Below are 44250 nucleotides of genomic sequence, written 5' to 3'. Positions count from 1 at the left end.
TTTCTATAAATCGGCGCGCCATAATTGTCATCAATTCCCATCTGCTTAACGCTCAAATGCTTCTTATCGATCACATTATAAACGACTGGGTCAAGTTGATAGCCAATGCGTTGGCTAAAATCTCTGTAAAATCCACTTAAATACCCTTCGCCCTTTCCCGTACCATCATCTGCGACAAGTTTCTTTTCCTTATTAACAAAAAATGGATTGTCTTCAAAAGGTGATGGACCATCATGGGCATGAAATACATAGACTTCATTGTTATGCATACGTTTTTTATGAATATATTTATCCAAGAATCGCTCATAATCAGCAGGTTTTTCAACTAACGTATGAAAAGCAAGCCCATCCTTATGTTTACTTCTCCACTCTCTTAACTCTTCTTCTGTCGGTTGATGTAAGTCGTCGATTGTCAGTTTAATTGTATTGGGGACAGAGACGTCTTTTAGACTTAGCACTGGGATAGCCAGCTTGCCATTTTTATAAGCCCGATGATTATAAACCTTTTCTTCAAGTAAGCTTAAATCATCATTCACTAACCTCCCTTCTTCTTTTGGATCAACCGCTACTACTTGATGATAAGAAGGGGGAAAGGCAAAAAGTGCCGCAACATAATCAAGATAATTGTTTCCTACTTCGTAAGAAGAAGGATACAAAAGTAAATCAAAATCTTCATCATCGAAATCATCGATAAAATCATAAACAAAGGTATCTTCGTTATATGTATAAGTATTTAACCCATCACTCGTTTCATAATAGACTTCATAGTATTTGAATGGCTCCGTTCTTTCAAGCATCCAAGAACGTAATCTTGCGGTAAACAAGCCAATTGAAGCAACGGGAGCCGCTATATCAACTTTCGGGTGGTTTTTTATTTCTTTCCACTCGTCTATCGTTATACCACCGCTTCCAATTCCAAGATAGTTTTCCTCAATGAGACCAAGTTGTTTTTCAAGATTGGTTCGAGCCTGTGCTGGTCTGATCAAGATATCATATGTACCTCGAGAGTAGGCTGTAATATCTTGTGTTACTTGTTGTTTCGCCTCTACTAATGTTGATAATGTGTAAGAAACTGTGCTTATGACAAGCATAAGCACAGTAATCATGATGATCATCGTTTTTTTCGTAAATAAACGTATCCCTTTCATAAACCATCACCTTTATTCTATTGGTGCTTTTCCACCTTTACTTACATTGTACTTAGCAATCATTTTATCGAATTATCTTAGGAAAATGTTTTTTTGCATTTAGTAGAATAACTTGCTTATATATTAATATTCGATAATATATGACGAAAATCCTTCTTATTGATATTTTTTGTGAAGTTTTCTATCTAACTACTACTTATTCATTCCCATAACCTGAAATAAGAAGATGATTATTTGCTATAATGAAAGAAAACTATTCATAAAGGGTGAATCATCATATGTCATTATTAGACAGAGAAACCGTTCAATGGATTAGAAATGAAATGAAGCAACATCTTGATCAAACATCTATCCCAAACACTGTCCTTTCATATATGATAGACAATCAATTATTTAAACTGATTATTCCTAAGTCTCTCGGTGGAAAAGCACTTGAATTACCTGAAGCTGTTCAAATCTTCCAAGAGGCCTCCTATGTCGATGGAAGTTTTGGCTGGCTTGTGACGGTCGGTTCAGGTGGGGGAATGTTTACTCGTAACTTCACCAAAGAAGCTGCATCAACCTATTATCAACCGAAAGATGCAGTCATCGCAGGAAGTGGATTCCCAGCTGGCATCGCTGAACGTACAGACGGGGGATATATCATTAATGGTGAATGGTTTTATTGTAGTGGTTCTGATTATGCTTCCATTTTCACAGCTACTTGTCGAATAAAAAACGATTCAAAGCTCATCTCATTTATTTTTGAAAAAGAGCAAGTTAAGGTTTTACAAGATTGGGATGCCTTTGGTTTAGAAAAGACGAGCAGTCATACGATTCGTATTACGAATCAGTTTGTACCAGAAATACGTGCGTTTTCGATTTTTGAAACAAAGAATGAATACGGGTTACCGATTCATCAATTCCCATTTCTCCCTTTTTCAGAAGCTTCTTTTGCAGCAATCACATTAGGAATCGGCAAGCATTTCATCGAAGAAGTGGTATCATTTACAGAGCAAAATAAATCAAACTGGCAACACGGTAAACCGAGTCGATATGAAGTCATGATAGAAAAAATTGAAACTGAAACAGCACGTTGGAAAAACGCCGAACAGGCTTTTCATGATGCTGTGAAAAATATTTGGCAAGACTACGTTTCTGGTAAGGACCTATCAGAAGATGAACAACGAGCATTTGGAACCGTTTGTAAAAGAGCTGTTACAACAATGCTTACATGTGCAAACAACCTATTCCGTTTTATCGGAATGAAAGCAATTATGAAGCATTCAGAGATTAATCAAATCTGGCGCGACTTACATACTGCAAGTCAACATACTTTTCTTACACCTATTGTAGACGAAGACAATTTGGCATATCGTCCCGATTAAAATCTTTCTAAACATAAACAGAATATAATTGAATCACTTCTTGTTATAAACAGAACGCAGTCTAATTCAAATGAATTAAACTGCGTTTTAATCATTTTCACGTATTCTTTTGAACATCTGGATATTCCATTTTTTGATAAAAATAGTTCGGCGTTACTAACGTATTATCATACGGTTTAAAATACATATGTGTTGTCGATGGAGCCATTGGTGGAACGAGCCATGACCATTTGCCTGTGACATGGCGACCAGCAGATTCTTCTTTTTGTTCGAACACCCGGAATTGTTCGGCAGCAGTATGATGATCAACGATGGTGACGCCATATTTCTTATAAGAATCAAGCACCGCCTGATTTAATGCGACTAACGCTTCATCTTTCCAAAGTGATCGATGATGCTTCGTATTTTCCATGATGTTTCCTCGATGTTTCCTCCAGTCCATGCTTTCTTATTTTAACAAAAGAGACTGAAGAATAATATGTCTAATATATGACATTTTATCGTGTTATTTCGTAATAAAATGCGTTTCACTATGACCTTCTTTATTTTTCTTCACTTCTAAAACAGCTGGGAATATTGATTTAAGCTCTTTTACATGAGAAATAACACCAATCATACGACCTGATTCTTGAAGTTCGATAAGTGTATCAATCGCTTTATGCAATGATTCTTCATCAAGTGACCCAAACCCTTCATCAATAAACATCGTTTTAATCGATACGTTCCCTTGAAAACTTTGAATAACATCTGACATACCAAGTGCGAGACAAAGCGAAGCATTGAATTTTTCTCCACCTGATAATGTTTTCACATCACGAGTCTGTCCCGTGTACGCATCATACACATCTAGTGCCAATCCACTTTGACGACCATGCGATTCTTGACGTTCACTACGCATTAACATAAATTGCCCTTGTGATAAATGACGAAGTCTTTGGTTTGCTGCATCAATAATTTGTTCTAAATACTCTATTTGCAAAAAGCGTTCAAATGACAACTTCATATCATTTTGACCACGTATGACATCATATAAATCAGTGATACGGCTTAATTGTCCTTCCATCTCCTGGATGTTTTTGTACGTCTCTTCAATAAGCTCGAACTGACGTCTTCCATCTCGTAAATATCCTTTTGTTTCATTAAATTGGTTAAACGCTTCATCATACTTCTCTTTAAGTTGCTTCACTTTTTCTTGTAACTTAACAATCGGCACGTTTTCTTTATCTTTTAGCTGTTCTTTTAATTCATCTACCCGTTTCGTAAGCGATGTAACTTCTTCGTTATAACGTTCAATAACAGCTTTTAATTGTTGACGAACAGATGCCTCTCTCTTTGCTTCCCGATACTCAGAGGCAGATAAGAATTTAGCTTCTGTTAATTTTAATACAAATTGTTCTTCTGCTTGTTGATATTTTTCTTTCGTTTCGGCTAATCGTTGGCGAGCATGCTTAACATTCACTTCTGTCGTTGTCACTTTTTCTTTTGCTAATTGTAATTGTTTCTGTACATGTTCCCAAGCTTCTTCTAATACCTGTTTCGTCTCTTCAACTTGTTTGATTTGCTGCCTGAGAGTTGTCAGTGAACGCATCTCCTCTGGTATAACACGAAGTCGCTCCGTATAAGCGGCTTTCTCACCCGTATATTGCTCGCGTTCTTCTTGATACACTTTATCTAATGTTTCTTTTTGTTGTTCAAGTTCTTTAAGCTGTTGCTTTTCCTTTTCAAGATGCTGTCGTTTGATTTTTAGTTCGGCTTGAGCTCGCTCTAATCGCTCTAAGTCTTCACTTAGTTTTTTACCTTGCTTTATAATTTGCTCGCGGGCTGTAGGAATATGTTCAATAGAAATGTTATATTCGGTCACAATTTCGTTTTCAATCTCTTTAAGCTCTGCTTGATTTCTTTTCCATTCAACTTGCGTTGTTCGATAATCATTTTCTACTTTTTTAAATAATAGTTTTGCTTGATCCAACTGTTCGCGAGTGACAAGATGTTTTCCATCGCTTGCTTTATTAGGATGTGAAAGACTTCCACATACAGGACACGGTTGACCATCATGTAAGTGACTAGCTAACATACCGGCTTGATTTTTCAGCCACGTTTCTTCAAGCGTCTCATAAGCTTGTTTCTGTTTTATATACGTTTGCTTTTGCTCTTTTCCAACTCTTTCTAAGTGATGTTTCTTTTCAGTGTATTGAATATGTTTTGTTAAAAGACGATGTTGTTCGCGAAGTTGATTGCGCTGTTGTTCTTTTTTCCCAATTGAACTCACCGCTTCATCTAATTGTTGCACGGACCTTTCGATTGTTTCAATCTGTTCCTGCTTTTGTTTACGTTGCGTCTTAGTTTGCTCAATCTTTTCATACGTCTTTAAAGCTTGTCGTTTTAGGCGGTTTAACTTAGATTTCATTTCTTCCATCGCTTCAACTGTCGGTAGAAACTCTTGTAATCGATGTAATTGCTGCTTTATTTGCTCGCGTTCTGGCGCTTTATTTTCTTCTAATTTATATTGTTTTTCCATTTTTTCATAGTAAGCTTTCGCTTCATTTAATTGTATGGTTGCTTTTTCTAAAGCTGTTCCCTTATGAAGAATATCCGCTTTCCAATCCAATACTTGCTTTTCATAAGGTTCTATATTATAAGCACGCTCAGCGGCTTCTAATTCTTCTCCTTTTTCTTCATACAATGCTTGTTGATCTGTCAATTGGTTAAGACGTTTAGTTTTCTCTTCATATTCAGCAAATTTTTCATGAAGTGCTTTTGCCTTGTAATACATTTCACTCGCTTGTTGATGCTCTTTCTCAATTGCTTTATATCTTTCTAAATCAGTAGCCAGCTTTTGTTCATAATAGGTTAGTTCAGCTTCTAATCCGGTTAATATTTGATAGACATTAAAATGCTCTTCATTAAGAGTTTGAAACAGTTGGCTGTCACTACGTTCTGGTAGTGAAGCCAGCTGATGGATATAATGATCACAAGTTTGCTTCTCAGTTTGATACGATTGTTCCAACTGTTGCTTTCGAATGCGTAATTGTTCGCCAATTTGTTTATATGGTTCTGTTTTAAATAACCGTCGTAAAATCGCTTCTTTATTTTCTGTTTCTGATGTTAATAGTTTACGGAACTCACCTTGTGGGAGCATAACGATTTGCTTAAATTGATCTTCCGTTAATCCCATCAAGGCTTCTACTTTCTCATTAATTTCCGTTACAATTTGACGATCAACACATGGGATTTCTTCTCCATCAACAATTTCAAAAAACTCATACTGATCACCGGTTTTCGTTTTATTCCCTTTTTTAATATGACCGAGTTGCCTGAAAATCCGATATGTCCGTCCTTTTAATTCAAATAGAAGCTCCACTGATGTATGTATATCGTCGTTAGCAAACTGACTTCTTAACATTGCTTGATTTTCGCGATCTTCACCACTCGCACTACCGTATAAAGCAAAACATATCGCATCGAAAATCGTCGTTTTACCAGCACCTGTATTGCCAGAAATGACAAATAATTGATGATCATCTAGTTCATTAAAATCTATCGTTTCTTGATTCTTATAGGGACCGAAAGCTCGCATCGTTAGTTTTAATGGTCTCACTTATTTCACCCTCCCTTATTTTACTGGCACTTGTTCCCGTTCTTCTTGTAAAAACGCATCAAGGACTTCTTTAAAAATCGCTTCCGTTTCCTCTGAAACATCTGTTCCTTTAACCTCTTTATAAAATGCTCGAAAAAGCTCTAAATCAGACATCTTCGCCCGTTCAATGACATCGCTTTTCTCCTGATTTAATCCAAGTTGAAAATACTTTCGTTCAACATGCATCGCATTCGGATAAACAGAACGAACCTTTTCCATTGGTGATAAAACCGGCATTTCGTCTAGTAGTTTAATAAACACATAATCTTCATTTTCAGGATGCTTTAAAAGTTCCGCCATTGTTGCTTCTACTGTACGCATATCACGAAACGGTTTAAGATGTCGCTTTTCTACATGGACATCGCCTGTCTTATTTAATTCAATAACATAAAAACCTTTTTGATGGCGCTCTTCAGAAATGGAATATTTTAATGGAGAACCAGCATAGCGAATCGTTTCTTCTTGAACATAATGCGCCTGATGTAAATGCCCAAGTGCTGTATAGTGGAATGATTCAAAATGTCGTGCTTCTACATATTCTGAACCGCCAATCGACAATGGACGTTCGGAATCACTTGTGTTCGCTTCTTTCTCTCCATATGGTGTGACAAATGCATGTCCAACAAAGACATGTCTTGCAGATGGATTCATTTTCGCTTGAATATGTTCCACAATCTTCCGCATGGCATCATTATGTGAGCGAATCTTATCATCTTCAAATTCATTGCGCACAACACTTGGATCCACATAAGGTACTAAATGAAAATGAACCTCTCCAAACGTATCATGTAAAATGATAGGTTCTAAATCTCTTGAAAATTTCCCCACCATAAATAAGCCATTTGTCTCCATTAACCGACTACCAAAATGTAACCGACTTGGACTATCATGATTTCCTGCAATCGCAAGGACGGGCGTCTTTCGTTTTAACACAATCGTATTTAACACTTCATCAAGTAGTTGAATGGCTTCAGTCGGCGGCACTGAACGATCATATAAATCACCTGCAATAATGACAGCATCCGGTTTTTCCTCTTCAACTGCTTGGACAAATTGTTGCAATATATACCGTTGATCTTCTGTCATATAAACACCTTGTACTAATTTTCCTAAATGCCAATCAGCCGTATGAAATAATTTCATATGGATTCTCCTTCTTATTAAATTTTCCTTCGTCCTTTTGGAATGAATATAGATTTAGTAGATAAGCATGATACATTGAGTGGTTTCATATAAAAATAGAGGAACGAGATGTTAAGTGGCAAATAAAATATATATTTTATTATATCATGTTGTGAAAAAAATTTGGGATTGAATTCTAGTATTTTTATGCACATAAATGGTTTTATTTTTGTGAATATTCGTTGTTTTTGTTATGTTACTATGCTAAAATGACCTTATAAAAGTGAAAGATTATTCTAATAGTAAAGGGGGATATCATGCACAAAGTCATTTTAAAAAGTATTATGTATTACTGGCGTTCCACACTTTCAATTATTGTTATTCTCGTATTAATTGGTCTCGCATTTATTTATACATTTCAAACATCTGAACATATAAAAGTACAAGCGACGGAGCAATTAACGAAAAACTGGCGAACGGGTTATGATTTACTGATTAGGCCGAAGACGGAAGAGATGGCTCATAAAATAAACTTACGTGAAACGGGCGAGAACTCAAATACTGTGTTAGACGGTTTAGTAAGAAGAGGGGATTTGGCACAGCATCACAGTGGGATCACACGTGAACAATATGAACGGATTAAAGCACTTGATGGTGTTGAAGTTGCGGCACCTTTGACATTTATTGGAAATGTAGAAAATGAAGGACTAAGTATTGACTTTGGCATTAAAGATTTCGGATTTTATTACAGAGAAGAGTCTACAAAAGTATTTGACGGTAACCGGTATCGCGATATTACCCCAGACTTTTTAGCTGACCTTTCTTACTCGCAGTTTCTTTCGAATGAAGAGGAACATTTATTTGAGCGTTTTGAAGACATTTGGGAATTGGGACGATGGAATTTATCGAGCGAACCTCCAAATAGCGTTCTTCGTACAGATGGTAGTACATGGTCAATGGTAGCCGTTGATCCCGATGAAGAAGCTAAACTATTAAATTTAGACAAAGCCATCGTTGAAGGGGATTTTTTTGATGGACATCACACAATACAAAAGCGAGAGGACATTCCAATTATTCCACTCATTTTACTGAATCAACCGTATGACACGCTTTATCAATCAACGATATATAAAATAGACGTTCCTGAGAAATACTTAGATGTGGACCGTTTAATTGAAGCAGGTGGCAAAGAATATTTGGCATCACGCCCACGTGAAAAAGTAGTTGATATCAATTTTAATCCTTTTAGTGAAGCATATTTATTTAATATCGGTTCGATAAAACTGGAAAACGGGAAGATTATAAATAACGAAAGTCACCCTGGGTTCAGTAATCAACGTACTATTTTAGACTTTTCTCCACTTCAATATAGACACCTAGATCAGGAGCTAATAAATGGGGTTCCTGTTGTTGAAGCCATACCACAATCGACACGTAAGGAACAAATTAATTACCGACAAGCTGAATCTGTTAATTTAAGTAAACATTTTAGTTTTGACATTATCGGTCGCTTTGATGCCACACGCTTAGAGAATCATTTTACAACAAGCGACAAGCCAGTTTCTCCTGATTATTATCAACCGGAGGACGTTTATGTTACACATGATACAAAGGGAACTAAATTAGCTGCCCCCTACGTCTATCAAAGTTCACCATATAAAGATAGTTATTATACAGGCGGTATTGATGCAATAACAACATTAGCAGCAGCTGAATATTTACTCGGGGATAAACCGATTTCCATTATTCGTGTCATTGTTGAAGGAGCCGGAGAAAGAAGTCCTGAAAGCATGGCTAAAGTCGAACATATTGCCGAAAAAATTCGCCAAGAAACAAATCTACACGTCGATATCATGTTAGGCAGTGCGGACCGTAAAGTCCATGTATTATTAGATGATTTTGATGGTGTTCCTGGTTACGGTTATTTATTAGAAGGTTGGAGTGAAGAAGGCGCCTCCTTTGTTATTGAAGAACGTGTCAGTTCAACGACCTTATTACTTACCATATTTATCGTTGCAATGGGATTAATTGGTCTAAGTCTCATCTATCGAAATTACACGGAAAACAGAAAAAGAGATATGACCATTCAGTACACATTCGGGTGGTCGAAATGGAGAATTATTCAATCATTAATTTTTGAATCGATTGGTATTTTATTTTTAGTCACCATTTGCTTTATCACTCTATATATTACGATTGGCACTGCCTGGAACACAACACAAATGCTAGTCGCTATGATAGTAAGTCTACTCCTTTCTTTATTCGCAATGATTTGTCTTTACATTATTCCAGTTATTCGTCATTTGGATCGTCACATAAATTTACGGGGGTCCAACCAAACGAAAAAGACCATCCTTTCTCAGCGACCGAGTAACACATTATGGTCATATAGTTTTCGCAATATGATTCGTCATCCGATTCGTAGTATGACAAAAGCAGTGATTATCATCGCTACTTTACTCTATGTTTCACTGTTTCTATTATCTAAACAACAAGCATCGGCATTGTTAGTGCTTACTTTCCTCGGTGAAAGAGTAGATGTAAGTTTACAAGCCCATCAGTGGCTATTATTTACCATCGGCATTCTTCTGGCGTTATTTAGTTATATTGCGATCCATATTAATCAAACAGAAGCTAGAATCGGAGAAATTCAACTTTACAAGGCTTGGGGATGGGAAACAAAACGCTGGGCATTTTTATATCTTTTGGAAGAGTTTTTTATTAGTGGTGCGGCTGTCTCTGTCGGAGCAATTTGTGGTTATCTATTTCTAACATCATTTAGTGATTCCGTTGTTTTAAATATAACAGATGTCATTGTTTTTATTGCTATTAGTTTATGTGTCAGTCTGTTAATTAGTGTCGTAACATTATTGCTCCGTTCTAATCGTTATCGCTTACGTGAATTTCACTAGATTTTTGTTTGAACAGAAAGGATGAAACGAGTGATTAACTTAAAAAACATCACCAAATCTTATACATCTAGAAATGAAACCGTGCATGTCTTAGACAATATAACACTATCCATTAATCCTGGAAAATTTGTTAGTATTATTGGTCCGTCTGGCTCGGGTAAAACAACCTTATTACAAGTGATAGGTCTCCTTGATGAACCGACTTCTGGAGAAATCATCATTGATGGTGTTCATGTAAATCAACTAACTAATAAAGAACGGAATCGTCTACGTAACCGCAAAATTAGTTATATCTTCCAGCAGTATCAATTACTGCCAGCATTAACAGCGCTTGAAAATATTATGCTACCTATCCTCCAATTTAAGAAAAATAAAGAGGTGATTGAGCGTGCGGAACATTTAATAGAACAAGTTGGGTTAAAAGATCGTCGCCATCATATCCCTGCTAAATTATCAGGCGGAGAGCAACAACGCATTGCCATAGCCCGTGCCCTTATGAGTCAACCCGACATTATTTTAGCAGATGAAATGACTGGAAATTTAGATGAGGATACAGCCAATAATATAATGGAACTTTTTCAAAAAATCCACCGACAAGACAAGAAAACAATTGTTATGGTCACACACTATCTAGAACTAATCAAATACACCGAAGACGCATATCAACTAAGGAATGGACATTTGTCCAAAATAGATCGGAATTTAAACACGTATGTTGCCGAATAAGTTTTGATTATAAAGCATATGAGCAGTTAATGCGAATTGATTGAGGGGCATGTAAAGCGATATTAGATCACATTTACAATGGATAGCGGCCTAATATGGGGCTTGGGAAACAGATTAAATCGCTTTTGGACTGTATGAAGAGTAAAAAATAAAGAGCGTCCAACTATCTAAAAGATTCATTGGACTGCTCTTTTTTTTGAAGTAGATTTAGGTAAGTCTTCTAATCTAATTCCACACCTAATACAGCACCATTATTTGCATCAATTTTCACTTCATATTTCCTACCATTCGTGGCTAAAATATCAACTTCATAATACAATCTTCCATGTTCTCTTTCCAATTCCGCCTTTACAACTTCTCCAGCAACTTGTTGCCGAGCGATACCGATGGCATCCTCAATCACAATTTGACGAAACCACTGGTATCCAGGCTGAGCTGTAGGTGGATGATATGGAAGATGTTGTTCTGGAAATCCCCAATATTGATTCTGTTGCATCATTTTCCCCCATTTACTAAAATCATTTTTACGATAACATTATATTCGCTTCAGCTTAAAGTGTGCTTCTGCCCATATGTATGTTTTACTTAACTGCTACTAATTATTCGGAAATTTGTAATTTTTCATCTGGTTATGTCAGCCTTACTCATGATACACTGAAGTTGAGTACAAATAGAGGGGAGAATTTTTATGGCACTCGAATTGAAAAATTTAAGGGGCAAAATATCTCAACTCAATGGTCCGGTATTAACCATTTATCTTGCAACAGACCCGAGTCATGAAGATTGGAAAATTCGCTTAAAAAACGGTTTGAAACGTATTGGCGAATACGTAAAAGCTTCACAACCTGATGAACATAAACAATTTCTCTCGATTCAAGAAAAAGTGGAAACAGCTGTTTTAGACCACCAACGTCAATTAAAACATGGACTGATTTGTTATGCGACATCTGACGACTTACTCATCAAACAGACCCAAATCACATTAAACAATGAATTTTACTGGGAAAAAGAACCCGTTACAAAACAATTAGACCAACTATTTGAAGAATATCCAAGAACAGGTATTATTCTGCTCCAACGTGATCGCGTTGCTTTAATCGATACATTGCTTGCTGAAGTGATGGATGAAGCTCATTATGAGTTTGATTTAAACACTGAAGATTGGCGTCGCTATAAAGGAATCGCTTTTGGTGCTATTATATCAAGTAGCGCAAACCATCGTGATAAATATGATCGACGCTTAAAGGAGCATCAATCACGCTGGTTTAAAGAACTCGTTCCAACAATTGAAAAGCATGCAAAAGAATATACATGGAAGGAAGTTTATCTTGCTGGTCCAACAGAATTAACAAATAAAATGAAACATTTGCTTCCAAGATTGAATATCGTTCATGTCGTTAATCAAAACTATACAGGTAAATCGGCACATGATATAGCACGTGATTTTTTAATAAAATAAAACATTAATAATAAACATAAAGTTTAGCAAAGCGGAGAATGACCATTCTCCGCTTGTTATGACAGTAAATGGAAGAACAAAAGTTATAGACCACTTTTAAAAATGATATAATAAAGAGCAGGTACAATCTAGGGCTCTGGCTTGACAATTTTCCCGATAAACAAAATGACATCCAACTCTTCATCAGCAATAACAACGTAAAATGGCCGATTTACTTCCATCACAAATGGTTCATCTACAAGAGCTGATTCAGTAATCATTTCGACTTTAGTAACCGCAGCCGCTTCGGTTCCTTCTTCGTTAACATCGAGAAACGTTTTTTGGGTTACTTTATGAATCCATAACGGGATATCATCTCTTGTGATCATGTCTTTAAAATTGGCATCTCGAGTAAAAGCTTTTGTCATGCCCAGCTTTTTTAGTGCATCTTCTAATTCCACTCCATATTCTACTTGAAAACGTGGAAGTTTTAACGTCCCTTGAGATTTGTTAAAACTATTATTCCATGCTTTCCAGTTGTCAGCCGTCCATTCCTTTTCCATCCGAGCAATCCCGACATCTTCCTTAGGCAAAAATATTTTCATCGTTAATTGTCCATCGTCATCCTCACCATATGGTAGCCTAACCGCCTGAAACACATCATTTTCCATATACTCGAGCTTCTCATTCAGTGACATCATCGATACAGAAGATATCGTTCCATCAGACAAATAAAACGGAGCCTCTTCTGTCCTACTTTTCTCAAATGGGTATGTCCAATCCCCTTGAAAATAAATCGCATTCATGATGACACTGACTAAGTCGCGGTGAAGTGGTGGTTCGATAATTTCTTTAATTTTTTCATTTGTTTTATCTGACGCCCATTTATTCATTTTCTCTGGGGCTTTTCGGTCATCAAGATCAAAATATTTCATGTCAGCATTAAAATACGATTCATTATTCGTTTGAAAAGCTTCTTTAAATTGATAATCCTCATTTAACCAGAGAGAGTTTGCAATCTGGAGTTCAACCTGTTTCGTATGTTCATATAATTTTGTCATTAATGAAGCATTCGCCTTGTTTAATTGTTCAGCGGATATGCCGGGCACATGTAATGTTTTCGCCATTTCTTCTTTTGTTTCACCAAGAGCGCCATTATAAACCATTGATAATGCCATAAAAGCACTTAATGGAGAAATGAGCACATTTTCATCTCGCTCAGCTTCAATTTCATTTAGCAATTGAAAACCAAACGTATTCGAGGCAGTCGTGATGTTTTGATAATCATCTTCGCCAAACTCTACCTCACTTCCGATTTTTAAAGAGCGATTTCCTTCACTTTCCTTTCCACAACCAAACCCTATCATAATGAGACACGACAGCAAGATAATTAACAACCTTTTCACGGGAAACCTCCTCTAATCATATATTCTCTATACATATGACGAAGAAACTTATTCATTTGTTGCATTTACGTCTCAATAAAAAAGACTAGCCTCTTCAAATTTATTCCTCAGCCATATCTCGCTCAAATTCTTCCAGTTTATTAAACCACATGTCCATCAATTGTTTTAATTCATGTGTCTCAATTTCACAAGTTGGATACGTATCAATATCATCATATAAATCAGTTATTACCGTTTGCTTAGGATTAATATCTAAATGGCATCGATTACCACTTGTTGTTACTTGTGCTTTTTCACCGTTAATGACAGCGAGCACATCGTGGTAGATTGCTTTATTAAGTAATAAACTATCAGACATTAGAAATTCACCGATGATTGCTCGGTTTGGGTCCGTAAATTCAATGACAAGCCGCTTTCTTTCATGAGCTCCATTTTTTAATGTGACGGTTCGAAAATGATACATCACTTTCCACCACCTTCATAAACTGGAAACGCAGAAATAATTCGTTCCTTTTGATCTAAATACATCCGAATAATCATGCCTTCTTCAGTTAAACCCTCATATGTATTTCCCGAGATAAAGGTGCGGTTTTCATAAGCATCATTAATCGCATCAACGACATCCTGTGTATCCCATGCATCAGGGAAAAATGACGACCGCCCACGATTCGCTTGTTTTAAAACACCTTCTACTTCAACTTCTGCTTCATAAACGCCGTTCTCATCAAGTGGTGTTTGCGTATTTTGGATGATTTCGCCTTTTTTACTAGGTAACTGGTCATAATGATAGCCGACTGCTTGCCCCCGTTTATTCAATTCACCTTCTAAAATATGTTCAATTGCCCCTTCTCTAAAAATATCTGTATGTGCTAACTCCGAAATAGGCGTAACATCATCAGTTTGAACATCAGCCTGACCATCATCAATCAAGGCGCAACTACTTAATAACAATAGGATACTTAATATGAATATGAATCGAGCTTGTAATTTTTTCCGCATTGGTGTCACTTCCCTCAAACGATCTTACGTTTTATCATACATGACGCTTCCGTTAGATACAACATTACAACTTCCTAAAAACGGGAAATGACATGATGTTTTTCCCATGTTGGACATAAATAATGAGGCCAATCAATAACAGAGCAATCAATCGTATGACAAGGGTAGGATATAATAAGACTCCCCCTAATCCTACTAAAAGAATACGAATGCCATAATGAAGTTTTTTATTTAAATAGCCCGTCATTCCGCTTGCAATCGTGATGACACCAATGATACTAAAAATAAAGCCTAATCCAATTTCAACAACAGTCCCATCCATTAATAAAGCTGGATTCAACACAAATGCAAATGGAATAATAAATGATGTTAAACCGAGACGAACAGCTTCAACACCTACTTTAGTCGGATTAGCTCCTGCAATGCCTGCCGCTGCAAATGATGCGACAGCAACTGGTGGAGTAATGGCTGATAAGACGGAAAAGTATACAATGAATAAGTGGCTCGCCATTTCACTAACACCTAGATTAATTAATGTTGGTGCTGCTACCATCGCTGTTAAAACATATGTCGCAGCCACTGGCATACCCATTCCTAAAATAATACTTATCACCATAATGACAATAAGGGTTAAGCCGAATTGCCCTTCTGTAAACCCGATAATCATACTGTTTAGCTTTCCACCTAAACCAGTTGTCATAATTCCAGCAATAACGAGTCCTGCGACAGCGCAAGCCGTACTAATTGGAATCATTGCTTTTATTCCTACATCAATCGCTATTTGTAACATGCTTAAATGCTGTTTCCAGCCTCTTCTTATTAAATGTATGACGATAATCGTTATAATTCCAAAGAGACCCGCACGTGAAGGGCTTGCTCCACTTAATAAAATAACAGTTAATACAAAAAACGGAATCAGATGAAACCAGCCTTGCTTTATGACTGTTTTTAACGGTAAAAGATATTTTTTATCCATTCGTGGTAAATTCAAACGACATGCTTCAAAATGAACAACAGCCAATAAAGCAACATAAAATAACAAAGCAGGTATAGTTGCTGCAATAATAATGGATGTATACGGAATACTTGTGACAGCTGCCATTAGAAACGCACTTGACCCCATAATCGGTGGTAACAGACTTCCACCAGTAGATGCAATCGCTTCAATTGCCGCTGCAAACTTCGGAGAATACCCTAGCTTTTTAGACATAGGAATTGTAAATGATCCCGTTGTGACTACATTTGCGGTCGGACTTCCTGAAATCATCCCAGAAAAAGCACTTGCTAATACTGCGATTTTTAAAGCTCCACCGCGAGAACGACCTGCCATCGCAACTGATAATCTAAAGAAAAACTCACTCGCACCAGATGTTTGTAATAAAGCTCCAAACAAGACGAACATAAACACAAATGAAGCTGCAACAGCGATTGGTGATCCCCATAAACCGTTATAACTAAACGCTAATTGTTCCAGTAGCTCGGTTAATGACATCCCACGATGATACCACATGCCACTTAAATGATGACCAAAAAGTGCATAAGCTAAAAACAACAATGCAATGATAATAATCGGCATTCCTATCGTCCGTCTAGCCGCTTCCATACTGAGTACGACAAGAATAAGTCCAAAGAATATATCCCAATTTGATAACGGATCAATTCCGACAATCCGTGTTGCAAAGCGTTCCGCATGAATAGAAAAGTAAATCCCACTACTTATTGCAAGTATAAGAAATAGACCGTCGATTAATGGGATTGATCTATACAAGCCAAACGATAACATAAGAATAAAGACTAAATGAATGGACATCTGATGCATCGGATCCATTGTGGAAAATGTAACAGACCAAACTTGATAAACGATGAACAAAAGACTAATGAGAGTCAGCATTTTTTTAAAAAGATGATGATATTTATCTTGCTTTAAATTGTCCCTTTGTAACAAATGCTTTTTCATTTGCTTCATGTTAATCCCCTTTGAATGACCATGTCATATTTATTGTAATAATCCCTTTTCCTTAAAAAACTTCTCCGCTCCTGGATGAAGTGGTACACCACCGACTTCTATAATTGTCTCATCATTTACCTTTTGAAAACCTTTATGCACATCATATAAATAATCTAATTGATTATAAATGGCTTGTGTCATGTGATACACCGTTTCTTCATCTTGTTCAGCATGTGTGATTAAAATCGTCGGGCTATTAATCGTTTCATAAGGTTCATTTTGAAAGTCATAGCTGTTTTCTGGTATCGTATAACGAGTAACACCAAATGTATCAATTAATGTATTAATCGCTTGTTCCCCAAGTGAAATAAACTTTAAATCTATTGTTGTTGAAGCTTCCATCATATCTCCTGCAGGAATGGGAGCTAATTTTCCAAGCGCATCTACACGTCCATCTCGCATCAATTCAAACGTTTTATTACCAGATAAAAAATGCACCTGCCCCCCGTTTCCTTTTATGTCTTTATAAGTCATATCATAAGAATTGAATATAGCAGCAGAAACGATATCACCTAAAGCATTTCTTTCACCTGCTGAATAACGTAAGGGCAATTGTTCTTGAGCAACGTCTTCAATAGAATCGAACGGTGCATCAACGGGTGCGACAAGCTGAAACACATTCTCAGGCATGATTGCAGCTACAGCACGTATATGTTCATATTTCTTATCAAATGGTTCTTTTCCTTCATAAGCAAATCGAGCTGTTAATGATTCAGCTATAGCGAAATCTGTTTCTTTCTGATCAACTAAAACAGGGTTACCCGCCACAGTGCCTGGAACTGCACTAATTAATGTTCCTGGGAATTCTTTACGCACAGCTTCTGATATCCCTTCAGTAAACAATGACCAAACTCCACCAACACTCCCACCGTGGACTGTTAAGTTACCATCTAATGGTTGCACATCACTTTTTTCCGTTTGTTCACTTTGACATCCACTTAAAAAAATAATTGAAAACATGATAAAGATGGATAGTAAAAGTCTTTTTTGCATTAAAAATCTCTCCCCTAAACATACAAACTTACAAACCGCGTTTTTGCTCATAGATTCACATACTTTGCATGATGAAATATTTCTTTAATTTGACTGTCTTACAAGTTAACAACTAAACTAATATCTAATGCTGATACAGAATGTGTTAAATATCCTAACGAAATGACATCGACACCTGTATGAGCATATGTTGGTAAACTTTCTAACGTAATGCCCCCAGAAGCTTCTGTTACGATATGTTCCGGCACATAAGGTGCAAATTCTTTTACCTGTTGAGGTGTACAATTATCAAACATGATAACATCGACACCGGCTTTTACAGCTTCTAATACGTCCTCTTTCGTTTCTGTTTCAACTTCAACTTTAACCATATGACCTAGCTGTTCCTTTACTCGCTTAACTGCATCTGTTATCGAACCACAAAACGCAATATGGTTATCCTTAATCATCACTGCATCATACAAACCGAAACGATGATTTTTACCTCCACCGACAGTAACAGCATATTTTTCAAACATTCTTAAACCCGGTGTTGTTTTTCTCGTATCACAAATATCAATAGAAGAATCGTTCAATGCAGTAATGCTTTTTTTCGTTAATGTAGCAATACCACTCATCCGCTGTAGCAGATTTAAAATGACGCGCTCTCCAGTTAAGATACTTGTTACAGGACCACTCACTTTCGCTAATACATCACCTTTTTCTACTAAATCTCCGTCACGAACTTGATCTTGTATTTTAACTTTCGAATCAAGCAAACGATACGTTTCCTCGATAATTGTAAGTCCCGCTATCACTCCTGATTCCTTGGCTATAAACAGACCTTCACCTTGATGATTGGGAGAAAAAATCGTTTGACTCGTCATGTCTTTCTCCCCAATATCTTCTAATAAAAACGCTTGTAATTGTTGACGTAATTTTAATTGATTCATCTTAATCTCCTTATTGATTATATGATATCCATATTTTAGTTTGTTGTTTGGTTTTGCTTACTTTCGATTGTGAAATGCTGAACATTTATTTGAATAATATAAATTTATATCTGTCTTGACACCTATGTTGACACAAGAGAGTAAAAAAAACAAGCTAAATGCAAAAATGTTATAATTCATGATAAAGATGAAGTTTTAAACGTTGTGAACAATTCTTCACTCTGCACATAAATACAAAATTAGTGCTACTTACAAGGAATACAATGATACATTCCACACGGAGACGAGCTGTTTGGGAGTACTATGTAAATCTAGAAGAAAGGAATCATATGTGTTCAACCTTAACAAAAATATACGAATGATAAAGGAGAAGAGATGAAATGAATCAGAATAAGAAAATGTCTTCTAAAGAAAGACAACATATGATAATTAATGCACTGAAGGAGTCAACTATACCAATAGCGGGTCGACAGTTTGCAGAACAGGCAAATGTTAGTCGCCAAGTGATTGTTCAAGATGTCTCTATTCTAAAAGCAAAAGGAGAACCAATTATCGCAACGAGTCAAGGTTATATTTATCAACGTAGCTCTAAATTTAAACATATCATTGCTGTAAAACATAGTCCTGAACAAGTTCGGGAAGAATTAAATATCATCGTCGATCATGGTGTCACGGTTAGAGATGTCATTATTGAACACGCTGTTTACGGCGATTTAACAGCTTCGATTATGGTAAGTAATCGTAAAGAAGTGGAATGTTTTATAAAGAAAATTGAAGAAAATCAAGCGGCCTACTTAGCAACTCTTACAGATGGTATCCATTTACATACGTTAGAAGCTGACTCAATGGATAAAATTAAAGATGCTTGTCAAGCGTTGCAAGAAGCAAATATACTAATCGATTAAGACTTGACAAATGATGTATGCTATTTATAATCAATAGTAAATGCAAGTATTTGCTTACAATGTGAGGGGATGGAAATATGACACAGTCAACACAAGATCGAATCATAAATGCAGCCATTGAGTTAGTAAAAGAAAAAGGATTTGTCGGAGCAACAACGCGGGAGATTGCTAAACGTGCACAAGTGAATGAAGTGACTTTATTTCGCCACTTCGGTAATAAAAAAGGGATTATCGAAGCAGCTATTGAAAAACTTTCATTTGTTAACTCATTATCAGTTTCCCTAAGTGAGGATGTTGTTTGGGACTTAACGAAAGATTTATCGATGATAGTAAAGATATATCAAACGAAATTAGAAGAAAAACGTGATTTAATCCTCATTAGTTTTAAAGAAGCTGGTCGGTTTCCAGAACTAGACCAAATGATTAGTGGACTCCCAATGAAATATAAAGAGATGATAATGGATTATTTTCAAACGATGATTCAAAAAGGGAAAGTTCCTCCGTTCAATGTAGAAATCGCAGCAACTAATTTTCTTTTCCTCAACTTCGGATATTTCATGTTAAAATCACGTTTAAATCCATTAGCTGAGGATATGTCATTGGATAAATTCATCAATCAAAATGTGGCACAGTTTATTGATTCCTTGCAAGGTGAACCTTCAATAAATTCGGATTGATTTACGAATAATAAATAACATCACGATGTTTTTAATAATTAAGTAGTCATCTTTCATCCTATCCATGCTTATGCGAAAAAATTTTATACCAGTTGCAAGCATATATTTGCTTGATTTCTTTCCTTCTAAATGCATGCATGCACTTGCCTGCTTTCACACTCTATTTGCGTATAAAGATGTCTTAGTGTTTTCTCACTCTGACTGCAAGCAAATACTTGCTATCATAAATGAATGGAGAGATTATTATGAAAAGTTTTATCGCTTTATTAAAAAAGAGAGAAACGTATATCGGAATTGGTGCTGCTTTATTATTTCAACTCATATTCTTTACAGTTTGGTTAACTGCCTATGATGGGGTTTATGAGCGGAGTGAACAACTTTCGATTGCTATCGTTAATGAGGATCCTCTTCAAGGAAAAGAACTAACAACTCTGTTAAAAAAGAACATACCCTTTCAAATTGAAACCGGTGAAAATACAGACCAAGCGTTGAAAAAACTTGATAAACGAGAACTTGATATGGTCATTTATATCCCAAAGGACTTTAGTCAAACATTAATGAGTGATGAAAAAGCTCAGCTAATCTACTACATTAATCAAGCCAACCCTTCCTTATCTAAACAAATGATGGAAGCAACATCGAAAGAAATAACAGTAACAATTAATCAAAAGCTAGCACAATTAAAATATACTACATTAAAAGAAGAAATAGCTAAAACATTAACGCAATCACCTAACCCAGAGTTAGCTATTCAAATTTCTGAAAACATTCTTGATGAGGTTAACCCGCTTTCCCTTGCAGATCCTATTACAGGAAAAGTTGTCCAAACGAATGCTAAAGAAGGCTTTCATGTCACCATGATTCCGCTGATGGTTGTCCTAGCATCATTTATCGGTGCGATGGTTATGAGCCAATATCTCCAAGTTACCGCCACTCAATTAATAACACAATTTGGAAAATGGACATTATTTTTATCAAGGCAATTTTTAAATGTGATTGTTGCAATTAGTTTATCATTCTTAACGATAGGACTCTTAATCATTTTTAATATCGAACTGGAGGAAGGTTTACTCGCTGTTTGTTTATTTCAATCCGTACTATTTTTTAGTTTTTTAACGCTCTCACAGTTATTTGTTATTTTATTTGGAAATTCTGGTATGGTATTCAATATTATTGCGACTGCGACGCAACTTGTTGCATCTGGTGCGATTGTCCCACGCTCAATGCTTAGCTCATTCTATCAAAAGCTCGGCGATTTCCTCCCAGCGACATACGGTGTGAATGGTTACTTTAGTTTAATCTATGGAGGCGGGCAATTACTGCACGATTCTATGAGATTACTATTATTAATCGGAACTTTCATATGCATTACGGTAGTTGGAATCTTATTTAAAAAGAATTATCAAATAGACTCATCAATATAACCGAATATTTTATCTAGTGTTAAAGGTATTTATATGATCTAAAGTGATGCCATTTCCTAAAACCATGAGTAAAATTCGTCTTACAATAAAAGAATCTAAGCTAAAAATATTTGTCGCATTTGAAGCACTTGTTAAAGAGAAAAATCAAATTAAAATATTAGTTAAACCAGAATAAAGTGAAGGGCGTCTCTCCATTAAGACGCCCTTTTTAAATTTAGTAATAACTCATTTTTATTTATTACATGATTCCCGAAAACCATACACCTATAAATGTACCGATGTAGTTTCCAATAATATAACCTAACGTTCCAACGACGAGGATAGGACCGATTAAGTTTTTCCAACCGTTTGCAATCGCTAATGCTGCTGCTGTCGTTGGTCCACCAATATTTGCATTGCTAGCTAAAATAATATCCTCAAGATTTACTTTCAAAAACCTACCAGCTGTAAAGGATACAATCATGTTAATAAGAACAATAATGAAGACGAATAACAGTAACAAAGGCGCATTTTTCAAAATAAGCGGAATAGATGCTGGGATTCCAATAACGACAAAGAATAAATAAATTAAATACGTTCCGATTTCCTGACTACCGTTAAGCTTTTCGAAATAAGAAGGAAATAATGCTAGTGCGATAATCGTTAATGTTGTTAGCACTAAATAATTATCACCCAATAAGCCGTTTAGTAAATTCAATAGAAATGATACATTCTCACCTGAAGGAATACGTTCTCCTAATACCCCAGCTAACTTAAACGATACAATCACTAAGAAAAAAGCAGTTCCAACTGAAAGAGCCATATCCTTTAACGATATATCTTTACGTTTCCAGAAGCTTTCTGACAGTGTCTTTCCACTATTGTCATCTGCTTCATGTTCAACCGCTTGAATATGCGGTGTTGGAAAGCGCTTTCTAAAAAAGGTTAATGTTGGAATGAGCAATAAAATAACAAAATAAATCGCCATCATCAAGTTGTCAGCTACAACAGTAGACGAAACCCATTCACCAGGCGTTTCAAACTTAGCTGACATAGCAGCAAAGTTCACACCGCCCCCAGTATAAGAAGCACTCATCATCGCACTTATTTTATCAAGGTAAGGAATATGATCTTTCAATAAGAAAAAGCTTGCAATTGCCCCTGCCACAGTTCCAATAGAACTAATTAAGAAGATAAGCAACAGTTTGCCACTCTCGCGCCATATTTTACTCAAATTTATATGAAATAATAAAAGCGGAATAGCTAAGGGTACAATCACACCCCATACAGCATCATAGACTGGTGATTCAGTTGGAATCACACCTGTATTTGATAAAATAATAGCACCGATTAAAGCAATAATAGCACCAGTCAATTTTGATGCCCAAGTATAACGCTGTTCTAATAAGATACTAACGGATGCTAAAACGACAATAATTCCCCACAATGTCAACGTATCATCTGGTTGAATAAGTGAAAATAAATACATTTTTCTCCCCCTTTGTATCATATAAATTATCTTCTTATTCTATTCGCCTTTTGTAGATAATTTAGAATCATCATCAAACACATAACGGTCTCTTGCTGCTCCTAATCCAAACAGAAGAACAAGAATAGATATGATTATCATCGTTATTAGTGGTACGCTCCATGAATCACTTACATCATGCAAAAAACCAATGAAAACAGGTCCTGATGCAGCTAATAAATAACCAATTGACTGTGCCATGCCTGATAGTTCAGCTGCTTCATCCGCATGTTTTGCTCGCAACGCTAAAAAGGAAAGTGCCAAGGCGAACGTACCACCTAAAGTCACACCTAGTAACACGATGCTTAATACAGTCATCCACATAGATGTGCCCAATAATAGACCTGAGAATCCTCCAATCGAACAAATCGCTAACATAATAACTATACTTCTTTGTGAACGCATCCGTCCAGCAATGACAGGTATAAGAAAACTAGCTGGAAGTCCTAACAATTGTAAGAGTGATAGCATCCAACCCGCAGTGGTCATACTCATGCCAGTGATGTCATGTAAAATCTCTGGTAACCACGAAACCGTCACATAAAACAAAAAAGACTGTAATCCCATATAACAAGCGACTTGCCACGCAAGAGGTGAACGCCACATGCGCTTACTAGATGATATAAAGGCGATATCCATGTTATTTTGCTCACGATTTTTCTTAGATAAATAATACCAGATAAAACTACCTAAAATGGCTGGAATCACCCAAACTAATAACGTCATTTGCCAACCAAGGTCAAGGCCAATGGCTAATGGTACGCTCAAACCTGATGCTATCGCAGCAAATAATCCCATTGCTGTTGAATATATACTCGTCATTAACCCGACTTTAGTTGGATATTTATCTTTCACAATCCCAGGCAATAATACATTACAAATAGCAATACCAATTCCAACGAGTAATGTTCCTAAAAATAATGATATCATGTATGAAAGAGAACGTATTCCAATTCCAACGGCTAAAATCATTAGCCCCCATAAGAGAACACGTTCGTTTGAATAAAAACGAGCAAGACGTGGCACTAAAGGCGACATAAAAGCAAAGGCTATGAGTGGTAAAGTCGTTAATAAACCAACACTCCAATTCGTCATACCGACATGATCGCGAATTATACCAATAATCGGACCAACAGACGTAATAGCAGGACGTAAATTAAATGCTGCAAAAAGAATACCAATCAGAAGTAATATCTGATAAGCTGATTGTTTCCTAGATACTTTTGTGAACAAAAATAATTCTCCTTCCTACTATTAAGAATATATCATAAAGTTTACTCATAGGAATAGTTAATTCAAAAAAGTAGAGCTGTGTTAAGATAAACTTCTACAATTTAATAAAAGTGATTACATCATATCACATAAAAAAACAGCAAAAACCCTCTCCCTAATGTGAGGAGAGGGTGTGTATTCGAACACATTCACTTAATTATTTAATTCTATTTTCATTACTTCGGCCATTATAATAGGTAAATCTGTATTTTCTAGCAATCCAACAAAACGCTCTGATTGTGGGCCATAAGCATAAACTGGAATATCGACACCTGTATGTGCCCCACTCGTCCAACCTATTAACACCTTATCACTCAGTATGTCATTTATTTCGTTTGCTAGATTTCTTGAATTCTTTATCTCTTGATCTTCTTCATCTGCGGAGAATGTCTTATACATGCCCTTTAAGTGCTTATCCCAAACAGCATCTTCACCTTTATACCAGCGATAGTTTGTGGCATAATCAGCATTAAAACCATCAGGTATCATATAAATCACTCTTATCTAGCTGTGTCCGCTCTTGTTGATGTTGTTTGCCCGCCCACTCAGGCTTAGCCTCAGTAGTTCCTAGTCATAAACCGGAGAAAATGAGTAAAAAACTAAGTTCAACTACACCTATTCTTTTTGACATGCATGATCTCCCTCCTATTAATGTATTTTATACAAATATATTATGAATATTAAGTCACTATTTATATCTTATAAATTAACTGTTAAACTTTTCCTTCAAATGACCACATTACTAAATACGTTTTCCTTTCTATTATCATAAAAAAACTTAATATGATACTTAATTTTTTTCAAAAAACTATTCCCTTTTTTTCATTTTCAGTTATAATTATTCCGATAAAAATAAAAAACATTTTTAACATAGAACGATAATGACATGGGGGTATCTTATGGAAAATAATATCATTATTAAATTTCAACATGTGACTAAAACATATCATGATGATCTTGTCCTTGATGATGTCAGTTTTGAATTAGAGCGTGGGAAGTTTTATACATTACTTGGACCGTCCGGCTGCGGAAAAACGACCATTCTCCGTCTAATTGCTGGATTTACTGAAGCAACAAAAGGTGAAATATTTTTTGATGGTAAAAAAGTAAACACAATTCCTCCAAACAAACGAAAAGTGAACACCGTATTTCAAGACTATGCACTTTTTCCTCATTTAAATGTGTTTGAAAATGTCGCGTTTGGATTACGTATCAAAAAGTTTAAACAAAAAATCATCGAAGAAAAAGTAAAAGAAGCATTATCTTTTGTTAATCTTTCGGGATATGAAGATAGGGACATTAAGCAAATGTCTGGTGGACAAAAACAACGTGTCGCTATTGCCCGGGCAATCGTTAATGAACCAGATGTTATTTTACTTGACGAACCACTCTCCGCCTTAGATTTAAAGTTACGGACACAAATGCAATATGAATTAAGAGAACTTCAGCGTCGGCTCGGAATTACGTTTGTATTTGTCACGCATGATCAAGAAGAAGCGTTAGCGATGTCTGATGAAATATTCGTTATAAATGAAGGGAAAATTCAACAACGAGGAACACCACTCGATATTTACGATGAGCCTATTAATCGTTTTGTAGCGGATTTTATTGGAGAGTCTAATATTATTAAAGGGAAAATGATAGAAGATTTTCTAGTTGAATTTGTCGGCAAACAATTCGAATGTGTCGATCAAGGTATACGTGCTAATGAATCTGTTGAAATTGTCATTCGACCAGAAGATATAGAAATAACAACATTAGAAAAAGGAAAGATACATGGGCATGTCCAGTCTGTCTTATTCCGTGGTGTTCATTATGAAATTGTATGCCAAGACATAACTGGGAATGAATGGCTTATTCATACGACAAAAAAGGCGTTCGTTGGTGAAGAAATTGGTTTATTCTTTACACCTGAGTCCATTCATGTCATGCGACTCGGTGAGACAGAAGAAGAATTTGACTTAAGACTCCAATCATATTCGGAGGATCAGACAAATGAATAATAGAAAAATGCGAAACCTATTTATGATACCTTACGCTTTATGGATCATTCTATTTGTAGTGACACCAATTATTTTAGTCGCTTATTATTCATTTTTTGATATCGAAGGATATTTTTCTTTTGCTAATTATAAAAAATTCTTTACACCTGTTTATTTGAAAATGACTTTAAGTTCTTTTTGGTATGCATTTCTAATTACGTTTTTTTCACTTATTATTGCATATCCAACGGCTTTATTTTTAACACGCACAAAACATAAACAGCTTTGGCTCTTACTAATCATCGTCCCATCTTGGATCAATTTATTACTGAAAGCATATGCGTTTATTGGGATCTTTGGAAAATATGGCCCACCTAATCAATTCCTTGAATGGCTAGGTATTGGTACAAAACAAATTTTATTTACTGATTTCAGTTTTATCTTTGTATCGGTTTATATTTTCATCCCTTTTATGATTTTACCTATTTTTAATGCATTAAATGAATTACCATCAAGCATAATGGATGCAGCAACCGATTTAGGTGCGTCAAAGTGGACAACATTCAAGCGTGTTATTTTTCCATTAACAATCGATGGGGTAAAAACAGGCTGCCAAATTGTCTTTATTCCTGCCCTATCTTTATTTATGTTAACAAGGCTCATCGCGGGAAATCGTGTCATTACACTAGGCACAGCTATTGAACAACATTTCCTCGTGACACAGGATTGGGGAATGGGAGCAACGATTGCCGTATTTCTAATTATTTTCATGTTTATCATTATGATTTTAACTGGGACAAGAAAGCGTGGTGTTTAATATGGAACGGCGCACAACACCTTTTGCAAAAATGTATTTAATTGCTATTTTTATTATTTTATATGCACCCATATTTTTCTTGATTTTTTATTCATTTAACAGTGGGGGCACAATGAGTCATTTCAAAGGTTTTACTTTAGATTGGTATCGTTCCCTACTTGATGATAAAAGGCTACTCATCATTGTTTTGAACACGTTTGCGATTGCTTTAATCTCTGCTTTAATCGCCACTATTGTTGGTGTGTTTGGCGCATTAGCCATTTATTCATTTAAAAAGAGACAAACAAAAAATACAGTTCTTTCTTTAAATAATATTTTAATCGTCAGCCCAGACGTTATTATGGGCGCATCTTTTTTAATTTTGTTCACAATCGCGGGCATCCATTTAGGTTTTATGTCTGTTTTATTATCCCATATTGCCTTTAGTATACCGATTGTTGTCCTACTTGTTCTACCAAAATTAAACGAGATGCAACCATCGTTAATTGACGCGGCGAAAGACCTCGGAGCAACTGAGTGGCAAGTGCTTACTAGAGTTATCTTTCCATATATTACACCTGGTATTTTCGCTGGATTCTTTATGGCACTCACTTATTCATTAGATGATTTTGCTGTCACTTTCTTTGTTACAGGAAATGGTTTTTCCACTTTATCTGTAGAAATTTATTCTTTAGCACGACGTGGTATTTCATTAAATATTAATGCTTTGTCAACCGTATTATTCTTATTTACAATGATCCTTATTGTCATATATTACTTCCTTCAACAACGCAGTCACGTTAAAACGATGGGGGTTAGAAAATGAAGAAATTAATCCGATTTTTTCTAGTAAGTGCTCTCGTATCGGGAATCATTTTATATGCGATTTCTAGTTTAAATCAATCGGAAGGTTATTCATCTGGAAATACGTTAACAATTTTTAATTGGGGCGACTATATCGATATGGATCTCGTTAAACAATTTGAAAAAGAAACCGGTATAAAAATCGTTTACGAAACATTTGATTCGAATGAGGCCATGATGACAAAGATTGAACAAGGCGGTACATCGTATGACATTGCAGTCCCTTCTGAATATATGATTGATAAGATGCGTCAGGAAGATTTACTGATTCCATTAAACCATAATAAATTACCGAATTTAAAATATATTGATGACCGTTTTATGGATTTACCATTTGATCCTAACAATAAATACTCTGTTCCTTATTTTTGGGGAACGGTCGGTATCACCTATAATCCAACATTACTACCTAATAAAGAATTCAACAGTTGGCATGATTTATGGGATCCTGATTTAAAAAATGAAATTATTTTAATTGACGGCGCAAGGGAAATTATCGGTATGGGGTTAAACAGTCTCGGATATTCCTTAAATGATACAGATCCAAAACACTTAGCAGAAGCCTATAATAAATTAAAAAAACTAACACCGAATATTAAAGCGATCGTCGGTGATGAAAACAAACTACTGATGCAAAATAATGAGGCAGCTGTCGCTGTTCTATGGTCCGGCGATGCTTTAGATATTATGTGGGAAAATGAGGATATTGATTATGTCATTCCAGAAGAAGGGTCTAATCTTTGGTTTGATAATATCGTCATCCCAAAAACAGCCAAAAATGTAGAAGCAGCTCATCAGTTTATCAACTTTTTGCTCGATCCAAAAATCGCCGCCCAAAACACCGAATATGTCGCCTATTCTACACCGAATAAAGAAGCACTCAAATATATGGACCCAGAAATGGTTCAAGATGAACGCTTCTATCCATCACCTGAGCTAACCGATAAACTTGAAGTATATGAAAATCTCGGTAAAAAGAACTTATCTATATATAACGATTTGTTTTTGGAATTTAAAATGTATCGGAAGTAAAAATTAATAAGAGTATCCAGTAAGTCGCCTTGACAACTGGACGCTCTTTTTTTACTATTTTCCAAATCAAATTAGGACTAATGTAAGTCATACTCAAAATGACTTAAATCCTCACGAATGGGATATAGTTATATAATAATTATTTCTAAACACTTATTAACTATTTCCATGGCTAAGATTTTCTAAAATTACACTGGTCTAAAACCCATTCAATGATGTTTTAGACGAGTACTTTGTTTTACTACTATCTAAAATTACACTGGTCTAAAACTATCAGCTTTGTTCGTTTCATAAAACGTCTGTTTTACTACTATCTAAAATTACACTGGTAAGTTAAAATAAGCTTTAAGCGTAAAAGTTGACTGCTTTGTACAGTCTCCGCCATTCATTCCTATGAATGGCCTTTTTATTACTTCCTCTTCTCATGTCTGCTTTAAAACAAGTATACCATCTCTCCAACCGCACTGGTGTTTGGTGTACAAATATTTGTGTACCATTGAATTTCCGTACGATAATAATGTTATTTCCATAAAATTCTCACTCTATTGCAGGTAAAAATATGAATTTCCCATCCTAATACCCACACATTTTCATATCTCTACTTATTTATTAACCAATTACAAGTCGAAAAATATAAAATGATTGACTAACAAACATAAACATATATATTTTGAAAAAATTCAAACATCAAAAAAGCTATCTAAAAGACTATTAGATAGCTTCCGTTAAAACTTCTACAATACACCATCTTCTAAAAAAGTTATTCGTCCATCTGACATAGACAAACTTTTACACAAGCAACGCCCTATCACTCTCAAATTCTTCAATCCGCAAGCGTTTAAATTCAGCCAATAAATCTTCTATCGTTAATTTACTTTTCTCTTCACCAGATATATCAAGGATGATCTCTCCTTTATCCATCATGATGAGTCGGTTACCTAAATCGATCGCTTGTTGCATATTATGTGTCACCATAAGTGTTGTTAGTTCGTATGTTTCTATCAATTCTTTTGTTAGCTGAGTGATGAGTTCTGCACGTGATGGATCAAGAGCAGCCGTATGTTCATCTAACAGTAAAATATCCGGCTCAGTAAATGTTGCCATTAATAAAGATAAAGCTTGGCGTTCACCACCAGATAAAAAACCGACCTTTGTCATTAAGCGATTTTCTAAGCCAATATTCAATTTGCTTAAATAGGCTTTGAAAAGCTCACGGCGTTTTTTAGTTACACCGAATGTAAGACGCCGTTTTTTACAGCGGGAAAGCGCGATTGCTAAGTTTTCTTCGATTGTCATAGTTGGAGCCGTTCCCGCCATTGGATCTTGGAAAACGCGTCCAATCATACGTGCACGTTTATATTCCGGTAAGTGAACAACCTGTTTTCCATTTATAAAAACATCACCAACGTCAGGAAATAAGCTTCCAGAGACCATATTCATTAATGTCGATTTTCCTGCTCCATTACTTCCAATAATTGTGACAAAATCACCCTTTTTTAAGGAGAGATTAATATCTTTTAATGCTTTCTTTTCATTCGGTGTGTTTTCATTGAATGTAACAGATAAATGCTGTAATTTAAGCATCCGTAACACCTTCTTTCTTCCTACGAAGCTCTATTTGCAAGCGTTTTTCTGAACGCCGTTTCTTCTCTTTTCGAGACTTTAACATATTTGGTAAAACTAATGAAGCAATAACGAGAACCGCTGTAATTAATTTCATGTCGCCTGTTTCTAAGAAATCGACTCGTAATGCCAAAGTGACAACCATGCGATAAATGATCGCCCCGCCAATAACCGCCAATGTCGCTCGTGCAATTGTTTTCGTACCAAAAATAGCTTCACCGATAATGACCGAGGCTAATCCGATAATAATCATCCCAATACCCATTCCAACATCAGCAAACCCACCGTGTTGGGCAATAAGACCACCTGCAAAGGCAACTAGAGCATTCGATAGACCAACTCCTAAAATAATAAGTGAGTCCGTATTAGCAGAAAAGCTGCGGATCATTTTTTTGTTATCACCTGTTGCACGTAAAGCAAGCCCGACTTCTGTTTTCAAGAAAAAATCAGTTAAGAGTTTCACAATTAACGTTATCATAAGCATCACACCGATGATCGCCCATGTTTTTGGAACCTGTGTCAAACCAACTGAACTTAACAACCCATTCATCAATGAATCAATTCCTGTTTTTTCCCATACAGACTGAACTTGCTTAAAAAATGTCGTCTCATTAAAAAAAGATACAGTCGGTTTGTCAAGAATACGTAAATTAATGGAATATAACGCTGTCATCATTAATATTCCTGATAATAAGGGATTGACTTTTCCTTTTGTATGAAGAAGTCCTGTTATACAACCGGCAAGAAAACCAGCCACTAATGCTAATAAGCTCGCAACAATCGGTGGTACACCATGAATAATCGAAATAGCCGCAACAGCTGCACCCGTTACAAAACTCCCATCTACAGTTAAGTCAGGAAAGTCTAAAATACGAAATGTTAAATAAACACCTAAAGCCATAATCGCATAAATAATGCCAGATTCTACTGCACCGAACATTGATAAAAACAAATGAATCTCTCCTCTCCAACTCGTTTTAAAGAAATCACAGGAACGAATAGCTCCTGTGATTGATGTCTACATGAACTGTTATTCATTTGTTTCTAGAAATTCAGCCAATTCATCCCACTCATCATGCCACTCGACGCCTTGTTTTTCAGCCGCTTCTTTATTAATAATTAATTTTATCTCCTTAGGATATTCTACCGGGATATCGCTCGGGTCTTTTTCTCCCTTTAAGATTTCAACCGCCATTTCGCCCGTACGATAACCAATCTTAAAGTAGTCAATGCCAAATGTAGCAAATCCTCCTTTTTCTAATGAATCAGGTTCCCCAACGATTAATGGAATTTTCTGGTCTTCTGCAACACCAACAACACTATCTAGTGCTGAGACGACCATATTATCTGTCACGATATAAAGAACATCCACCTCACTTGCTACAGTCATCGCAGCTTGTTGCACCTCAGCTGTATTAGCAACTGTTCGCTCAGTTAACGTTAAGCTCGTTCCTTCAGCCGCTTCTTTCACTGCATCAATCTGTGATACTGAATTTTGTTCTCCTGCATTATATATAAGTCCTACATTCGCCCCATTAAAATATTTATCAATAAACTGAACTGTTTCCTTTATTGCTTCAGGGTGTAGGTCGACAACTCCAGTAATATTATCCCCTGGTTGATCCATTGCTTCGACAATTCCTGCTCCAACTGGGTCGGACACAGACGTAAATACAATTGGAATCTGATCTGTTGCTTGCAAAGCTCCTAATGCACTTGGTGTCGAATTTGCAAAAATTAGGTCCACATTATCTGCTACGAAGTTATCAGCAATTGTTTTTACATTATTTTGTTCTCCTTGCGCACTTTGCAAATCAAATTCGACATCTAATCCTGCATCTTTTAACGCCTCTTGAAATCCCTTATACGCCTGATCTAATGAGGGATGCTCAACGATTTGTGTGGCACCGATTTTAAATGTTTTTCCTTTTTTGCTTGATCCACCGTTAGAGCTACCTCCAGCCTTATCTTCTGAATTTCCACAAGCACCTAACATGATTAAACTCATAAGCAGCATACATAAAATAATGATTCTCTTCCTCATCTCTCTACTCCACTCCTCTAATTCCTTGTGATATTATTAACATTTTTCTAAATAATTAGCGACTATTATACCACAGGCGTTTTGTTAGTCAAGATACAGTTTCAAACTGAAAACGCTATCATAATATGATTTATTTTAAGTTCTGTTGTATAACATTTCATTAGAACATATTTGTATCCGTTTACAAGTATTGTTACATCTATGTTTTTAAAAAAGTGGTTAATTTTTCGATTGTGTGAATTATTTATAAAATAGTTTTTTAGAAATATTTTATTTATGGTCTGTATTTATTCGATATAATAAAGATGATCATGAAAAAGGAGTATGACAATTGATTGAAATATATACAGATGGTGCATCAAGCGGAAATCCTGGTATGAGTGGCGCTGGTATCTACATAAAAGCATATGGAATCGATTATTCATTTGCCATTCCACTTGGTATTTGTACAAACCATGAAGCCGAATTCTATGCAGTTATAAAAGCATTAGAAATTTGTAAAGATAAATTCCCTGGAGACATTCTTTCCTTTCGTTCAGATTCTAAAATAGTCGTTGATACGATAGAAAAAGATTATACAAATAATAAAGCCTTCCAGCCGTTATTAGAAAAAATAAGGCAAGAAGGAAAGTCGTTTTCATATATTTTTATTAAATGGATTCCTAATCGCACCAACCAGAAAGCTGATCAATTAGCGAAGCAAGCGATTCAACAGCAATACTAAACTATCCGCTTTCTAACATTTTTCCGAGTGGTCCATCTTCAAGAATGATGTCTTGAATCTCATAAATAGAAATTGGAAACATCGGAAAGCCGACATAATATGGTGTAATTTCATAAAGTTGGAAATAGATAACGAGCGCTTTATCAGCAATATAAAAATCTTGATTTGATGAAATGGTAATGGGCTCATCAAATGTATCGAGATTTCGTTCTTTTATTTGTCTTTCAATGATTTTTTTAAGTACGTCTTGATATTGACTATTGGGCTTAAACAGTTCATGAAGTTGGTAGTTTTTTCCCGTTTTCACAGCAAACGTTAACGATTTCATTAATGTTAAGCCATGAGCATGGTATGGTGCATATGCATAATTAGTTAATGATAGGCTAAGGACGTTACGTTCATTTGTTTTCACTTCATATTGTCCTAACATCTCTTGAAAAAAATCTGCCTGCTGACTTTCATACTGCTCTCTTCGTAAATTTTGTAATTGTTGATAAATCTTTTGATTCATTGTTTGCTGAGCGGTGATATTTTGCAAATGAATGATTTGCGGATAATAAATCTGCTCTCCAGGACCCTTTATGACAAATGTCTGAAGTGATACAGGTAATATGGGCTGAAACATGCGACTCCTCCTTGCAAGTTTTTGTTCATATTATTTTATTCAACGTCCAGAAAAATGTTATAACACAAAAAATTCCCCGCTACAGTATACCGACTGAACAGGGATATGGTTTAATTTATATTTTATGCAATCATTATATAGCTGTGCTTCTCTCCAATAGTTAATGATAAATGTCCATATCAATAGCATTTCTTCATTTCTATTCACTTCAAATACCGGACTGTAAGATGCTATGGATTGTTTTGCATGTTAACAGTCTGTTCATTTCATCCGATTACTATTTATACATAGACATCTTGTCATAAAGAACGATTAGAAAAAAGATTGACATAGTCAAATACAAAATCCTCATGAGCTTAATTTCCTAACAGTTCTCTTGTCTTATTTAAAATCTCTTCATCTTTTAAACGAAATTTAAATTCCACTCTTCGTGAATCTTTAGCACTATATTTTCCTTTTTTGTCCGTTCGTGAGTCTGCATATGACTTACTATTAACCGTCAATTTTTCTTCTAGTTGTGCTTGATGTTTACGATTTGGAAACTGATTACCAAGAATATGTTCTGCAACACGATACGCACGTTTCTGAGCAAGTTCTAAATTATATAAGTACGACCCATCCATATCTGTATGACCTTCGATAATCACTTCAGCAATATAATCTTCATAATTATTGTTAAATAATACATCTAAATACTGTGGGATGAAGTCATCTAATAGTTCATAAGAATCCGGATGGAGTTCCGCTTCATCATAAGCAAATAATATTTCCGTATTAAAAATGATTGCTCCTGTCTTTTCATCTACTTCGATTCCAGACTCTGAATCAGTAAATGCCTCCTTCAAGTCATGAACAATTTGTGTACGCACGCCCATAATTTGGTCTAATGTTTTTTTCATTTCTTTAATTTGAAATGATTTTATAACCATCATCACGATAAAAATTAACATAAAACAGAGTAGAATCGTCGTTAATAAATCAGTAAAAGATGGCCAAAACTGCCCTTCTTCCTGCTCTCCTTTAAACAAGCGTTGGTATTTAGAATTCATGGCTATTCATCTCCAAACGCCTATTTACATTGGATTCACGAGCTAATTGAAGTTCTTTATTATATATCTGGAATTCATGTCCAATCTGTTGTAATAGCTTTTGAATAGAGACAAAATAGTTCCGTTGTATCTCTTCCGTCATCCGACGAATATCTACTAATTCTCGTTTCATTCCTTCGCTCGTTCTAGTCATTGCATCACCAAACTGACGTACAACATCATGTAGGCGATGTTCTAGCTCTTGTTCCAAACCTGTTATTTGTTTTACTAAAGCTTCTCTTAATATATCAACACTTTTATCCATATCTCTTTCTCGATGCTGGAATGATTGGTTGATTTGCGAAACAGTTGCGTTTATTTCTTGAATAAGCTGTTCGTTCTTTCGGCCAAATTGCTCAAATGTATTTGAAGCCATCATCATATGCCTTTCAAAGGTTACTGCTTGATTCGCATGCTTTTCTAAAGACTGACTAAACGTCGTATTAAATTCCGCTAACTGACGCATTCTTTCTGATAATAGATGACTAGATTCCTTCTGTGTTTGATTCATTGTTTTAAGGTAACTAGGCAATTGACTGACACCGTCTCCTAGTTTTTCAAAACCTTGACGAAGATCTTTTAAGTTAAGAGATAAATGACTTAGTTTTTCATTAACATGGTGACCGAATATTTTCTTTAATTCTTCACGATGCTCTTCAATGACTGACATCATTTGTTGTTGTTCACTAGCAACGCGTTCATATGCTGAACGGATTTCTTTCTGTTCCTCAACTAATGATGTGACATAATCTCTTAAGTTTTCCGCTGTGTTTTCCATATGTTTTAGAGCTTTTATTTGTGCATTTGAAGTTTCTTCGGCTTTTTCATATGTTTGTTCGACAACCTTTACCATCCGTTCGTTCCTATGGTCAATTTTTTTAAAGTAAGAGAACAAAGTCGAGAAATTATCATTTAATGCCGTTGTTCCGTCCGCAAATCCTTTTGTTACGGCCTTCATCTGTTGAAACAACGTTTGAAAATCTTGTAAATGACTTGAAAGCCCGTCATTAAAGGCCACTAGATCTTTTGCAGACTGCTGTAATCCAGTTGTATATTCTCTAAATCCGACAAAAGATTTAACTACTTCATGAAGGGATTGGTGAATGGCTTCAGATACTTCTATTAAACGATTCATGCCATGTTGTTCGTCACCTTCAAAGTGAGACTCCACCATAAGCATTAAATCTGTCATCATATATTCTGTATTTAAGACTCTTCGAAGAATGGACGTAAAAAGTGAAAAAGTCATCCCAGCAATACTTGTGTAAAAAGCGACATCAATACCTGAAAGCACACCGACAATATTTTCAACGTGAAAATCTTCACTTATATTCATACCACTTAAAGAAATCGTTAAACCGATAAATGTTCCTAACACACCGAGTAAAATGAACACTGATACCATCATTTGAATGAGCTTCATAACAGCAATTACTGGGATGCGAAACATCTGCCAACTCGAAAATTTCTCTTGTACAAATGTCTCTACGTTCAATGCTTCTTCTTTTTGTCTTAAATCGAATTGTTCTTTAAAAGACTGTAGTGGTTCAATATCTAGACGATTTGTTTCTTTTATGTGCTTCCTTACTCTATTAATTTTCAAAAATAAAGCAAAATGGATTGTCACTGTTAAGATAAACGCGATAAACAGTGTCATGAAAATGAACTCAATAATGGGGTGCACTAGAATTGCTGCCACTTTTTCCTTACTCGCAAATAATTCGAGTATTGCTCGTACCATTCCTATTCCTCCTATACATGAATAAATCAAGTGCCCTTTTTAATTCTTATTCTAGACTTGGGCAAATCATGTATAGAAATCGGTTTATATCACTTAAACTGTGGTAGAGTGGTTCTGAAGTATGGACTAGCGTGAGTATAAGGGCTGAGGCGCTCGTGTTTGACCCATCGGTGCTCGATTTTGACCTGCCACCGCTCGATTTTGACCTGCCACCGCTCGATTTTGACCCGCCACCGCTCGATTTTGACCTGTCACCGCCCGATTTCGACCTGTCACCGCTCGATTTTGACCCGCCACCGCTCGATTTTGACCTGCCACCGCTCGATTTTGACCTGCCACCGCTCGATTTTGACCTGTCACCGCTCGATTTTGACCTGTCACCGCTCGATTTTGACCTGCCACCGCCCGATTTTGACCTGTCACCGCTCGATTTTGAAACTAAAGTTTAAAATAACAACACCTTCATTGTTCACAACATTGAAGAAAAACGAATTTCATCATATGATTAACATAGATTAAATGATTTCTAATAAAATTTGGACTTCAATATTTTTAATAAATCAATCCTTTTAAAAAGGTGGGATATGAGTGAAACTACCAATTGGTCTTGTGGGACCTAATGATACAGTGCGACATATACTGTCAGTAGCGAAACCATATAAAGACCAAATCGAAATACATACATTCATTTACAGAGATTTTCATGAAGTAAAGGACATCATCAATCAACATCAAAATATTCCCATTTGGTTTTTTTCAGGACAAGTCCCATATACGGTAGCGAAAGAAATAAAGCCTGATATAAATGCTGTTTATCCACAACTAAATGGTTCAAGCTTAGCTAAAGTCCTTTTAGAAATGAGTTATAAAAAAAATCTGCCATTAAATAAAATCAGTTTTGATACGCTTCCTTCTAAAGAAATAATCGATTTTTATGAAGAACATAAATTACCGTCACAGCAACTTAAATTATTTCCATACACAGGCTATCGGCCTAAAAAGGAACTCTTTGATTTTCACAAACAACATTTCCATCAAGGTAAAGTTAATGTTTGTGTAACCGGAATTCGCGATGTTTATAATAGATTAGTTGAATATGGCATACCTGCTTTTCGGATTGTTCCTTCTAAATTAGCAATCAAAAATGCCTTAGAACAAGCGATCCAAAAAGGAGATATTTTACAATTAAAGTCGGCACAAATAGCGATCATTAATATCGCTCTTTTAACCAATAGGAAAAAGCAGACACTTAATCTATCTTCAATCGCACGACAACGCCTTAATTTAAAAATTCAAGAAAAAATGCTAGATTTCGCTGAAAAAATAGCTGGCTCTATGATTAAACAGAGTGACCATAAATATACAATCTTTACAACGAGAGGAACATTAAATCAAACAAACTCTCAGTCGCTTTATCATCTCATTCATCAAATCAATACGATTACAAATCTATCAGCGAATATTGGGATTGGATATGGAGACACAGTCTTAAGTGCTGAACAAAACGCAGATATCGCTTTACAACATTCAGAAAGCAATGGGGAAAATATCGTTATGATTGCCGCTAAAGATGGTCGAATTAAAGGACCAATTGATAATCTATTAGAAATTGAATATCAAACATTAACTAAAGATAAAGTTTTAACGAAAAGATTAACAACTTCTGGAATTAGTATAAGTACTTTTAGTAAATGTTTAGCCATTCAACAACAATTAAATAAAGGTTTTATCAATGCTCATGACTTAGCTAAAAACCTTCATATGACACAAAGAAATGCAAGACGGATATTAAATGACCTAGAAAAAAACAAATTAGCTAAAATTATTGGAGAGGAAATGAGTGGTTCGAGAGGAAGACCGAGACGACTTTTTAAAATAGGCATAGTTGAAGATTCTTAGAATAAAAGACGATTTGCTTCAATCCATGTTAAACAAATCGTCTTTTATTTATTACAAATGAACAGTAACACCTGGTCCAAATGGAATACCTAGGAAAACAAATAATAAAAGAAGTACAATCCATGTTAGTAAGAAAAAGACGCTATATGGCAGCATTAACGCCATCAATGTCCCAATGCCTGCTTTTTTATCATAATCACGCATAAATGATAAGACAATCATGATATAAGGATTCATTGGCGTAATAACATTCGTCGATGAGTCCGCAATTCTATATGCAACCTGAACAAATGCAGGGTGATAATCAAGAAAATAAAATAATTTTACAAAAATAGGCGCTTCTAAAGCCCACTGAGCTGAGCCACTAAAAATAAATAAATTTAAAATCGCTGTAAATAATACAAAACCAAGGATAACAGTAATTCCAGTTAATCCAATTGATTCTAAAGCATTTGCCCCTGATACAGCTATCCATGTCCCGATATTCGTCCAGCTAAAATATGCAATAAACTGTGCTGCTGTAAAAATTAAGACGATAAATCCTGACATATCTTTCATTGCTTCACCAATCATTTCACCAATTGAACGAGAACTTTCAATTTTCTTTGTCGTCATACCATAAGTAATCGCAACAGCTAAGAAAAAGAAAATAATGAACGGAATAATCCCATCTAAGAAGAGCGAAGGCACTAATCCCCCATCTTCATTGCGTAATGGTGAATTCGGTATACTGATAACGATTATTAAGAAAGCTATATAAATGATACCTACAAATGTCGCTCGCTTAAGCGCCTTCAATTCCAATGGTGTCACTTTTTCAAATACGCGACCTGCTTCTCCTTTATATGTTCCTAATCGCGGCTCAACAATCTTGTCAGTTACAAATGCACCTACAATTGATAAGATGAAAACAGATGCAATCATAAAATACCAGTTATCAACTGGTGTTACGACAATATCAGAACCGAGTGACTCCATAACTTCCGTTGATATTCCCGACAACAGTGCATCAGTTCCCGTAATCATTAAATTTGCTGTAAACCCTGAACCAACGCCGGCAAATCCTGCTGCAAGACCAGCTAATGGATGGCGACCAACATTGTAAAAGACGATAGCGGCTAAAGGGGGAACAATAACGAATGCCGCATCTGACGCGATGTTTCCCATAATCCCTGTGAAAATGACTGCATACGTAATCAATGACTTTGGTGCTTTAATAATCGTACTTTTTATTGCTGTTTCTAGTAATCCTACTTTATCCGCCAAACCAATTCCTATCATCATTGCAAGGACAAGTCCAAGAGGTTTAAAACCGACGAAATTATCAAGCATCGAAGTTAAAATAAATTCTAATCCTTCTACAGAAATTAAACTTTTAATGTATAAAACTTCTTCCTCTCCCGGTTGGATAAACGATACATTAAATAGTGAGATAAACCATGATAGAACAATAATGATAAGCGCTAAATAAAAGAATAATATAAATGGATCAGGTAATTTATTTCCGACTTTCTCAATTCCATTTAAAAACCAAGCAAAACGTCCACTGTTTTTTTGCTTTTCCGTCGCCAAAACTTTCATCTCCTTTTATTAAAAATTCCTAAAGCTTGGATGTAAACGTCTAAAGCAATTGTTAACACGCGTTCATTAAAATCGAATGATGGATGATGGTGTCCATGTTTTATATTTGCTCCAAAAATCATATATGTCGCTTTTCCACCATGATTGTGAACACGATTCATCATAAAACTAACATCTTCAGAACCAGAAACATCAGTTATTTTAAGCACGTTTTTAATATAATCATCTGTTTGAATATGATTAAATAACTTTTCGATTAATTCTGGATGACAATTCACGACATTTGTTTGACCGACAACTTCTTTTTTTAATGAAACATCATACATTTTCGCTGAACCTTCTAAAATAGCTAATGCTCGCTCTGTTAAATAACGGTTGATTCTTTCAGTTTCCCCACGTGTTTCAATTTCTAATTTACTAGATGGCGCAATCACATTACGCCCTGTTCCCCCTATCATTTTACCTACATTAATCCTTGAAATACCTTCACTATGTCTAGAAATTGCATAAAGATTCATAACAGCATTTGCTGCTGCTAGTAAACTATTTTTACCTTTTTCTGGTGAAATACCTGCATGTGAAGCTTCGCCTTTAAATAAAACATCTATTTTCGTTGATGCTAAAAATCCATTAGCAGCTAAAGCTACCGTACCAACATCTAAATCATTTAAGCCAATATGTCCCGAATAAAAATAGTCGACCCCATCGAGCCAGCCATTCTCTACAATGGCATGTGCACCTCTTCCGCCTTCTTCAGCTGGTTGAAATATAAGAGTAAATGTACCTGTCAATTGATTAATCCTTTTAGAGATATATGTTGCTAAAGCTAAACCGATTGCGATGTGTCCATCATGTCCACAAGCATGCATGACACCTTTATTTGTAGATGTATAGTTGTTTTTATACGGATGATGTGACTTTTCCGTCGTTTCCGTAATAGGTAATGCATCGATATCGAATCTAAATGCGCTATGTGGGCCAGAGTGTTTACTTTTTATTTGTCCAATAACACCTGTAAATCCATCTTTTATTTCACAAAAGATAGCGCTTTCAATTTCACCCTGTTTAAGTACTGTTTTCTCATAGTGTCTTAATGTGGCTTTTGCTGGCAAGCCATATCGAGCGCTATCAGACATAACTTCCTGCCCAATAAATGTCTTGAATTGTAGTTTTTTTAAATGTCTATAAATATATGCTGTCGTTCTATATTCCATAAAACCTAACTCTGGATTTTTATGAAATTGACGACGCCACTGAATCATTTGTTGTTCAATGGATTTGATAAATTGCATGCGATTCATTTACTTCACCATTTAGTTTTTTTAATGTGTTTAATACTAGATGAACTAAAAGCTCACTACCTAATGGCAATGCTTTTTCATTCAATTTAAATTCTGGGTTATGCAATGCTTTTTGTTCATTTGGATGATCCACTCTTGTGCCTAACCAAATAAATGCACCTTGATAATGCTTAAGGTAGCGACTAAAATCTTCCGCTGTTAAAGCTGGCTCTACTTCTGGTGTTGCATTATTTCCAAATAAATCAATAGCCGTTTGCCTAACGAGCGATGCCCATCTTGGTGTATTAATTGTTGCTTCATAACCATCAATATATGTCATATCAATTGTCGATTCAAACATTGCCGCCGTTTTATTACATATCTTTGATAAACGTTGTTTAATCTTATGTTTAATTTCCTGATCATATGTTCTCACTGTTCCTGACAGTGTTACTTTTTCTGCAATGACGTTTGCCTGATAGCCACCATTAATTTTTCCAATTGTAACAACTGATTGTTTTAACGGATTGATTGAGCGGCTAACAATTGATTGCATAGCTGTTATAAGATAGCCAGCTGTTACAATGGCATCATTCGTTTGATGTGGCATACTCGCATGACCGCCACGGCCTTGAATAGTAATCTTAAAACGATCACTTGCTCCCATCATTTCTCTTTTCCTAATACCTATTGTTCCAACAGGCAAATCAGGCCACACATGCATGCCGTATATAACATCTGGTTGATGTTTCTCGAAGACACCGTCATTAAGCATCAGCTGAGCTCCCCCAATTGGTGCATCCTCTTCGGCGGGTTGAAAAACAAGTAATACTTTTCCTTCTATATGCGCTCTCATGCGATTTAATATTTCCGCCGCACCTAAGAGCATCGCTGTGTGTGCATCATGGCCACAGGCGTGCATAACTCCCGGTTTAGTTGATTTATAGGGGATATCATTTTTCTCTTGAATTGGAAGCGCATCCATATCTGCCCGTAAAGCAACTGTCTTACCTGGCTTTTCACCTTGAATCATACCTAATACGCCAGTATTCCCATACCCTGCTTTAAATTGGATGTGAGATGCAGCTAATTTTTCTTGAACGAGCTTAGATGTTTTATATTCTTGATGGCTTAATTCAGGATATCGATGTAAGTGTCTCCGGATGGATATGATATCTTCCTCAACTTCTGCTAAATATCGCTTAACTAGTTTTTTAACCATGTTAATACACCTCCTTCTCTAATTAGGGAAATGTCCATATATATTCCGTTAATAGATAATATACATAAATCCAATTCATTTGTACACCCTTTTTTTGAAAATTTCATAATTTGTTTTACTATAGCGGAAGGTTTGTTATGAATATACTTTAATATGCTTATTAAAGGCTATGCGATTTCAACCTGCCACCGCTCGATTTCAACCTGTCGCCGCTCGATTTTTCCATGAGATCGAGCGATTTTGAAACTAAAGTGAAAATCAATCGTATGTAATAATAGAATCTATTTTGGTGGTGACTCTTATGGATACAGGTACAATCATTTATATCATCACAATGGGTTGGACACTGCTTATTTTCGGTGGACTAACATATCTAATTGCAAAGAAGAAAGAGTATTTTTTAATCAGTGGCTTTAATAAGCGTTCTGAAGAAGAAAAAATCTATTTACAGGAGAATGGTTATTTAGATGCAATGGCTAAAGCGCTGACCATTTCGTTTTGGATCTTTGCTCTCACGTTTATCGTTGGCTTATTGCCGGTTCCTTATGGTTTTGAAATTGGTATCGGTATATTTCTTATTGTGTTACTAGGTGGAATGATATGGGTACAACGTTATGAAGTACCACATAAAAGAAAAAAAGCGATTTGGACGACTGCTATCATTAGCATTGTCACGCTTGGCTTTATCATTGCTATTTTCGTTGTTGGTTATATTGATAATGAAATTAAAGTTAATCAAAATATATTTGAGATTACTGGTATGTATGGGCTAGAATTGGATATCGACGACATCGAGCATATGGCTCTACTTGATGAACTCCCTGAAGTCATCATGAAAACGAATGGTTTTGCAACGACGAATCTTTTAAAGGGACGTTTCCAACTTGTGGAACCATATGGCACAGGTACATTATTTATTCAGAAACGTACTAAACCAGTTTTATATATCCAAATAAAGGATGATTATGTGATGATTGCTAGAAAAGATGCGAATGAAACGAGAGAGCTCCACGACTTACTTATTCAAGCTAAAAAATCGACTAGCTAACAACGACTCCTACGAATGCTAACTACAAACATCTAAGGCAAATTTCCACATTTTGAGGTGATACATTGGGGGAGCGTAACTATTTCATCGTATTTACTATCGCAGCCATGTTAGCGATTCAATATTTTTTATCAAAACATCCGAATCCATTTGCTGCATTTATCGTACCAATGATTTATATGATCATTCTTACAGGGCTGTTTATTTTTGATATGATCCAACATGTGA

The 44250-nt window shown here is 35.7% G+C and carries 38 protein-coding genes and 1 pseudogene (1 of these 39 cut by a window edge); 15 read left to right on the top strand and 24 right to left on the bottom strand.

Annotated elements, in window-relative coordinates; all coding sequences use genetic code 11:
- Window positions 1–1148 (bottom strand): hypothetical protein (locus HNQ35_RS09940; RefSeq protein WP_221261477.1); only part of this gene is annotated, 1148 nt, incomplete at its 3' end.
- A 278-nt stretch (window positions 1149–1426) separates the two neighbouring features.
- On the opposite strand from HNQ35_RS09940, the gene HNQ35_RS09935 reads away from it, so the two are divergent.
- A complete protein-coding gene (locus HNQ35_RS09935) occupies window positions 1427–2515 on the top strand; it encodes an acyl-CoA dehydrogenase family protein (RefSeq protein ID WP_146937964.1) in 1089 nt (362 codons plus the stop codon).
- Between the two features lie 97 nt (window positions 2516–2612).
- On the opposite strand, the pseudogene HNQ35_RS09930 reads toward HNQ35_RS09935, so the two are convergent.
- The 3 genes and pseudogenes from HNQ35_RS09930 to HNQ35_RS09920 form a co-directional block, all read right to left on the bottom strand.
- A pseudogene (locus HNQ35_RS09930) lies at window positions 2613–2909 on the bottom strand (nitric oxide synthase oxygenase); the annotation flags it as partial.
- Between the two features lie 111 nt (window positions 2910–3020).
- Window positions 3021–6113: an AAA family ATPase gene (locus HNQ35_RS09925; protein WP_146937960.1), complete on the bottom strand. Its 3093-nt coding sequence runs from the start codon at window positions 6111–6113 to the stop codon at window positions 3021–3023.
- A gap of 15 nt (window positions 6114–6128) precedes the next feature.
- Window positions 6129–7295, bottom strand: a complete 1167-nt coding sequence (locus HNQ35_RS09920) for an exonuclease SbcCD subunit D (RefSeq protein WP_146937958.1) — start codon at window positions 7293–7295, stop codon at window positions 6129–6131.
- Window positions 7296–7591: 296 nt separating this feature from the next.
- Between HNQ35_RS09920 and HNQ35_RS09915 the strand changes: the two genes are divergently transcribed.
- Both HNQ35_RS09915 and HNQ35_RS09910 read left to right on the top strand, forming a co-directional pair.
- Window positions 7592–10186: an FtsX-like permease family protein gene (locus HNQ35_RS09915; RefSeq protein WP_146937956.1), complete on the top strand. Its 2595-nt coding sequence runs from the start codon at window positions 7592–7594 to the stop codon at window positions 10184–10186.
- 30 nt (window positions 10187–10216) lie between these two features.
- Window positions 10217–10912 (top strand): ABC transporter ATP-binding protein, encoded by a 696-nt coding sequence (locus HNQ35_RS09910; RefSeq protein WP_218026194.1) that lies wholly within the window; start codon window positions 10217–10219, stop codon window positions 10910–10912.
- Between the two features lie 220 nt (window positions 10913–11132).
- Here the strand turns inward: HNQ35_RS09910 and HNQ35_RS09905 are convergent, their stop codons facing one another.
- Window positions 11133–11408, bottom strand: a complete 276-nt coding sequence (locus tag HNQ35_RS09905) for a PepSY domain-containing protein (RefSeq protein ID WP_146937952.1) — start codon at window positions 11406–11408, stop codon at window positions 11133–11135.
- A gap of 192 nt (window positions 11409–11600) precedes the next feature.
- Between HNQ35_RS09905 and HNQ35_RS09900 the strand changes: the two genes are divergently transcribed.
- The gene (locus HNQ35_RS09900; protein WP_146937950.1) at window positions 11601–12371 is read left to right on the top strand and encodes a VLRF1 family aeRF1-type release factor; all 771 of its coding nucleotides are present in this window, start codon (window positions 11601–11603) and stop codon (window positions 12369–12371) included.
- Between the two features lie 128 nt (window positions 12372–12499).
- Here the strand turns inward: HNQ35_RS09900 and HNQ35_RS09895 are convergent, their stop codons facing one another.
- The 6 genes from HNQ35_RS09895 to nadC all read right to left on the bottom strand — a co-directional run bounded on the left by HNQ35_RS09895 (window position 12500) and on the right by nadC (window position 18688).
- Window positions 12500–13756 (bottom strand): serpin family protein, encoded by a 1257-nt coding sequence (locus HNQ35_RS09895; RefSeq protein WP_146937948.1) that lies wholly within the window; start codon window positions 13754–13756, stop codon window positions 12500–12502.
- A gap of 100 nt (window positions 13757–13856) precedes the next feature.
- Window positions 13857–14219, bottom strand: coding sequence for a hypothetical protein (locus tag HNQ35_RS09890; protein WP_146937946.1), 363 nt, complete (start codon window positions 14217–14219; stop codon window positions 13857–13859).
- Window positions 14219–14755, bottom strand: coding sequence for an EndoU domain-containing protein (locus HNQ35_RS09885; RefSeq protein ID WP_146937944.1), 537 nt, complete (start codon window positions 14753–14755; stop codon window positions 14219–14221). Before HNQ35_RS09885 ends, HNQ35_RS09890 begins: the two co-directional genes overlap by 1 nt.
- A gap of 64 nt (window positions 14756–14819) precedes the next feature.
- Window positions 14820–16721, bottom strand: a complete 1902-nt coding sequence (locus HNQ35_RS09880) for a TRAP transporter permease (protein WP_146937942.1) — start codon at window positions 16719–16721, stop codon at window positions 14820–14822.
- A gap of 30 nt (window positions 16722–16751) precedes the next feature.
- Window positions 16752–17756: a TAXI family TRAP transporter solute-binding subunit gene (locus HNQ35_RS09875; protein ID WP_170226675.1), complete on the bottom strand. Its 1005-nt coding sequence runs from the start codon at window positions 17754–17756 to the stop codon at window positions 16752–16754.
- 98 nt (window positions 17757–17854) lie between these two features.
- Complete coding sequence (gene nadC / locus HNQ35_RS09870) at window positions 17855–18688, bottom strand: carboxylating nicotinate-nucleotide diphosphorylase (RefSeq protein ID WP_146937938.1); 834 nt, start codon at window positions 18686–18688, stop codon at window positions 17855–17857.
- 380 nt (window positions 18689–19068) lie between these two features.
- Between nadC and HNQ35_RS09865 the strand changes: the two genes are divergently transcribed.
- The 3 genes from HNQ35_RS09865 to HNQ35_RS09855 all read left to right on the top strand — a co-directional run bounded on the left by HNQ35_RS09865 (window position 19069) and on the right by HNQ35_RS09855 (window position 21694).
- A complete protein-coding gene (locus HNQ35_RS09865) occupies window positions 19069–19593 on the top strand; it encodes a transcription repressor NadR (RefSeq protein ID WP_146937936.1) in 525 nt (174 codons plus the stop codon).
- Between the two features lie 77 nt (window positions 19594–19670).
- Complete coding sequence (locus HNQ35_RS09860) at window positions 19671–20270, top strand: TetR/AcrR family transcriptional regulator (RefSeq protein WP_146937934.1); 600 nt, start codon at window positions 19671–19673, stop codon at window positions 20268–20270.
- Between the two features lie 245 nt (window positions 20271–20515).
- Entirely contained in the window at window positions 20516–21694 is a 1179-nt protein-coding gene (locus HNQ35_RS09855) for a YhgE/Pip domain-containing protein (RefSeq protein WP_170226674.1), read from the top strand.
- Between the two features lie 238 nt (window positions 21695–21932).
- Here the strand turns inward: HNQ35_RS09855 and HNQ35_RS09850 are convergent, their stop codons facing one another.
- The 3 genes from HNQ35_RS09850 to HNQ35_RS09840 all read right to left on the bottom strand — a co-directional run bounded on the left by HNQ35_RS09850 (window position 21933) and on the right by HNQ35_RS09840 (window position 24962).
- Window positions 21933–23162, bottom strand: coding sequence for a DUF819 family protein (locus tag HNQ35_RS09850; RefSeq protein WP_146937930.1), 1230 nt, complete (start codon window positions 23160–23162; stop codon window positions 21933–21935).
- A 39-nt stretch (window positions 23163–23201) separates the two neighbouring features.
- Window positions 23202–24434 carry a CynX/NimT family MFS transporter gene (locus HNQ35_RS09845; RefSeq protein WP_146937928.1) on the bottom strand — a complete coding sequence of 411 codons (1233 nt, stop codon included), beginning with the start codon at window positions 24432–24434 and terminating at the stop codon, window positions 23202–23204.
- A 192-nt stretch (window positions 24435–24626) separates the two neighbouring features.
- The gene (locus HNQ35_RS09840; RefSeq protein WP_146937926.1) at window positions 24627–24962 is read right to left on the bottom strand and encodes an alkaline phosphatase; all 336 of its coding nucleotides are present in this window, start codon (window positions 24960–24962) and stop codon (window positions 24627–24629) included.
- 410 nt (window positions 24963–25372) lie between these two features.
- Here HNQ35_RS09840 and HNQ35_RS09835 point away from each other — a divergent pair, with 410 nt between their 5' ends.
- From HNQ35_RS09835 to HNQ35_RS09820, 4 genes are read left to right on the top strand one after another with little or no spacing between them, the layout of a single operon-like run.
- Window positions 25373–26476 carry an ABC transporter ATP-binding protein gene (locus HNQ35_RS09835; protein WP_146937924.1) on the top strand — a complete coding sequence of 368 codons (1104 nt, stop codon included), beginning with the start codon at window positions 25373–25375 and terminating at the stop codon, window positions 26474–26476.
- The gene (locus HNQ35_RS09830; protein ID WP_146937922.1) at window positions 26469–27272 is read left to right on the top strand and encodes an ABC transporter permease; all 804 of its coding nucleotides are present in this window, start codon (window positions 26469–26471) and stop codon (window positions 27270–27272) included. Before HNQ35_RS09835 ends, HNQ35_RS09830 begins: the two co-directional genes overlap by 8 nt.
- Window position 27273: 1 nt before the next feature.
- Window positions 27274–28077, top strand: coding sequence for an ABC transporter permease (locus HNQ35_RS09825; RefSeq protein ID WP_146937920.1), 804 nt, complete (start codon window positions 27274–27276; stop codon window positions 28075–28077).
- On the top strand, window positions 28074–29147 hold the full coding sequence (locus HNQ35_RS09820; protein WP_146937919.1) for an ABC transporter substrate-binding protein: 1074 nt from the start codon (window positions 28074–28076) through the stop codon (window positions 29145–29147). The genes HNQ35_RS09825 and HNQ35_RS09820 overlap by 4 nt, the downstream gene beginning before the upstream one ends.
- A 789-nt stretch (window positions 29148–29936) precedes the next feature.
- On the opposite strand, the gene HNQ35_RS09815 is transcribed toward HNQ35_RS09820, so the two are convergent.
- The 3 genes from HNQ35_RS09815 to HNQ35_RS09805 all read right to left on the bottom strand — a co-directional run bounded on the left by HNQ35_RS09815 (window position 29937) and on the right by HNQ35_RS09805 (window position 32814).
- Window positions 29937–30731 carry an ABC transporter ATP-binding protein gene (locus HNQ35_RS09815; RefSeq protein ID WP_146937917.1) on the bottom strand — a complete coding sequence of 265 codons (795 nt, stop codon included), beginning with the start codon at window positions 30729–30731 and terminating at the stop codon, window positions 29937–29939.
- On the bottom strand, window positions 30724–31722 hold the full coding sequence (locus HNQ35_RS09810; RefSeq protein ID WP_146937914.1) for an ABC transporter permease: 999 nt from the start codon (window positions 31720–31722) through the stop codon (window positions 30724–30726). Before HNQ35_RS09810 ends, HNQ35_RS09815 begins: the two co-directional genes overlap by 8 nt.
- Before the next feature lie 78 nt (window positions 31723–31800).
- Window positions 31801–32814: an ABC transporter substrate-binding protein gene (locus HNQ35_RS09805; protein WP_146937912.1), complete on the bottom strand. Its 1014-nt coding sequence runs from the start codon at window positions 32812–32814 to the stop codon at window positions 31801–31803.
- A 331-nt stretch (window positions 32815–33145) separates the two neighbouring features.
- On the opposite strand from HNQ35_RS09805, the gene HNQ35_RS09800 reads away from it, so the two are divergent.
- Window positions 33146–33538, top strand: coding sequence for a ribonuclease HI family protein (locus tag HNQ35_RS09800; RefSeq protein ID WP_146937910.1), 393 nt, complete (start codon window positions 33146–33148; stop codon window positions 33536–33538).
- Between the two features lies 1 nt (window position 33539).
- Here HNQ35_RS09800 and HNQ35_RS09795 read toward each other — a convergent pair whose 3' ends face one another.
- The 4 genes from HNQ35_RS09795 to HNQ35_RS14520 form a co-directional block, all read right to left on the bottom strand.
- Entirely contained in the window at window positions 33540–34163 is a 624-nt protein-coding gene (locus HNQ35_RS09795; RefSeq protein WP_146937908.1) for a PdaC/RsiV family protein, read from the bottom strand.
- 356 nt (window positions 34164–34519) lie between these two features.
- On the bottom strand, window positions 34520–35212 hold the full coding sequence (locus HNQ35_RS09790; RefSeq protein ID WP_146937906.1) for an OmpA family protein: 693 nt from the start codon (window positions 35210–35212) through the stop codon (window positions 34520–34522).
- Entirely contained in the window at window positions 35202–36992 is a 1791-nt protein-coding gene (locus HNQ35_RS09785) for a MotA/TolQ/ExbB proton channel family protein (protein ID WP_146937904.1), read from the bottom strand. The genes HNQ35_RS09790 and HNQ35_RS09785 overlap by 11 nt, the downstream gene beginning before the upstream one ends.
- Window positions 36993–37118: 126 nt before the next feature.
- The gene (locus HNQ35_RS14520) at window positions 37119–37373 is read right to left on the bottom strand and encodes a hypothetical protein (RefSeq protein WP_375790473.1); all 255 of its coding nucleotides are present in this window, start codon (window positions 37371–37373) and stop codon (window positions 37119–37121) included.
- 207 nt (window positions 37374–37580) lie between these two features.
- Between HNQ35_RS14520 and HNQ35_RS09775 the strand changes: the two genes are divergently transcribed.
- The gene (locus HNQ35_RS09775; RefSeq protein ID WP_146937897.1) at window positions 37581–38891 is read left to right on the top strand and encodes a hypothetical protein; all 1311 of its coding nucleotides are present in this window, start codon (window positions 37581–37583) and stop codon (window positions 38889–38891) included.
- Window positions 38892–38942: 51 nt separating this feature from the next.
- On the opposite strand, the gene HNQ35_RS09770 is transcribed toward HNQ35_RS09775, so the two are convergent.
- From HNQ35_RS09770 to HNQ35_RS09760, 3 genes are read right to left on the bottom strand one after another with little or no spacing between them, the layout of a single operon-like run.
- Window positions 38943–40472, bottom strand: a complete 1530-nt coding sequence (locus tag HNQ35_RS09770; RefSeq protein WP_146937895.1) for an AbgT family transporter — start codon at window positions 40470–40472, stop codon at window positions 38943–38945.
- Window positions 40469–41773 (bottom strand): amidohydrolase, encoded by a 1305-nt coding sequence (locus HNQ35_RS09765; RefSeq protein WP_246118081.1) that lies wholly within the window; start codon window positions 41771–41773, stop codon window positions 40469–40471. Before HNQ35_RS09765 ends, HNQ35_RS09770 begins: the two co-directional genes overlap by 4 nt.
- Complete coding sequence (locus tag HNQ35_RS09760) at window positions 41742–42974, bottom strand: M20 metallopeptidase family protein (protein ID WP_146937893.1); 1233 nt, start codon at window positions 42972–42974, stop codon at window positions 41742–41744. The genes HNQ35_RS09765 and HNQ35_RS09760 overlap by 32 nt, the downstream gene beginning before the upstream one ends.
- 301 nt (window positions 42975–43275) lie before the next feature.
- Here HNQ35_RS09760 and HNQ35_RS09755 point away from each other — a divergent pair, with 301 nt between their 5' ends.
- Together HNQ35_RS09755 and HNQ35_RS09750 are read left to right on the top strand one after the other, a co-directional pair.
- Entirely contained in the window at window positions 43276–44022 is a 747-nt protein-coding gene (locus HNQ35_RS09755; RefSeq protein ID WP_146937891.1) for a DUF3784 domain-containing protein, read from the top strand.
- Window positions 44023–44087: 65 nt separating this feature from the next.
- A protein-coding gene (locus HNQ35_RS09750) for a hypothetical protein (RefSeq protein ID WP_146937889.1) crosses the window boundary here: on the top strand, window positions 44088–44250 show its 5' portion. The gene runs 86 nt beyond the window's last position; only the first 163 of its 249 coding nucleotides appear in the window; the start codon lies at window positions 44088–44090; its stop codon lies beyond the right edge, outside the window.

This window comes from Cerasibacillus quisquiliarum (assembly GCF_014202495.1).
Taxonomy (GTDB): domain Bacteria; phylum Bacillota; class Bacilli; order Bacillales; family Amphibacillaceae; genus Cerasibacillus; species Cerasibacillus quisquiliarum.
This window is presented reverse-complemented; position numbering and strand designations above follow the sequence as displayed.

Excerpts from the sequence above, each read along its gene's own strand:
- HNQ35_RS09855 (WP_170226674.1), top strand. The coding sequence starts at position 20,516 with ATGAAAAGTTTTATCGCTTTATTAAAAAAGAGAGAAACGTATATCGGA.
- HNQ35_RS09765 (WP_246118081.1), bottom strand. The coding sequence starts at position 41,773 with ATGAATCGCATGCAATTTATCAAATCCATTGAACAACAAATGATTCAG.
- HNQ35_RS09915 (WP_146937956.1), top strand. The coding sequence starts at position 7,592 with ATGCACAAAGTCATTTTAAAAAGTATTATGTATTACTGGCGTTCCACA.
- HNQ35_RS09875 (WP_170226675.1), bottom strand. The coding sequence starts at position 17,756 with ATGCAAAAAAGACTTTTACTATCCATCTTTATCATGTTTTCAATTATT.
- nadC (WP_146937938.1), bottom strand. The coding sequence starts at position 18,688 with ATGAATCAATTAAAATTACGTCAACAATTACAAGCGTTTTTATTAGAA.
- HNQ35_RS09820 (WP_146937919.1), top strand. The coding sequence starts at position 28,074 with ATGAAGAAATTAATCCGATTTTTTCTAGTAAGTGCTCTCGTATCGGGA.
- HNQ35_RS09790 (WP_146937906.1), bottom strand. The coding sequence starts at position 35,212 with ATGAATTCTAAATACCAACGCTTGTTTAAAGGAGAGCAGGAAGAAGGG.
- HNQ35_RS09825 (WP_146937920.1), top strand. The coding sequence starts at position 27,274 with ATGGAACGGCGCACAACACCTTTTGCAAAAATGTATTTAATTGCTATT.
- HNQ35_RS09860 (WP_146937934.1), top strand. The coding sequence starts at position 19,671 with ATGACACAGTCAACACAAGATCGAATCATAAATGCAGCCATTGAGTTA.
- HNQ35_RS09840 (WP_146937926.1), bottom strand. The coding sequence starts at position 24,962 with ATGATACCTGATGGTTTTAATGCTGATTATGCCACAAACTATCGCTGG.
- HNQ35_RS09815 (WP_146937917.1), bottom strand. The coding sequence starts at position 30,731 with ATGCTTAAATTACAGCATTTATCTGTTACATTCAATGAAAACACACCG.
- HNQ35_RS09905 (WP_146937952.1), bottom strand. The coding sequence starts at position 11,408 with ATGCAACAGAATCAATATTGGGGATTTCCAGAACAACATCTTCCATAT.
- HNQ35_RS09865 (WP_146937936.1), top strand. The coding sequence starts at position 19,069 with ATGAATCAGAATAAGAAAATGTCTTCTAAAGAAAGACAACATATGATA.
- HNQ35_RS09795 (WP_146937908.1), bottom strand. The coding sequence starts at position 34,163 with ATGTTTCAGCCCATATTACCTGTATCACTTCAGACATTTGTCATAAAG.
- HNQ35_RS09935 (WP_146937964.1), top strand. The coding sequence starts at position 1,427 with ATGTCATTATTAGACAGAGAAACCGTTCAATGGATTAGAAATGAAATG.
- HNQ35_RS09805 (WP_146937912.1), bottom strand. The coding sequence starts at position 32,814 with ATGAGGAAGAGAATCATTATTTTATGTATGCTGCTTATGAGTTTAATC.
- HNQ35_RS09785 (WP_146937904.1), bottom strand. The coding sequence starts at position 36,992 with ATGGTACGAGCAATACTCGAATTATTTGCGAGTAAGGAAAAAGTGGCA.
- HNQ35_RS09885 (WP_146937944.1), bottom strand. The coding sequence starts at position 14,755 with ATGCGGAAAAAATTACAAGCTCGATTCATATTCATATTAAGTATCCTA.
- HNQ35_RS09835 (WP_146937924.1), top strand. The coding sequence starts at position 25,373 with ATGGAAAATAATATCATTATTAAATTTCAACATGTGACTAAAACATAT.
- HNQ35_RS09880 (WP_146937942.1), bottom strand. The coding sequence starts at position 16,721 with ATGAAGCAAATGAAAAAGCATTTGTTACAAAGGGACAATTTAAAGCAA.
- HNQ35_RS09850 (WP_146937930.1), bottom strand. The coding sequence starts at position 23,162 with ATGTATTTATTTTCACTTATTCAACCAGATGATACGTTGACATTGTGG.
- HNQ35_RS09830 (WP_146937922.1), top strand. The coding sequence starts at position 26,469 with ATGAATAATAGAAAAATGCGAAACCTATTTATGATACCTTACGCTTTA.
- HNQ35_RS09770 (WP_146937895.1), bottom strand. The coding sequence starts at position 40,472 with ATGAAAGTTTTGGCGACGGAAAAGCAAAAAAACAGTGGACGTTTTGCT.
- HNQ35_RS09890 (WP_146937946.1), bottom strand. The coding sequence starts at position 14,219 with ATGTATCATTTTCGAACCGTCACATTAAAAAATGGAGCTCATGAAAGA.
- HNQ35_RS09900 (WP_146937950.1), top strand. The coding sequence starts at position 11,601 with ATGGCACTCGAATTGAAAAATTTAAGGGGCAAAATATCTCAACTCAAT.
- HNQ35_RS09920 (WP_146937958.1), bottom strand. The coding sequence starts at position 7,295 with ATGAAATTATTTCATACGGCTGATTGGCATTTAGGAAAATTAGTACAA.
- HNQ35_RS09755 (WP_146937891.1), top strand. The coding sequence starts at position 43,276 with ATGGATACAGGTACAATCATTTATATCATCACAATGGGTTGGACACTG.
- HNQ35_RS09760 (WP_146937893.1), bottom strand. The coding sequence starts at position 42,974 with ATGGTTAAAAAACTAGTTAAGCGATATTTAGCAGAAGTTGAGGAAGAT.